Source organism: Flavobacterium sp. DG2-3 (assembly GCF_030730925.1).
Taxonomy (GTDB): domain Bacteria; phylum Bacteroidota; class Bacteroidia; order Flavobacteriales; family Flavobacteriaceae; genus Flavobacterium.
On the sequence record NZ_JAVAMB010000004.1, the window covers coordinates 57,672 to 115,342 of the forward strand.

Annotated in this window: 51 protein-coding genes (2 of these 51 cut by a window edge); 24 read left to right on the forward strand and 27 right to left on the reverse strand. The window is 34.0% G+C overall.

Annotation, left to right across the window (positions count from 1 at the left end; all coding sequences use genetic code 11):
* The 6 genes from Q9Q97_RS07670 to Q9Q97_RS07695 form a co-directional block, all read right to left on the reverse strand.
* Nucleotides 1-240, reverse strand: partial view of a PKD-like family lipoprotein gene (locus Q9Q97_RS07670; RefSeq protein WP_306155972.1) — the 5' end (the start) only. Its footprint begins 1,254 nt before the window's first position; only the first 240 of its 1,494 coding nucleotides appear in the window; the start codon lies at nucleotides 238-240; its stop codon lies beyond the left edge, outside the window.
* A gap of 32 nt (nucleotides 241-272) precedes the next feature.
* On the reverse strand, nucleotides 273-1,040 hold the full coding sequence (locus Q9Q97_RS07675) for a DUF4843 domain-containing protein (RefSeq protein WP_306155973.1): 768 nt from the start codon (nucleotides 1,038-1,040) through the stop codon (nucleotides 273-275).
* A gap of 15 nt (nucleotides 1,041-1,055) precedes the next feature.
* On the reverse strand, nucleotides 1,056-2,510 hold the full coding sequence (locus tag Q9Q97_RS07680; RefSeq protein ID WP_306155974.1) for a RagB/SusD family nutrient uptake outer membrane protein: 1,455 nt from the start codon (nucleotides 2,508-2,510) through the stop codon (nucleotides 1,056-1,058).
* A 10-nt stretch (nucleotides 2,511-2,520) separates the two neighbouring features.
* Nucleotides 2,521-5,844, reverse strand: coding sequence for a SusC/RagA family TonB-linked outer membrane protein (locus Q9Q97_RS07685; protein ID WP_306155975.1), 3,324 nt, complete (start codon nucleotides 5,842-5,844; stop codon nucleotides 2,521-2,523).
* A gap of 172 nt (nucleotides 5,845-6,016) precedes the next feature.
* Nucleotides 6,017-7,165: a FecR family protein gene (locus Q9Q97_RS07690; RefSeq protein WP_306155976.1), complete on the reverse strand. Its 1,149-nt coding sequence runs from the start codon at nucleotides 7,163-7,165 to the stop codon at nucleotides 6,017-6,019.
* 156 nt (nucleotides 7,166-7,321) lie between these two features.
* Nucleotides 7,322-7,915 (reverse strand): RNA polymerase sigma factor, encoded by a 594-nt coding sequence (locus Q9Q97_RS07695; protein WP_306155977.1) that lies wholly within the window; start codon nucleotides 7,913-7,915, stop codon nucleotides 7,322-7,324.
* 485 nt (nucleotides 7,916-8,400) lie between these two features.
* On the opposite strand from Q9Q97_RS07695, the gene Q9Q97_RS07700 reads away from it, so the two are divergent.
* Nucleotides 8,401-9,810 (forward strand): PLP-dependent aminotransferase family protein, encoded by a 1,410-nt coding sequence (locus tag Q9Q97_RS07700; RefSeq protein ID WP_306155978.1) that lies wholly within the window; start codon nucleotides 8,401-8,403, stop codon nucleotides 9,808-9,810.
* A 249-nt stretch (nucleotides 9,811-10,059) separates the two neighbouring features.
* Here Q9Q97_RS07700 and Q9Q97_RS07705 read toward each other — a convergent pair whose 3' ends face one another.
* Nucleotides 10,060-10,320, reverse strand: a complete 261-nt coding sequence (locus Q9Q97_RS07705) for a DUF2024 family protein (RefSeq protein WP_306155979.1) — start codon at nucleotides 10,318-10,320, stop codon at nucleotides 10,060-10,062.
* Nucleotides 10,321-10,685: 365 nt separating this feature from the next.
* Here Q9Q97_RS07705 and Q9Q97_RS07710 point away from each other — a divergent pair, with 365 nt between their 5' ends.
* Together Q9Q97_RS07710 and Q9Q97_RS07715 are read left to right on the forward strand one after the other, a co-directional pair.
* The gene (locus Q9Q97_RS07710) at nucleotides 10,686-11,417 is read left to right on the forward strand and encodes a YggS family pyridoxal phosphate-dependent enzyme (protein WP_306155980.1); all 732 of its coding nucleotides are present in this window, start codon (nucleotides 10,686-10,688) and stop codon (nucleotides 11,415-11,417) included.
* Nucleotides 11,418-11,774: 357 nt separating this feature from the next.
* Nucleotides 11,775-12,479: an AAA family ATPase gene (locus Q9Q97_RS07715; RefSeq protein ID WP_306155981.1), complete on the forward strand. Its 705-nt coding sequence runs from the start codon at nucleotides 11,775-11,777 to the stop codon at nucleotides 12,477-12,479.
* 114 nt (nucleotides 12,480-12,593) lie between these two features.
* Here Q9Q97_RS07715 and Q9Q97_RS07720 read toward each other — a convergent pair whose 3' ends face one another.
* On the reverse strand, nucleotides 12,594-14,039 hold the full coding sequence (locus Q9Q97_RS07720; protein WP_306155982.1) for a glycosyltransferase family 2 protein: 1,446 nt from the start codon (nucleotides 14,037-14,039) through the stop codon (nucleotides 12,594-12,596).
* Between the two features lie 499 nt (nucleotides 14,040-14,538).
* On the opposite strand from Q9Q97_RS07720, the gene Q9Q97_RS07725 reads away from it, so the two are divergent.
* Both Q9Q97_RS07725 and Q9Q97_RS07730 read left to right on the forward strand, forming a co-directional pair.
* Entirely contained in the window at nucleotides 14,539-14,985 is a 447-nt protein-coding gene (locus tag Q9Q97_RS07725; RefSeq protein ID WP_306155983.1) for a response regulator, read from the forward strand.
* Between the two features lie 12 nt (nucleotides 14,986-14,997).
* Nucleotides 14,998-19,017, forward strand: coding sequence for a PAS domain S-box protein (locus Q9Q97_RS07730; RefSeq protein ID WP_306155984.1), 4,020 nt, complete (start codon nucleotides 14,998-15,000; stop codon nucleotides 19,015-19,017).
* Between the two features lie 95 nt (nucleotides 19,018-19,112).
* On the opposite strand, the gene Q9Q97_RS07735 is transcribed toward Q9Q97_RS07730, so the two are convergent.
* Together Q9Q97_RS07735 and Q9Q97_RS07740 are read right to left on the reverse strand one after the other, a co-directional pair.
* On the reverse strand, nucleotides 19,113-19,532 hold the full coding sequence (locus Q9Q97_RS07735) for a lipocalin family protein (RefSeq protein WP_306155985.1): 420 nt from the start codon (nucleotides 19,530-19,532) through the stop codon (nucleotides 19,113-19,115).
* Nucleotides 19,533-19,644: 112 nt separating this feature from the next.
* A complete protein-coding gene (locus Q9Q97_RS07740) occupies nucleotides 19,645-20,595 on the reverse strand; it encodes a hypothetical protein (RefSeq protein ID WP_306155986.1) in 951 nt (316 codons plus the stop codon).
* Between the two features lie 377 nt (nucleotides 20,596-20,972).
* Here Q9Q97_RS07740 and Q9Q97_RS07745 point away from each other — a divergent pair, with 377 nt between their 5' ends.
* The 7 genes from Q9Q97_RS07745 (at nucleotide 20,973) to Q9Q97_RS07775 (ending at nucleotide 27,192) form a co-directional block, all read left to right on the forward strand.
* Nucleotides 20,973-21,164: a hypothetical protein gene (locus Q9Q97_RS07745; protein WP_306155987.1), complete on the forward strand. Its 192-nt coding sequence runs from the start codon at nucleotides 20,973-20,975 to the stop codon at nucleotides 21,162-21,164.
* A gap of 51 nt (nucleotides 21,165-21,215) precedes the next feature.
* Entirely contained in the window at nucleotides 21,216-22,919 is a 1,704-nt protein-coding gene (locus tag Q9Q97_RS07750) for an ATP-binding protein (protein ID WP_306155988.1), read from the forward strand.
* Between the two features lie 6 nt (nucleotides 22,920-22,925).
* Nucleotides 22,926-23,594, forward strand: coding sequence for a response regulator (locus tag Q9Q97_RS07755; RefSeq protein WP_306155989.1), 669 nt, complete (start codon nucleotides 22,926-22,928; stop codon nucleotides 23,592-23,594).
* Between the two features lie 146 nt (nucleotides 23,595-23,740).
* Nucleotides 23,741-24,802 carry a type I restriction endonuclease gene (locus Q9Q97_RS07760; protein ID WP_371878208.1) on the forward strand — a complete coding sequence of 354 codons (1,062 nt, stop codon included), beginning with the start codon at nucleotides 23,741-23,743 and terminating at the stop codon, nucleotides 24,800-24,802.
* A gap of 89 nt (nucleotides 24,803-24,891) precedes the next feature.
* Nucleotides 24,892-25,308 (forward strand): hypothetical protein, encoded by a 417-nt coding sequence (locus Q9Q97_RS07765; RefSeq protein ID WP_306155991.1) that lies wholly within the window; start codon nucleotides 24,892-24,894, stop codon nucleotides 25,306-25,308.
* 112 nt (nucleotides 25,309-25,420) lie between these two features.
* Complete coding sequence (locus tag Q9Q97_RS07770; protein WP_306155992.1) at nucleotides 25,421-25,630, forward strand: hypothetical protein; 210 nt, start codon at nucleotides 25,421-25,423, stop codon at nucleotides 25,628-25,630.
* Between the two features lie 209 nt (nucleotides 25,631-25,839).
* Nucleotides 25,840-27,192 carry a GH1 family beta-glucosidase gene (locus Q9Q97_RS07775; RefSeq protein ID WP_306155993.1) on the forward strand — a complete coding sequence of 451 codons (1,353 nt, stop codon included), beginning with the start codon at nucleotides 25,840-25,842 and terminating at the stop codon, nucleotides 27,190-27,192.
* Between the two features lie 139 nt (nucleotides 27,193-27,331).
* Here Q9Q97_RS07775 and Q9Q97_RS07780 read toward each other — a convergent pair whose 3' ends face one another.
* A complete protein-coding gene (locus tag Q9Q97_RS07780; protein ID WP_306155994.1) occupies nucleotides 27,332-27,697 on the reverse strand; it encodes a hypothetical protein in 366 nt (121 codons plus the stop codon).
* 359 nt (nucleotides 27,698-28,056) lie between these two features.
* A complete protein-coding gene (locus Q9Q97_RS07785) occupies nucleotides 28,057-28,683 on the reverse strand; it encodes a hypothetical protein (protein WP_306155995.1) in 627 nt (208 codons plus the stop codon).
* Between the two features lie 569 nt (nucleotides 28,684-29,252).
* Between Q9Q97_RS07785 and Q9Q97_RS07790 the strand changes: the two genes are divergently transcribed.
* Nucleotides 29,253-29,420, forward strand: a complete 168-nt coding sequence (locus Q9Q97_RS07790) for a hypothetical protein (protein ID WP_306155996.1) — start codon at nucleotides 29,253-29,255, stop codon at nucleotides 29,418-29,420.
* Between the two features lie 175 nt (nucleotides 29,421-29,595).
* Nucleotides 29,596-31,221, forward strand: coding sequence for an ATP-binding protein (locus Q9Q97_RS07795; RefSeq protein WP_371878209.1), 1,626 nt, complete (start codon nucleotides 29,596-29,598; stop codon nucleotides 31,219-31,221).
* Between the two features lie 78 nt (nucleotides 31,222-31,299).
* Here Q9Q97_RS07795 and Q9Q97_RS07800 read toward each other — a convergent pair whose 3' ends face one another.
* The 5 genes from Q9Q97_RS07800 to Q9Q97_RS07820 all read right to left on the reverse strand — a co-directional run bounded on the left by Q9Q97_RS07800 (nucleotide 31,300) and on the right by Q9Q97_RS07820 (nucleotide 38,213).
* Nucleotides 31,300-32,739 (reverse strand): TolC family protein, encoded by a 1,440-nt coding sequence (locus tag Q9Q97_RS07800; RefSeq protein WP_306155998.1) that lies wholly within the window; start codon nucleotides 32,737-32,739, stop codon nucleotides 31,300-31,302.
* Nucleotides 32,732-35,899 (reverse strand): efflux RND transporter permease subunit, encoded by a 3,168-nt coding sequence (locus Q9Q97_RS07805; protein WP_306155999.1) that lies wholly within the window; start codon nucleotides 35,897-35,899, stop codon nucleotides 32,732-32,734. Before Q9Q97_RS07805 ends, Q9Q97_RS07800 begins: the two co-directional genes overlap by 8 nt.
* An 88-nt stretch (nucleotides 35,900-35,987) precedes the next feature.
* Nucleotides 35,988-37,070: an efflux RND transporter periplasmic adaptor subunit gene (locus tag Q9Q97_RS07810; RefSeq protein WP_306156000.1), complete on the reverse strand. Its 1,083-nt coding sequence runs from the start codon at nucleotides 37,068-37,070 to the stop codon at nucleotides 35,988-35,990.
* 177 nt (nucleotides 37,071-37,247) lie between these two features.
* Nucleotides 37,248-37,628: a hypothetical protein gene (locus tag Q9Q97_RS07815; RefSeq protein ID WP_306156001.1), complete on the reverse strand. Its 381-nt coding sequence runs from the start codon at nucleotides 37,626-37,628 to the stop codon at nucleotides 37,248-37,250.
* Nucleotides 37,629-37,808: 180 nt separating this feature from the next.
* A complete protein-coding gene (locus Q9Q97_RS07820; RefSeq protein WP_306156002.1) occupies nucleotides 37,809-38,213 on the reverse strand; it encodes a GNAT family N-acetyltransferase in 405 nt (134 codons plus the stop codon).
* A 176-nt stretch (nucleotides 38,214-38,389) separates the two neighbouring features.
* Between Q9Q97_RS07820 and Q9Q97_RS07825 the strand changes: the two genes are divergently transcribed.
* Entirely contained in the window at nucleotides 38,390-38,953 is a 564-nt protein-coding gene (locus Q9Q97_RS07825; RefSeq protein WP_306156003.1) for an outer membrane beta-barrel protein, read from the forward strand.
* A gap of 52 nt (nucleotides 38,954-39,005) precedes the next feature.
* On the opposite strand, the gene Q9Q97_RS07830 is transcribed toward Q9Q97_RS07825, so the two are convergent.
* From Q9Q97_RS07830 to Q9Q97_RS07845, 4 genes are all read right to left on the reverse strand, one after another.
* Nucleotides 39,006-39,620, reverse strand: coding sequence for a tetratricopeptide repeat protein (locus Q9Q97_RS07830; RefSeq protein ID WP_306156004.1), 615 nt, complete (start codon nucleotides 39,618-39,620; stop codon nucleotides 39,006-39,008).
* Nucleotides 39,621-39,783: 163 nt separating this feature from the next.
* The gene (locus Q9Q97_RS07835) at nucleotides 39,784-41,661 is read right to left on the reverse strand and encodes a M1 family metallopeptidase (RefSeq protein WP_306156005.1); all 1,878 of its coding nucleotides are present in this window, start codon (nucleotides 41,659-41,661) and stop codon (nucleotides 39,784-39,786) included.
* Between the two features lie 205 nt (nucleotides 41,662-41,866).
* Complete coding sequence (locus tag Q9Q97_RS07840) at nucleotides 41,867-43,447, reverse strand: NADP-dependent glyceraldehyde-3-phosphate dehydrogenase (RefSeq protein ID WP_306156006.1); 1,581 nt, start codon at nucleotides 43,445-43,447, stop codon at nucleotides 41,867-41,869.
* Nucleotides 43,448-43,525: 78 nt separating this feature from the next.
* A complete protein-coding gene (locus tag Q9Q97_RS07845; protein ID WP_306156007.1) occupies nucleotides 43,526-43,837 on the reverse strand; it encodes a rhodanese-like domain-containing protein in 312 nt (103 codons plus the stop codon).
* Nucleotides 43,838-44,287: 450 nt separating this feature from the next.
* Here Q9Q97_RS07845 and Q9Q97_RS07850 point away from each other — a divergent pair, with 450 nt between their 5' ends.
* Nucleotides 44,288-44,917, forward strand: a complete 630-nt coding sequence (locus tag Q9Q97_RS07850) for a Crp/Fnr family transcriptional regulator (RefSeq protein WP_306156008.1) — start codon at nucleotides 44,288-44,290, stop codon at nucleotides 44,915-44,917.
* Between the two features lie 263 nt (nucleotides 44,918-45,180).
* Nucleotides 45,181-45,966, forward strand: coding sequence for a sulfite exporter TauE/SafE family protein (locus Q9Q97_RS07855; RefSeq protein ID WP_306156009.1), 786 nt, complete (start codon nucleotides 45,181-45,183; stop codon nucleotides 45,964-45,966).
* A 116-nt stretch (nucleotides 45,967-46,082) separates the two neighbouring features.
* Here the strand turns inward: Q9Q97_RS07855 and Q9Q97_RS07860 are convergent, their stop codons facing one another.
* The 6 genes from Q9Q97_RS07860 to Q9Q97_RS07885 form a co-directional block, all read right to left on the reverse strand.
* A complete protein-coding gene (locus Q9Q97_RS07860) occupies nucleotides 46,083-46,469 on the reverse strand; it encodes a helix-turn-helix transcriptional regulator (protein WP_306156010.1) in 387 nt (128 codons plus the stop codon).
* Nucleotides 46,470-46,701: 232 nt separating this feature from the next.
* Entirely contained in the window at nucleotides 46,702-47,106 is a 405-nt protein-coding gene (locus Q9Q97_RS07865) for a hypothetical protein (protein WP_306156011.1), read from the reverse strand.
* A 298-nt stretch (nucleotides 47,107-47,404) separates the two neighbouring features.
* Nucleotides 47,405-47,854, reverse strand: coding sequence for a hypothetical protein (locus Q9Q97_RS07870; RefSeq protein WP_306156012.1), 450 nt, complete (start codon nucleotides 47,852-47,854; stop codon nucleotides 47,405-47,407).
* Nucleotides 47,855-48,054: 200 nt separating this feature from the next.
* Nucleotides 48,055-49,131 (reverse strand): cytochrome d ubiquinol oxidase subunit II, encoded by a 1,077-nt coding sequence (cydB, locus tag Q9Q97_RS07875; RefSeq protein WP_306156013.1) that lies wholly within the window; start codon nucleotides 49,129-49,131, stop codon nucleotides 48,055-48,057.
* 2 nt (nucleotides 49,132-49,133) lie between these two features.
* Nucleotides 49,134-50,480, reverse strand: a complete 1,347-nt coding sequence (locus Q9Q97_RS07880) for a cytochrome ubiquinol oxidase subunit I (RefSeq protein ID WP_306156014.1) — start codon at nucleotides 50,478-50,480, stop codon at nucleotides 49,134-49,136.
* A 219-nt stretch (nucleotides 50,481-50,699) separates the two neighbouring features.
* Entirely contained in the window at nucleotides 50,700-51,290 is a 591-nt protein-coding gene (locus Q9Q97_RS07885; protein WP_306156015.1) for an HD family hydrolase, read from the reverse strand.
* 226 nt (nucleotides 51,291-51,516) lie between these two features.
* Between Q9Q97_RS07885 and Q9Q97_RS07890 the strand changes: the two genes are divergently transcribed.
* The 7 genes from Q9Q97_RS07890 to Q9Q97_RS07920 all read left to right on the forward strand — a co-directional run.
* Nucleotides 51,517-52,935, forward strand: coding sequence for a rhodanese-like domain-containing protein (locus Q9Q97_RS07890; RefSeq protein ID WP_306156016.1), 1,419 nt, complete (start codon nucleotides 51,517-51,519; stop codon nucleotides 52,933-52,935).
* Nucleotides 52,936-53,247: 312 nt separating this feature from the next.
* A complete protein-coding gene (locus Q9Q97_RS07895; RefSeq protein ID WP_306156244.1) occupies nucleotides 53,248-53,811 on the forward strand; it encodes a YeeE/YedE family protein in 564 nt (187 codons plus the stop codon).
* 10 nt (nucleotides 53,812-53,821) lie between these two features.
* Entirely contained in the window at nucleotides 53,822-54,298 is a 477-nt protein-coding gene (locus Q9Q97_RS07900) for a DUF6691 family protein (protein ID WP_306156017.1), read from the forward strand.
* A 206-nt stretch (nucleotides 54,299-54,504) separates the two neighbouring features.
* Nucleotides 54,505-56,082, forward strand: a complete 1,578-nt coding sequence (locus Q9Q97_RS07905) for a glycerol-3-phosphate dehydrogenase/oxidase (RefSeq protein WP_306156018.1) — start codon at nucleotides 54,505-54,507, stop codon at nucleotides 56,080-56,082.
* A 287-nt stretch (nucleotides 56,083-56,369) separates the two neighbouring features.
* Entirely contained in the window at nucleotides 56,370-56,828 is a 459-nt protein-coding gene (locus Q9Q97_RS07910; protein WP_306156019.1) for a MarR family winged helix-turn-helix transcriptional regulator, read from the forward strand.
* 10 nt (nucleotides 56,829-56,838) lie between these two features.
* Nucleotides 56,839-57,471 (forward strand): NAD(P)H-dependent oxidoreductase, encoded by a 633-nt coding sequence (locus tag Q9Q97_RS07915; protein ID WP_306156020.1) that lies wholly within the window; start codon nucleotides 56,839-56,841, stop codon nucleotides 57,469-57,471.
* A 39-nt stretch (nucleotides 57,472-57,510) separates the two neighbouring features.
* On the forward strand, nucleotides 57,511-57,671 hold the 5' portion of the coding sequence (locus Q9Q97_RS07920; protein ID WP_306156021.1) for a YceI family protein. It continues 406 nt past the right edge of the window; the window shows 161 of its 567 coding nt (coding positions 1-161); it begins with the start codon at nucleotides 57,511-57,513; its stop codon lies off the right edge, out of view.

Genomic DNA, 57,671 nt, shown 5'->3' on the forward strand with positions numbered 1-57,671 from the left:
ATTTAGTGCTACCCACTCGTAAGTATAACGTTCTGGGTTACTGCCGTCATCGATAGTGGCATTTAAATCTGGCGTAATTTTAAGATACTCTCCTGTATATACGGTGTAACTATCCTCAATTCCGGTAACAGCAATTTCATTAATTTCTTTATAATCGTAATTCCCTTCGTCGTCTGTACAGCTATAACTTACAACCAGAAGCAGAGAAAGCAATAATTGAATTTTTATATTTTTTAACATGTTGTTCTATTTTTAGAATTAATGAATTGTCTTTATGGAAAAATCATTTCTTTCCCGTCCTCTTCATAAATAATATTTCCAGATGCTTTTTGATCTGCCAGATAACGCTTCATAAAGTTTTGATAATAGTTGATATCGGCAATTGCCAAACCTGGAGCTCCTAATTTCTGATTGAACATAGAAGGTTGCAAACCCATCAAATCACACATTAAAAAGAACTTTTTAGCCGTAAAAACTCCCAAATAAGGAACATACCAGCCAAGAGGCTGAGTCAGTTTATCGTCAAAAGACAATTTGAAACTTATATAACTTAGTGTTTTTTGAGTGAGTACATTTGTAACCGTACTTTTCATATCGGTCTTAAACGATTCATTTTCCTCAAGATTCAATACCAATAATTTTCCTTCTCGCTTCATGTCTTCTGTTCTTAACATGGTTACTGCAATTGTATCTACAGCTCTTCCGGCACGCATCACAATGTTATCAGGCAAAGTAAAGTGTGTTCCCAAAACTGCAGTACTCGAAGGATCAACTGTTAGTTTTATTTTTCGATCTACATCTGACACTTTTCCCTGAACTCTAACTGCAAGAAAATAAACATGTTCTTTTACCGTCGCAGGTTCTAAACTAAAACTATAACCAGTACTATCTATAAGCGGTCCATTGAATACTAACTCAAAAACAGAAGGCGAAAAATAAATACTGTCTGAACCTTGGTACGTTTCAATTTCTTCGCTATTACAAGATGTTACTGCCAAAAAGGCTAAAAAAGTGATGCCTAAAATCAATATTTTTTTCATGTGTACTTTTTTAAATTATTGAAAATTAATTTCAGAATCTGGTAACGGAACTACGTATTGCAATGCATTCATCGTAACGTTTCCAGAAGCTGCAGAACCATTTGGAATAGTCGTACTGTTTATTCTTTTATAATAAAAAAACAGCTGGCCTTCTCCTATAAATTCTTTTCTATACTCTTTAGTAATTTCTGTTGTTACGTTTGCAGTTGCCGCCAAATTGGACAGACCGCGATTAAAGCGAAGTGTATTTAAAAAAGTAATACTTTCTGCTGGAGATGGCGCTGCTTCGGCTGCAATAAGATACATTTCTGAAAGCTTAAACATCGGAATCTGAAAACGGAAAGGTTCTTCTAAATTTACTATGTCTGTAACATCTTCATATTTGTAGAATGTTTTCTGCGTTTTTCCTCCAACAATCGGAATTTTCCAGCTTGGCAAGTTTCTGTAATCATTATCGTTCGATTCAAAAACGGCATTTATTCTGTTTAATAGCGGCGCATAAATTTCATCGTCTGGCAAACTCGAATCGAATAAATTTTTCTGTTTATTGTATAATGTAAAGTCACTTAAAGCAAAGAACGTTTCAGGAGAAAAAGTTCGATCTGGAATAATTGAATGAGTTGCTTCCAAAAATGTAGTCCAACGAAATAAAGGACTTGCTTTAGTAAAATTGATCACTTCATTTGCCGTTGCATATGCACCAGTTTTGTCTCCAGAATATAAAAGCACTCGCGCTTTAAGGCATTTTACTGCTAAATAATTCAGACGATTTCCTCTGTTGTAAGAATAATATGGATTTGCATCAAAATCTGAATTTCCATTATATTTCCCTACGGTAACAACAGGGTCTTTTGCTAGTAAAACCAAGGCTGCATCAAGATCTGCGAGAATTTTTGACATCGCATCTTTTGCTGAAATCAAAGGCTGATTCACGGTAACTGCTGCATCGTAATACGGAATCGCAGGAAGTGATGCATCTACTTTATAAATTGGCCCGTACAAACGAAGCATATCAAAATGAAGCATAGCTCTTATGGCAATTGCCTCCCCTGTTAAAAGATCCGCTTTTTCTTGAGAAACAACTCCAGAATGCTCTTTCATGCTTTCTAGAAATTTATTTACATACAAAATAGTTGTAAATGCTTTTTCCCAAACGTTTGAAAAAACCGCTTTAGGATTTGCTTCTGTGTAAGCATAGGTTCCCATTTCATATTTGTCATGATTACCTCCCGTATTGTACTGCTGTCCTAAAATTTCGACAGCATCCATAGTCAGCTGCTGCCCGTATAAATTATTTGAAGAAAGACTCATATAGAGTCCGTTGTGCACATTTTGCACTCCGGCTTCATTTTCAAATATCTGATTTTCTAAAATTTTATCCTGAGGCACTACATCCAGAAAGTCGCTGCAGCTGGTAGCTGAAAAGGCAATCAGAAAACATAATGCTATTTTATTTAAATACTGATTCATAATTATGGTATTAAAATGATACGTTTATACTTAGCGAATAAATTCTTGAGAACGGATAGGTAATTCCGCGCTCGGCTTTTATAGAAGAAATTCTAAAAAATTCATTCGCATAAGCGTTAAATCCTAAACCTGCCAAACCAGATTTTTGAAGCCATTTTCTATTGGTCACACGATATCCAAAACGCATTGATTCTCCAGAGATATAATCATCTTTCTGAATAAATCGAGAAGATATTGGAGTTTGATTGGTTAAACTAATCGCTTTAAATTGAGCAATCTGTCCAGGAGTTGTCCAACGATCTGTAAAGGCTCTCGCATCTTGATTTTCAAAAATATTATTTATGCTGATGTTTTCTACTTTATCATACAAAGCTGTATTGAATCGGTCTGCACCAAAACTGTAACGGATGAAAACACCTAAACTGAAGTTCTTGTAGTTTACATTTGTTGAGAATACTCCAGTAGCAATTTCTCTAGAATTTCCCATTACAACTTCATCTTTTTTATCTAAGATGAATGTCTTCTCTCCATTTTTCTTTAAGAAAATTTCTTTTCCAGTTCCAGGGTCAATTCCTAAAGATGGAACAGCCCATAAGTCGTTTGAACTCGCTCCATCATAATATCTTGTTAGGCTCGTTGTTTTTTTAGCGGCCTCGTTTAAAGATGCCAGTGCGTTATTAAAACCTCCTAATTCGTTTTCATTTGTTGTAGCAGTTAAACCAACTGACCAAATAATATTTTCTTTATAATTATTGATAATATTATAATTTCCTTTTAGCTCTAAACCTCTTGTGGTGATATGACCTACATTTAGCGGATAGGTATTTACTCCTGTAGAAGCGGCAAGATCTATCGGAACAATTTGTGGCGTAGTTACTCGGCGATAAGCTCCTAATGTAAGGGTAAGCCTATTTCTATACATCGCTAAATCTAAACCTACCGATAAATCTTTTGTTTTTTGAGGTTCTAAATCGGCATTTGCTAATTGCGAAATATTTAAACCTGCTCCAAAAATATTAGTATTTGGATCGTATGTGTAAACATCATGTGAGGCGTAACCCACTAAATTCTGGTTTCCTGTCTGACCATAATTGGCACGAATTTTAAAGATATTAACGATATCCTCATCCATTTTAAACTCGTGATTTAAGTTCCATCCTATTCCAATTCCATAATATGGGGAATATTTTTTATTGGTTCCAAAGTTTGTTGCTCCAGAAATGGTTTGCGTTAAATCAAGCAAATATCTTTTGTCGTACGCATAGTTGATCTGGTTGGTCAAATCTATACTTCTAACCATATCATTGTAAACTTCTGGTTTAGAATTCAACTGAAATCCGAAAGCAAACGAAGGATTACCGGGAACTCCTAAAGGAAATCCTCTCAAAATAGAACCATACGATGTATTTTTTGTTTCGTATGCAGAAGCTCTAATGGTATAGTTTAAAGAATGTACACCGGCAAACACATTAGAATAAGTCCCTCCAATGTTCGCATTCCATTTATTGGTTAAATAATCTATTCTTTCATAGCTTCCTTTTTCAGTTGGAAGATTGGTAATATATCTCGTATCATCTGGCGAGATAAATGTCGTTGCTGTATTGTCTAATCTCGAAACAGATAAGGCTGCTGTAGTTCTAATATGCGAATTGATGTCATAATTTATGGCAAAGTTATTCGTAAAATTAAAATCAACATCTTTGTCATAACTGTTCAAAAACACATTGTAAAGCGGATTTGCAGGCTGGTTTAAAGTACGTTGATTAGCAGGAATTGGAAGTGAGCTTCCGTCCAAATATCTTGTTGGCACACCATTTTCGTTGTATTTTGGATAATACGGACTTGCTTTTGCCCAAATAGAAAAATCGCCATACGGAGAAATCTGATTGTTTCCTCCAGAAATAAAGAAGTTATTATTAAAACTTACTTTATTTTTTCTGTAGGTTAAATTGGCATTATATCCCCATGTATTATGCTCTGTACCCTTCATAGTTCCAGAAACCGTTTTGTAATTTCCGGCAAGGTTAAATCGAAACTCATCAGATCCTCCACCTACTGTTAAACTGTGTCCCGAAGTGATTCCCATCTGGATAGGTTCGTTCAGCCAATACGTATTAACACCGCGGCGCACTGCAGCCAGACGATCATTGTAAACCTGCTCGTATTTTATTGGTGTTTCATAAGAAGAATAACGAGATGGCGTGTAAGCTCCAGAAAGTCTTTCGAATTCTAATTTCTGCTCGGCATTCATTAAATTATAAACACTTAAATCTGCCAATTCGTAAGATGAATTATACACATAAGAAACCTGTAATTTTCCAGGAAGCGGTTTATTGGTTTCAATAACGACAACTCCATTTGCAGAACGAGAACCGTATAATGCAGTTGAAGCAGCATCCTTCAATAAAGTAATGCTCGCAATTCTATTAATATCTAAATCGACCACCTGCTGTAAAGTAGTCGGAAATCCGTCCAAAATAAATAACGGCTGATTTGGATCTTCCTTAAACTGGTCATTTACCTGATTTACAGATAAACTAGTTTGTCCTCTCACCTCAATTACAGGCAGTACATTTGGGTTTGAACCTGCAATATTATTATTTAAAACGATAAATGAAGGATCTAAAGTTTTTAAAGCCTGCACTACGTTTTGAGTAGAAACCTGTCTTAATTCCTCTCCTTTATAAATTGAAACTGCACCTGTAATTAATTCTTTTTTACGAACTGTAACCCCAGTATTTACGACAACACTAGACAATTCATTTCTTTCCTCAAGCAGTTTTACGTTAATTACCTTTCTTTTATTTACTTGAATAATTTGTGCCTTGTGGCCAATGTAAGTAAATAAAATCTGCCCGTCTTCGGGAGCCATAATCGTAAATTTTCCGTCAAAATCAGTTTGCGCACTGGCATTTGTCCCCTTCACTTTAATATTTACTCCAGGTATCGGTTCGCCTTTTTCGTTGGTCACCGTACCTTTAATTTCAATATCTTTTGCTTCAATGATATAAACCTTCTCTAGTTTTCGGTTTTCTTTGATAACAATGGTATTACCGTTTGCGAAACTAAAGCCAAAATCATTACCCGTAAAAGTGGCAGCCAGTAAATCATTTACTTTAATTTTTCCTTTTTTTAAATGTACTTTAGGCAATTTTTTAAATGAATCTTCCTGATAAATAAAAGTATAGTTGGTCTGTTTCTTTATGATGTCAAAAACTTCGTCAACAGATACTGTTTTATCAGCTGTAATTACAACTTTCGTGTTTTGTGAAAATAGATTTACGGGAGAAAAACCAAAAATTGTAGTACAAAACAAGAAGATAAAAGTTCTCATAATGTTAATAATTAGCCGCATTCTAAAATAGAAATAGGCACTGGTTAATTTAAATTTCATAAATTTACATGTTAATTGGTTGGTTGGTTGTTAAAACTGATTAATGGATTAATACACAGAAAGGGATAAAGCGCAGTACGGTGAGAGGTCTAAACTTTAATCCCTTTTCTTTTTATTTGATTATAATCTTATTGTCTTTTTTCTCATAGGCATTAATAAAATTAATATTCTTGATCGTGGTTAATATATCTTCTAGTTTCTGATTCTTATTTAAAACCCCGTTAAACTTAACATTGCCAAGCGCAGGATCTGCAAACACAATATCTACATCGTACCATCTTGACAATACTTTTGCAATATCTTTTAGAGGCATTCCTTTAAAAACAAACAATCCTTTTCTCCAAGAAATTTCATTATAAACATCTACTTCAGAAACGGTTATATTTCCGTTATACTCCGTTATTTTAGACTGTTCGTTTGGTGTTAAAATCTGTTTTTTTGCCGCATTGCTAACGGCAACAACTCCTTTTACGAGCGTGGTATAAATGGCAGGTTCGTCTCGGTAAGCTTTAATATTAAACTCCGTTCCGATAACTTCAACATTTTGTTCTTGGGTTTTAACTTTAAATCTTGAACCTTTATGTTTGGTGCTTGGCGATACTTCAAAATAAGCTTCTCCATAAACCAGTTCCACTTGTCTGGTTTCGCCATCTGTAAAAGCAACCGGATATTTTAATTGCGATTCCGAATTCAGCCAGACTTTGGTGCTGTCTGCCAATTGTACAAAAAACTGTCCGCCTCGTGGAATCGTTAAAAGGTTATTGGCAATAGCTGCCGTTTTCTTATTCGAATTGTAAATCAGTTTTTCTCCGTTGCTAGAAGCGTTTCCTTTGCTATATGATTTCCCTTTTTCCAATTCAATTACAGAACCGTCTTCAAGAGTCAGCGTGGCTTTGTCGCTTCCAATCAAAATTTCTTTGTGTGCCACTTGCGGCGTTTCAATCTTAAGCGGATTGGTTTTATTAATTATTAAAGAAATTGAAATCAGTAATAATAATGAAGCTGCCATTGCTCCTAGCTTAAAAGCAGTTTTGGTATAAAAGGGTTGTATTGATATTATTTTTGTTTCTTGAGACTGAATGGCATTTTGAAGACGGGTTCTCATTTTAAATTCTAATTCTTCTTTAGAACCTAAGTTTTCGTCCCAATCTTTGTCGGTCTGGAAACTTTCGTAATAATTCAATAATTTATTATTCTCCTCGAGATTCGTATCACCGGAAAGATATCTATTTAGTAACAGTAAGAAATCCTCTTTTTTCATTTTTTATTGTATTATTTCGGGAGTATATAAGGTAAGTAACCAAAAAGGAATGTTCCCCCTAGTCCAAATGGTATTTTTTTTGATTTTTTTTGAAAAGCAATTAAAAAAGAAGAAAAACCACACCTCATCAGCCCAAACACTTCATTTTATTTTTTGCTAAAAGATATTTTTTGAGAGCCATAAAATCATCGCCATGCTCATACTTTCGCCCATAGAAGATCGGATAGTATGAAGCGCTTTTGTAATATGATTTTCAACGGTTTTGGTAGAAATATTAAGTCGTTCGGCAATTTCTTTATGACTCAGCTGTTCTTCACGGCTTAATTTATAAACGGCCTGACATTTTTCTGAAAGCGATTCAATAATTAAATTCAGCTGTTGCACCAATTCGTCGTGCATAAGCTGCGTTTCTGGAGTTGTAGACAAAAAGCGTTTTTCTAAATCGTCAAAAAGCTCGACATGTACTTTGTCTTTGTTTTTTCTTAAATGATTAAAAACCTGATATCTTGCACAAGCGTACATATATCCTTTCAGCGAAATATGAATTTCGATTTTTTCGCGATTGTGCCAAATGTTCATGAAAATATCCTGAATAATATCTTCGCACAATTCTTTGTCTTTAATCACATTGTAAGCCGACATAAAAAGTGCCTGCCAAAATTTATTATACAATTCTGTCAATGCCGATTCATCGCCGTCACGAAGACGATCGATTAAAACTTGATCCTGATTTAAGATGGAATTTGGCAATGATGGCTTTTTAAAGAATTGAATAATTCGCAACAAACTTAATAAATTCCGTTAATAATCCTAATTTGTTCTAATCATCAGAGCTTTATAATTAGCATTAATCTTAATTTTAAATAGCAAAAAGATTTAAAGAAAATCTAATTTTAATCCAACAATCAGCTCTATTTTTTAACATAAGCAAGAATCACAATTAAAATAAAATGAATTTTTCAAAATACAAAACGCAAAATCTTGTTAAGTTAAAATTGTATTTTTATTAAATTTCAAAAAAATGACGTAGCCAATTTCTTTAAATCTAAAAGGGAATTTTCAACACTTATTTTTTTAACTCAAAAATTCTTAAATAAAAAAATCTGCCATAGAAATTTCTACAACAGATTTTATACGCTAGAAATAACAATACCAATTTGATAGTGCCCTTTTTATAATTATTTGTATTTTTGGACTAGCAGATTATATTTATTCCTAAAATAAAAACAGTCCAGATGCTTCGACCTTGGCCTTTAGAAATTCAGCTAGATAAAAAATCAGACAAAGCCATTTACCTGCAAATTGCCGACGCGGTTATTGACGCGATAAAAACAGGAAAATTGGTCAGCGGAAATGCTTTGCCAGGAAGCAGACAGCTTGCCGATTTACTCAAGGTAAACCGAAATACTGTTGTAGAAGCTTTGGATGTTTTAAACGCCGAGGGCTGGCTCGTAACCATCGACCGAAAAGGCACTTTTGTAACGCAGTCACTCCCGCAGATTGATCATTTTTCGGAAAATAAAAAAGATGAAAAAATGGTAACCGAAGAATCTAAAAGTTTCTTGGTTTTTGATGACGGACTTCCCGACAGCCGCCTCGCTCCAATGAATGATCTGGCAAGAGCGTACCGCGAATTGTTTAGCCGAAAATCGCGCTGGCAGATTATGGGTTACAGCAGCGAATTGGGAAATCTGGAGTTTAGAAAATCGATTACTCAAATGCTGAATTTTAAACGTGGCATGAGTATTTCTCACGATCAAATCTGCATTACACGCGGAAGCCAAATGGCTATGTATCTCGCCTCACATTGCATCTTGAAAGCAGGCGATTTTGTCTTAGTCGAAAATCCAGGCTACAAACCTGCGTGGGAAGCTTTTGAAAATGCCGGCGCTACTCTACTCCCTGTAAATGTAGAACATGACGGACTGGATATTGATCAAGTCGAAAAATACTTGCAGCATAAAAACATTAAAGCCATTTATGTTACACCGCATCATCAATTTCCGACGACGGTTACGCTATCTTTAAAAAAGAGATTAAAATTGATCGAACTTTCTAACCAATATCATTTTACGATTATTGAAGACGATTATGATAATGAGTTTCATTTCGGACAACGCCCAATACTTCCGATTTCGAGTTATTCGGCTTTAAAAAACTATATTTATATTGGCACTTTCAGTAAAATCGTTGCTCCTGCTCTTCGTATCGGTTATTTAGCCAGTTCACATGAAATTATTCAGAAAATCGGGAATCATCGAAAAATCATCGATGTTCAGGGCGATAATATTATGGAAGAAGCGATTTTAAACCTCATCAATGAAGGCAAAATAAAGCGTCATCTTAAAAAAGCTAGTTTGGTTTACAAAAGCAAAAGAGATTATTTCGAAAGTATTTTAAACCAGTATCTTCAAGACAAAATCACGTTCTCAAAACCAGAAGGCGGATTGGCTTTTTGGATTGTCCCAAAAGAAGAAATCAATGTTCTTGATGTTTTCGAAAAACTAAAATCGCAAGGTATTCAAATCATGAATCCGAATAGATTTAGTTTTGATGAAACGATCAAAGGTTTCCGTTTAGGGTATGCTTCTCTTTCAGAAAAACAAATGGAAGAAGGAATTATAGCACTTTCTAAATTACTTTAATAAAAGCTCTTCGACCCAACTCTAAGTGACATTGTAATTGTCTGGCTGAGCGGAGTCGAAGCCTTTTTCAAAAACCAACCTAATAAAATATTTTCTAACACATAGAGACATAGTTTTTATTTTGAATGTGTGCAAGAAAAAAGAAAATGATACATCATTAACACATAGCTTAAGAAAGCTTATTTGCACTAATGTTAGTGAAACGCTTTTTATGATCCACAAAATCCTATGTTTCTATGTGTTAAAAATTTAATTACAGTTTTCCATTTCAATAATAGAAAAACCATTTGCCCGAATCTGATTTTCAACTTCAGCCGGTGCTTTATCGATGTGGCAGAAACGGCATTCTTTTGAAGACAAATCCTGTCCTTCTTGCGCCACACTTTTCAAGTATTTTTTACCGTAATCATATACTTGTTCTGCATTCACATTTTCGTCAACCAAAATATCAAAATGCATAATTTTTCCGTCTTTACGGGTTACATAAGTATCCCAAACTGCTACTTTCATTTTTTTTTCTTTTTTAAGGTTCTAAGCTGCTAAGGCGCTAAGTCGCTAAGGATATCTCTCGCAAATTTTGCAGATTCGGCAGATTTTTTTATTTGTAAATCTGCGCAAATCTTTACACGTTTAGTAATCTGCTTTATCTGCTAAATCTGCGAGAAAACATTTTTACTCATTTTTTACAGCAAAATGTTTTCGAAGATTTATGCAAAACATACAATGATCAATATCACAGAAACTTAGCATCTTAGAAGTCTCATTTTACTCTGCAAATTTATGCTGGTTTTAAATGTGCGGAATCATCCAGTTTTTTCATTTTTTGAGCGGTACTGGTCCAGTACTATTTTATAGTTTAGATTTAATTTTGTGATATGGAAAACGATATTATTTTTAATTTGAATCAGGTTCATCAGCGTATTGAAGAGGCCTGTAAAATTTCAGGAAGAAATCCTGCTGATGTTCAGCTTTTATTGGCGACCAAAACAGTTCCGGCAGAAAAAATACAAATTGCAATTGAAGCGGGTGAAACTTTAATGGGCGAAAACAAAATGCAGGAATTGCGGGATAAAAATGATGTTTTGAAAAATCTTCCTGTGGAACGCCATTTTATTGGACATCTTCAAACCAATAAAGTAAAAGATGTTTTGAAATATGTGACATGCATTCAGTCTCTAGACAGAATAAATCTGGCAGATGAATTGCATAAACAGCTTCAAAACCAAAAAAGAAAATTGGATGTTTTTGTGCAAGTCAATACCTCGTATGAAGAAAGCAAATTTGGACTAGCACCAGAAGAAGTTCTTTCATTCATTAAAAAAATAAAAACATACGACACTTTAAATATTAAAGGTTTAATGACGATCGGGCTTTTGGATGTTGAAAAAGAAAAAATGATTCCCTCTCTACGACTTTTAAGAACGATTCGAGATGAAATTTATGCAGAAGAAATCGAGGGTTTATCCGATTTAAAATTGTCTATGGGAATGTCTCAGGATTTGGAGCTTGCCATTGCTGAAGGTTCTAATATGGTTAGAGTTGGCACATCTATATTTGGGAATCGATTTTTAGGGAAGGAAATTTGGAATGAGAATATTGTGGAATGAAATTGAGTTATCATTCTGGGACGATTTTTTTTATAAATATTCAACCCCGCTGGGGTTGTAGACGACGGTGATTTTAATTTTCTATAAATATGTAATCCCTCTGGGATTTATTAATTAGGAAATTAATTCGGATTTAAACAACAACTCTAAATTTTCAAAAAAATTAAAACAACTAAAGAATATCCCGAAGGGATTATCTATTTATAGAAAAAAATCCCATACTAGAATAATAACTCCAGCGGAGTTAAATATTTATAGAAAATCAAAATCCCCCTATCTACAACCCCAGCGGGGTTGCACCTATTGACATCAATAATTAAAAAAATAAAAAATTACTTTTGCAAAAAATAAAAGCAGATGAACCTGAATGATCTTACTGTAATCGATAATGAAAAAATTGCACTGGACGATTTGTTTTTTAGTGACGAAAACAAAGCCGCTTTATTTCAAATCATTAAAGAACATCAATATATTGACGAATTAAAAAAATACAATCTGAAGGTTGACAACAAGATTTTACTGCACGGAAGTTCTGGCTGCGGTAAAACGACAACTGCAAAAGCGATTGCCAATACTTTAAACAAAAAAATTATCATTGTAAACCTCAGCACGGTTGTCGATTCTCGAATTGGCGAAACTTCGAAAAATTTAAAAGCGATTTTTGATAAAGCCATACTTGAAAGAGCCGTTTTATTTTTGGATGAATTTGACCAGATCGGAAAAAGCCGCGACAGCGACGACAAAGATGTGGGCGAAATGAGACGTTTGGTGAACACGATCATTCAGCTTTTTGATTATTTCCCTTCTGACAGCTTATTGATCTGCGCAACGAATCATTACGAAATAATAGACCCTGCTTTATTGCGAAGATTTCAGCTTCGTTTAAAATATGAAATGCCTTCAAAAGAACAGCTGGATATTTATTATGATAAAATTTTAAGCACCTTTCCAGAGCATTTTCAAAACATAGAAAGGAAATATTCGATTTCGTATGCCGAAGCCTTGGACTATATAAATACTACAATGAAAAGGCAGATTATTGCAACTTTAGAACCTAAGTAGCCTCCTTAAAAATATTCCGTAGGAATATATCATTGGTAAAACAGAAAACCCGCTGCATAATACAGCGGGTTTTCATTTGGCGGAGTTTTTATATAGAATGAATAGTGTACTAAATTATAATCCTCTTGTTAGCCATCCTCTTTTGTTGGCTGTTACTAGAGCATAAGGCGCAATCCAGAATAAACTGAAAGTATAGAAAAAACTATAAGTGTACGCCCAGAAAGATTCTGTCGATTTATATCTTTTTGCATAAAATAGCATTGAGAATGTTGACATAATCAGAATTCCAAAAAATGTAGAAGTCAAGAATAATATCGGGTGAACTGCAATAAAATAGATCATGAATATTAAAAACGGATACGTCATAGCAATTCTAAAAAACTGATTCAAAAACAGCATTCTTGCTCCAAATTTTGATTCTTTTCTAAAGTTGGTGAACACAAATTTTCCCATTGCCAGATTTTCACGAACATTACTTCTCGCCCATCTGATAAACATTTTGTATAGCCCTTTGTATTCTTCAGGAACATTGGTTAAAACCACTGCATTTCTTTGAAATTTCACTTCCAATCCTTGTTTCAAGATCATATTAGTCATCGCACGGTCTTCTCCAATATCTGATGGCTGTCCCATAAAAGTTTGGTTGATCCATTCTGGAAGACAGTTAAAAACTGCATCTCTTCTGTAAGCTGCAAGTGCGCCAGGAGTACATAAAACAGATCCTAACTCACTTTCTGCAGAACGCTGAAATTCAAAACTCATTACAAAACTTACATTCAGCATTTTTGGCAAAATAGCGGTTTTGTTATTTAGAACTTGAACGTTTCCTGCAACGGCACCACATTTTTTGTTTACCACAAACGGACTTACCAAGTTTCTTAAAGTATCTTTTTTCACAATAGAATCACTATCTACCGTTACAAAGATTTCTCCTGTTCCTAATTTGAATCCTCTGTACAAAGCGTGACGTTTTCCAGCATTTTTAGGCTGTTGAAAGATCGTTACTCTATCTCCCAATTTTGCTTTTGCTTCTTGCATCCAGTACCAAGTATCGTCTTTACTTCCATCGTCGATTGCCAAAAGCTGTAATTTTTCAGCTGGATAATCGCTGTCTGCAAGACTTAATAAAGTGTCCCAAACTAGTTTTCCTTCATTGTAAGCTGGTACAATAATCGTACAAGTTGGCAACAAATCGTCTGAAACAGATGGAATTGCTTTATATCTTAAATACAAGAAAGAACTGTAAAGAAAAACTCCTGCTTGATAAAAGAATAAAATAGTAGCAATAATCAAAAATGGAAATCCTAATGTAGATTCGATTCTTTCCATTTGAAATTGTTCGAAATCATCTTGCAATTGAATCGTAAAATAAGTTCCTACCAACATCAATATAAATGTTCCGATTAAGACAGTAGAGCCCAATAGGCTGTTTGGTCTTTTTACGTGTATTTTTTGTGCTTTTTCATTGGTTCTAAAAAAAGAACCGTTTAATGTTTTTTTGCTGATTGCTGAACTGCCGTTCGCATAAAATTGTTCTGAGATAATTGTTTCGCTTTCCATGCTTATACTCCTTTTTTAATTTCCTTAATTTGGCTTTTAGTAAAATCTTTTTCCTTTCAAAAAACGGACACATAAAAGATTTGACATAAACACAATTTGCAAGCGGCATGCCAATACGATTTTAAACTGGTATAGAGCCATTTAAGAAAATCAAGACCAAAAAGAGTGTGTAATTATTTTACACTTTCTGGATACGGTATACACAAAAATTGGAGAATTTGGAATCGAAGAAGTCAGATTTCAGAAGGGTTTGGCGTATTTTTTCTTTTGCTTGAAAAAGAAATTCTGAATCTCGAAAAGCAAGTTTTATAAAAAATTATAAGAACTAATGAAAACGCTATTTTTATAATAAAATTGCATCAAAAAAAGAAAGCAGCTTTATTTTGTATTTTTTTTTTATCTTTTAAAAAACATTCTTCACAAAAAAGCTAGAAGTTTTAGCGAAAAAAAGTTAAATTTATCGAAACAAACTTAACCCTAAACTTAAGGAGAATACAAAATGACTAAAGAGCATTATTATCTTTTATTGGCTGATGACGACGAAGATGACTGCCTTTTCTTTAAAGAAGCTCTCGATGAGATAACTGTCGGCACAACTTTGTCAATGGTACACGACGGAGTGCAGCTGATGAATCATTTAAAAAATACTATTTCAAATCTTCCAGATGTTCTTTTTTTGGATTTAAATATGCCTCTAAAAAATGGCTTGGAATGTCTGGCCGAAATAAAAGCTGACGAAAACTTAAAAAACTTGCCTATTATTATTTTTTCTACTTCGTTAGATGGCGAAATAGTGAACAAATTATATCAAAAAGGCGCTTCTTTTTATATTAGAAAACCAGGTGAATTTGCTAAACTCAAAACTGTTATAGAAAAAGCGCTCACCATTGCATCCGAAAATAATTTCAAACAGCCCGAAAGAGCCAATTTCATTCTGCAACCTTAATCTTCTTTGGAAATGAACCGCAAAAAAAAGGAACATTATTTTCTTTCCCAAGAAGGAGAAATGGGGAATTTAATTCGTTCTGCAGATTGGAGCAAAACTACTTTGGGCGATCCCGAAAATTGGCCTCAGAGTTTAAAAACCATGACGGCAATGATGCTTGGCAATCCGTTTGGAATGTACATTGCTTGGGGAGAAAATTATACGCAGCTGTATAATGATGCTTTTCGCCCCATTCTTGGCGCTTCTAAACATCCTCATGCCTTGGGGATAAGTTCAAGGGAAACATTTGCAGAAATCTGGGATACGATAGGTCCTATGTTTGCAGATGTCATGGAAGGAAATGCGGTAAGTTTTCCTGATTTTAAAGTTTCGCTTCATCGGAATGGTTACACAGAAGATTGCTTTTTTGATTTTTCATACAGCCCGATAAAAATAGAAGACGGTTCTGTTGGCGGAATTCTGGTGACTGTTATCGAAAATACAGAGAAAAGAATTGTTGCAGATGCTTTGCAGGAAAGTAATGCAAGATTTGTGAATAACATTATGCAGGCGCCTGTTGCAATGTGCATTTTTAGAGGCGAAAACCATCTTGTTGAAATCGCCAACGAACAAATGCTGGAGCTCTGGGGAACAAAAGCTGAAAATGTAATTAATAAGCCTATTTTTGAAGTTCTGCCAGAATTGAAAAAACAAGGTTTTAACGAAATTCTTCAAAACGTTTTTAGAGACGGAAAAAAGATTACTACAGACGAATTATTTGTCCAATTGAGCCGAAACGGACAAACCGAAAATACTTATATCAATTTTGTTTACGAAGCGCTGAGAGAAAAGGACGGCACTATTTCTGGTGTTGCGGCAATTGCTACAGAAGTTACCGCTCAAGTTTTGGCGCGCTCAAAAGTAGAAGAAAGTGAACAAAAAATAAGACAGCTGGTTGAAAATGCCCCTTTTCCAATTGCGGTTTATGTTGGGAAAGAAATGCGTATTGAACTGGCCAATGATTCCATAATTAAAGTTTGGGGAAAAGGCCCTGACGTAATCGGAAAAACATACACCGAAATTCTTCCGGAACTAAAGGACGAACCTATTTTTAAACAGGTCGAAACAGTATACGAAACAGGACAATCTTTTCATTCTAAAAATACAAGAATTGATCTTGTAGTAGACAATGTTTTAAAAACTTCTTATTTCAATTACAGTTTTACGCCTTTATACGACCTCAACGGTAAAATTTACGGCGTAATGAACACTGCTGTAGATATTACCGATTTATCTTTAGCCAAACAAAAAATTGAAGAAAGCGACAAGCGATTTCGAGATACGGTAAGGCAAGCTCCTGTAGGAATTACGATTCTCCGTGGGCCGGAATATGTGGTAGAAATGGCCAACGAAGCTTATCTAAAACTTGTCGATCGAGAAGAAAAAACTTTTGTTGGAAGGCCTTTGTATGATTCGCTTCCTGAAGTTGAAGAAACTGTAAGCGCATTATTAGATGGGGTTTTAAATACTGGTATTCCTTTTCACGGAAGTGAAGTTCCTGTTCCTTTAAACCGATACGGAAAAATAGAGATTTCGTATTTCGATTTTCTATATCATCCCTTAAAAGAAGAAAACGGGACTATTTCGGGCATTTTGGTAACTGTTACCGAAGTAAGTGAAAAAGTAGAAGCCCGCAAGAAAATCGAATTGAATGAAGATCGTCTTAAAATAGTGGTTGAAGCCAGTGAATTGGGAACTTGGGAACTCAATGTAAAAACACGGGAACCAATCTATTCGCAAAGATATCTTGAGATTGTGGGCGGTTACAAAGAAGATCTTCAGCTCACACACGATCAACTTTTAGCACATCTGCATCCTGATGATATGCCTATTCGAAATAGAGCTTTTAAAGATGCTCTAGAAAAAGGTTTTCTAAATTATGAAGCTAGAGTTATCTGGTTGGACAAATCTGTACATTGGGTTGAGGGAAAAGGCAAACTTTTTTATGATGAAAACAATGAGCCTCAAAAGCTTATTGGAACAATTAGAGATATAACTGAAGAGAAAAAATACCAACAGAAAATAGAAGATAGCGAAAGGAAACTGCGAAATCTTATCATGCAGTCGCCTGTTCCAAAAGCCATTTTACGCGGAACCGATTTTGTGGTCGAAATGGCCAATTTTGTGCTTTTGAATAATATTTGGAAAAAAGAAGAATCGGAAGTTCAAGGAAAAAAACTATTAGACATATTTCCAGAACTCAGCAAACAAAAATATGCTGAATTGCTACAAGCAGTGTACGAATCTGGAAATGTATATGCAGAATCTGAATCCCTGCTTTTTATTGCTAATGAGAAGACGGGCAGTCAGTTTTATGTTGATTTTGAATTTGCACCGCTCCGCGAAAGCGATAACTCAATTTCTGGAATTCGAATGACATTGATTGATGTGACCGAAAAAGTCGAAGCCAGAAAAAAAATCGAAGAAAGCGAGAAAAGATTCCGCTCGCTTACAGAAAGTATTCCGCAATTAATTTGGGAAACTGATGCTGAAGGAAAAGCGCTTTTTACCTCTGGAAAATGGCTCGAATATACCGGAATTGAGCCTGGAATAGAAGATTCTTGGCAAAAAATGATTCATCCAGACGATTTTGAAGAAAATGTAAAAATCTGGCAGCATGCTCTGAAAACGGGAGAAATGTACCGCTGCGATGTAAGAATGCGCAGAAAAGATGGTTCTTACAGATGGCACACCGTTATTGGCGAACCCGTTTTTGGACTTAACAACAAAATTATAAAATGGGTTGGCGCTTTTACCGACATTCATACCGAAAAAGCCTTTACTCATGAACTTGAACAGCAGGTTACAGCTAGAACAAGAGAATTAATCCAGATTAATGAATCGCTTCGAAAAAGTGAAGAACGCTATCATTTAATGGTCGAAGAAGTTCAAGAATATTCCATTCTATATCTAAATCCAAATGGAATTGTAGAGAATTGGAATGTTGGAGCCGAAAAGATTAAAGGTTATAAAGCAGAAGAAATTATCGGAAAATATTTTGCCATTTTTTATACCGAAGAAGATCAAAAAGCCAAACTGCCAGAGAAACTTTTGCAACTGGCAAGAGAAAAAGGAAAAGTAATTCACGAAGGCTGGCGTGCGCGCAAAGACGGAATTTTATTCTGGGCAAGTGTGGTTATTACGGCTGTTCATAATAAGAAAGGAGAAGTAATTGGTTTTTCTAAAGTTACACATGACTTAACGGAAAGAAAAAAAGCCGACGATAAACTCAAAATGAATGCACTAGAATTAGAGCAGAAAAATAATGAACTGGAAGAAATGAACAAAGAACTTCAGTCATTTGCTTATATTTCGAGTCATGATTTACAGGAACCACTTCGAAAAATACAGACTTTTGCTTCTCAGATTATCGAAAAAGAATCTGAAAATTTATCTGAAAATGGGATGGATAAATTTAAACGAATGCAGAATGCCGCTCAAAGAATGCAGACTTTAATAAACGATTTATTGGCTTATTCGAGAACAAACATTCAGGAACGCATTTTTATAAAAACAGATTTAGCCCAGATTATTGGCGAGGTAAAAGAAGATTTAACCGAAGAACTGGAACAAAAAAGTGCTGTAATTAAAATCGAAAAAAATTCTGAAGTCGATATTATTCCGTTCCAGTTCAAGCAATTGCTTTATAATTTGATTAGCAATTCGTTAAAATTCTCAAATCCTGAAATTCCAATAGTCATTACGATTACAAGCGAAATTGCGTTGGGCAAAGATTTAGCAGAAGAAAAACTGATTCCGGCTAAAAAATACTGCCACGTTAAAGTTTCTGATAACGGAATTGGTTTTGAAGCGCAGTACAACAAAAAAATATTCGAAGTTTTTCAGCGCCTTCACGGCAGAGACCGCTATAATGGCACCGGAATCGGACTGGCCATTGTCAAAAAAATTGTAGAAAACCATAACGGAATCATTACTGCTTCTGGACTTCAGAACGAAGGTGCTTCTTTTGATATTTATATTCCAGTAAAATAAATCAATTAAATAAAAAACAAAAAAAACGGAAACTACTTAATTGGAGTTTCCGTTTTTCCATTTCAAACGAATTGAAATTATCTCAAAACAATTTTTTATCTACTGTAAACAGTAATTATTCCAGTTGTTTTGTCTTTAATTTTAAGTTCTTTGTTGGTAAGATTCATAATATCACTTGTAGAACTTACTCCACCAATTGTAAGCGTAAGGTCATTATGAGATCTTACATAAGTCCCTGTAGTTTCTGTCAAAGCGCATTCAGTACCATTATAATCACCTACAACTGCCGCATTACTTAATCTAAGATCTAAGTAATCTCCAGGACAACCAGCCTGATTCTGTGGAGCATCAATTAGAATTTCTTTTCCATCAGGACCAATTGTTCCTGTTTGTCTCAGATTGTATTTCCCCTGAATTGGTACAATTGTTTCTCCTTCATTATCGTCGTTACTACAAGAGGTTACGAACATTCCCGCGCTTAAGGCTAATACGAATAATAAACTTTTATTTCTCATGATTTGTTTGTTTTTTATTAATTTAATTCAATACTGCTAAATTAAATGTATATACTTACAAAAAATTTCATGATTTTAGGAATATCTTACATAAATCGCATTTTAAGAAAAATCACTTTTTCACATATTTGCCTATAATATATTTAGTAACAGGCCTTAACGAACGATTATTTTCAGGATGCCTGCCATGTCCATTAAAGAAATCAATTCCGTTTGCTGTTTTGGCGTACCAAATTATTGCATCTCCATTTTTATCAAAAAACTGCGTTGTATCGCAAACCTCAACTTTTTTCAGATTGAGCGCACTCTTATCTATAAGTTCTATTTGATTTGCCATTCCGAAACTTTCAATTTTTAAATCACAGTCTACCAATTCATAATGATCATTAGACCATTGCATGCATTCTTTTTGCGAAAAGACAAAATTAAATAGTACAACCAATCCAACTACTCCAGCGGCAATTGCTACATATAATAATTTCTTCGATGTTATTTTTGTTTGTTCCTCACCTGCACCAGTAAAAGGCTGTATGTCCATTCGCTCATTTATTTGAACGGGCTCTTCTTCATAAGGAGGTAAATTGATTTCAGCATCAATAGAAATATCTGTTTCTTCTTTCTCAATCAACATTTCAGAAGAACCTTCCTTCAAATCATTGGTTCCTCTTAGCTCATCTATCAATTTTTGATTTTCTGGTTCTTGCTGTTTTATAAACTCATTAAAAGGCCTTGGCCGAAGATCTACCAATATTGCCGCTAACTGAATAGTATCATCATTTGGTTTCTCTGTTACACCTAATAAAAACCTTTTGACTGATTCTAATTTATTCATCTCATCACTTCCAAACAGATTTCTTTTATCCTTATCAAATGGAAAATCAAAAAAAGATTCAAATCCATTTAGGTCTTCCCTATTGTTATTGGTCTGAAATCTTTTGACACACAATTTTCTCAGATTTGCAGGAGTTGGCGAACTCAAATAATTCGAATATTCTCCTTCTGCTTCCTCTTTATATTTTGCTTTAATAGCATTTTTATAATCTTCAATAGTAAAGTTTGACATAGGCTTTGCTGAACTTTTTAAAACTTTTCTAAAGTACTTTATTCTACTTTTTGCTACTTCTTAGAACTTATTCCGACTTTAAGAAAACTTATTACACTTTCCCGACTTTCCAATCAACACAGGCTCAAAACGGTTGTTACTTTGCCTCAACAAAATTAGTTATCGCTTTGATCTGCAGATTAAAAACAAAAGTACAAAACTAGTTTATGTACCAAGTGCGGAAAACCGTAAAACGGAGTTTATCCGGGAAGTATAAATAAAGCTTTATAGTTCTACGCACTTCACTTCCCAATCAAAATTTGGTATTGCCATTTAAAAACCAACCTGGAAAAGATTCAGGCAGCAATACCCATTGTTCAATTTTAAATTTTAAAAAAATGAAAAATCTATATTTATGGGGAGCGTGCGCGCTACTGTCAACTACATTATTTTCTTGTACTGCTGACGAACTAGAAACAGCTGCAGATAAAACTGAGGTAAAAAAAGAAATTAATCCTTTAACTGGCGGGCAGGCAACGGGACCAGATGATGATCCGATTCCAGTTAATCCTCCTCCAAAAAAACCTTAAATAAAATTTGTAATATTTAATTAATTCTTAATTTCGGGGAAAGTACGTATTATGCTACGATCCCCGATTTTTTTCTTATTTATTCTGCTGCTTTTTTTCTCCTGTCAGGAGAAACCTTCTATTGCTATTAAACCTGAAACATCACGAAAGAACGCTAATATTTTACAACAAAATGCAGTTGATAATTTTAAAAAAGGCAATTATAATAGTGCTTTTTATTACTTCAATAAGTCTAAACTAGAATATGAAGCTACTAAAGACAGTGCCGACATTGTCTTTAACCTTATTCAAATGGCCAACATTCAGCAAATAAATGGTGACTATTATGGAAGTAAGGAAACTTTAACAGAAGCATTACCCTACGCTAAAAATGATTACAATTATTCTGCTGCAATAAACAATCTTTTTGGCATCGCAGATAAAGAACTTTCTTTATACAACGATGCTATTTTTTATTATAGTCAAGCAATCAAAGGGGTTACAGATTCTATTTCAACCATTTCCCCATTAAATAATATCGCTGTAGTTTACATTAAACAGAAAAAATATGATAATGCTGTTCAAATTCTAGAATCTATATTAAATAAAAAGTTTCTAGACAATAAACCTTCATCTATAAAAAGTAAAGCACGGGTTACTGATAATCTAGGTTTTGCTTACTTCAAAAAAGGATTAAACTCGAAAGGTCTTGATTTGTTAAACGAAGGTTTAAAATTAAGAATACAACTCAACGATGAATATGGCTCTATGGGAAGTTATCTTCATTTGGCTGAGTTTTATTCTCAAACAGATATTAAAAAATCAAATGATTATGCTAAAAAAGCTTTCGAAATTGCAACCAAATTTAATAGTGTTGATGAACGGCTGAAAGCATTATCTTTATTAATCGCTAATAATTCTGATGCAAAATATGCCCAGAAATACATCGCAATTAATGACAGTATTATTACGGTGCGAAATAATTTTAAAAACAAATTTGCCAAAATAAAATACGATTCGAAAAAAGAAAAAGACGAAAACCAAAAACTTCGTTTAGAAAGAGCTGAAAATTTAGTAGCATTAAAAGATGCTGAAATAGAAAGAGCAATATTTATTGCTTGCTTTATAATCTTTCTGGTTTTAGTGGTTTATTTTAAAAAACAATATGACTATAGAAATCGTATAAAGAACATCAAAACAGCATACGATACCGAAACCCGAATTGCCAAAGACATTCACGACGGATTAGCAAATGATGTTTTTCATGCCATTACCTTTACACAAACCCAGCCATTAGCCAATGAGAATAGCAAAGAAAATCTGTTGCAAAAACTAGACGACATTTATTCGCGAGTTCGTGGAATTTCTCGAGAAAATAATGATATCGATACTGGTCCAAATTATTCAAAAAATTTAAAAGAAATGCTTTCAACTTATAATAGTAGCGAAACAAACGTTATTATTAATGGCGCCGAAAAAATAAACTGGGATTCGGTAGAACATTTAAAAAAAGTTGCCATTCAGAGAGTTTTGCATGAGTTAATGGTCAACATGAAAAAACACAGTGACGCTTCTATTGTTGCTTTAAAGTTTGAAAGCGCTTCAAATTCCTTAATTATAAATTATTCGGATAACGGAAAAGGCTGCGAAATAGCTAAAATTATAAAAAATGGTTTACAAAATATGGAAAACCGTATTTTGTCTAATAAAGGAACTATTACTTTTGACACTGAACCTAATAAAGGTTTTAAAGTAAAAATAACAATGCCAAAATAAGAGCCTATGTTTAAAAAAGTAATTATTGCCGAAGATTTTGAAGAATTTAATTTAGCCGTAAAACAAACTTTGAGTGACCTCAACATTGTCAATTTTCAGCATGCCAAATATTGTGACGATGCTTTTCTAAAAATAAGAAAGGCCATTCAAGATAGTGAACCATATGATTTATTGATTAGTGATCTTTCTTTTAAAAAAGACCATCGAGAGGTGAAAATCGGAAGTGGCGACGAACTGATTCAAAAAGTTCGTGAACTTCAACCCGATATTAAAATCATCGCTTACTCTATTGAAGATAAGAATGCTCGTATAAAATCACTTTTTGAAGATTCTGAAATTAATGCCTTTGTTCTAAAAGGCAGAAACAGTATTGATGAACTCAAAAAAGCGATTTCAATAATTTCAACTTCAGAGCAAAAATTTATTTCCCCCGAAGTAGCTTCTGCCCTTCAAGAAAAAGGCAACTACGAAATTGATGATGTCGATATTAAAATCCTAAAATATTTATCTGACGGAACCTCTCAAGATGAAATTATAGAAATTTTTAAAACCAGCGACATTAAACCAAATAGCAAAAGTGCCATGGAAAAAAGATTAGCCAAACTGAAAGACTTTTTCAAAGCAAATAATACCATTCATTTGGTTTCCATTACAAAAGATATGGGAATAATTTAAATTCATATTTCCTCTATTCTAAAGCTCCTTCTTGGGGCTTTTTTTATTTCTAAAATCTAAATTTTACCGATTATGGATTTCCGTAAAATACTGGTTTTGATTGGTTTTACTTTTGGGTTATTAATTTAAACTATAAACTTATGGAAATGAATATTCAACTTAAATCGTTAGCAGATAAAATAAATCAGCTGAAAAGTAAAATTGAAACAGAAGAATCTACAAAACATGCTTTTGTTTTGCCATTCATTCACATTTTAGGATACGATGCATTTAATCCGCTAGAAGTCGTTCCTGAATTTACAGCAGATCTTGGCTTGAAGAAAGGCGAAAAAGTAGATTATGCTATTTTTCAAAATGGAGAACCTATTATAATCGTAGAGTGCAAAAGCTGGAAAGAAAAACTAACAGTTCACAATTCTCAATTATTCCGTTACTTTCATGTTACAAAAACTCGATTTGCACTTTTAACAAACGGAATTAATTATCAATTTTTCACAGATTTGGACGATCAAAATAAAATGGATGAAAAACCCTTTTTAGAATTCGACATCTGCAACCTAAAAGAAAATACGATAAACGAAATTGCTAAATTTCATAAAGCGAATTTTGATGTAAATAATATTGTAAGCAACGCCAGTTCGCTTAAATACATTAAAGAAATTAAGAAGCTTATTAATGCTGAATTAGAAAGTCCTTCAAATGATTTTACAAAATTATTTGCCAACAAAATATATGCAGGAAGATTAACCGAAAAAGTTGTCGATGAATTTAAAGATTTGGTCCAGAAATCAGTTAGCCAATTCATTAATGATAAAATTAACGATCGTTTAAATGCTGCTTTAAGCAAAGAAACGATTAAACAGCAAGATGAAGAAATAACTTCTGTTGAAGATGACAACAAAGTGGTTACAACTGAAGAAGAACTTGATGGCTATCGAATAGTGGTTGCTATATTACGCAGAAAACTACCAATTGCTAGAATAGTGTATCGAGATACCCAATCGTATTTTGGAATATTGTTAGATGATAATAATAGAAAACCATTATGCCGACTTCATTTAAATAGCGGAAGAAAATATATCAGCCTTTTCAATAATAATAAAACCGAAACTAAAATTGCCATATCTTCTATTGATGATATCTATCAATACGAGAAAGAATTATTAGAAACTGTGGCGCTTTATGAAACAGAATTAAATCCCGTATAAGTACTTATTACAAAGAATTTAATTCTAATTAGATTTATCCCAGCTAAATGAGACAAAATGTTTAGCTTCTAACCAAACCCCATTCGCCTATGCTAAAAAATTACTCTCTTCTATTTGCATTACTATTTATATTTTCCTGTAAAAAAGCCAGCGCCCCTCCTCCTCCGCAGCCAGAAACAAGTTCGTTTTATAAAAATGTCATTACTGCAGATGACCGTAAAACCATCACCGCAGAAGAAGCCAAAACGTACCATGTCAATTCAACTTATAAATACGAATATAGAACGGGGCATCCAGGACATTATAAGTATAATTATCATGTAAAAGGAATAAACATTAAAGCCGATTCGGTTTTTGGAAACATAAATACGGAGGGAAAATACGGCGCAGGAATATTAATAACGGATACTGTGCCTGAACTAGAGATTAATACAGAATGGGTTTCTCACGGGAAACTCAAAGCTGTTGATAAAAAAGGAAACGAATATCAGCTGGTTGTTAAGTAATTAGATAATTTGTCAATTTGAAAATTAGATAATGCTTACTATTGTTTTTGAGTTTCTTTTTTTTCTTTTTTCTATCCTCTTTGCTCTTCACTCTTTTTTTAAATACCACATTATGAAATACACTTTACTCTTTTTATTTTTAATTCTAAGTTCTTTTCACCCCGTCGAAACATCCGTTTATATCTGCGGGCCGACGGGAGCTAAAAGATACCATTACAAAGAAACCTGTCGCGGATTATCTTCCTGTAGTCATGAAATCGTTAAAACATCACTTAAACAAGCTCAAGGTTTAGGCTTGACGATCTGCGGATGGGAAGATTAAAACGCCTTTATTTTGTTATTTAATTATTTGATAATAATCACTTTACAATAAATTCACATTAGTTTTATTAATTTGATATAAAACTAATCGTTATGAAATTCTTTAATCTAAAATTTCTAGTATCTTTCAAAGAATGGCTTTTTCTAAGAGCAATGCAATCTTCTTTCCTACACTAATAAACACTTAATTACAAAGGAAAAACCGATTGAATGAATAAAGTTGAAAGCTCATTTCTGAATAAAAACCAATTTGGCGAAGATTTCTTGTGGGGTGTGTCAACCGCCGCTTTCCAAATTGAAGGTGCACATGATTCTGACGGAAAAGGTTCTTCTATCTGGGACGTTTTTACTTCTCAAAAGGGAAAAATTAAAAACGGACATCATGCCTTAACTGCCTGCGATTTCTACAATTGCTATCAGGACGACATTAATTTAATTAAGGAATTAAATATTCCGAATTTTAGATTCTCTATCAGCTGGACTAGAATTATGCCAACTGGTATTCATCCTGTTAATCAGGCGGGTATTGATTACTACAACAAAATTATTGATTCACTTCTAGCTTCTGGCATCGAACCATGGATAACACTTTATCATTGGGATCTTCCGCATGCTTTAGAAGTAAAAGGAGGCTGGACAAACAGAGAATCTGTTTCGTGGTTTAAAGAATATGTGGAAGTCTGCGTACAATATTTTGGAGATCGTGTCAAAAACTGGATGGTCATTAACGAGCCTTCTGTATTTACGGGAGCTGGCTATTTTTTAGGCATTCATGCACCTGGCAAAAAAGGCATTACCAATTACTTAAAAGCCATGCATCACGTTACTCTGGCAACTGCTGCTGGAGCTAAAATAATTCGCGAACGAGTTCCTCATGCAAATATCGGAACTACTTTTTCATGCACGCATATCGAACCCGCGACAGAAAGTGCAAAAGATATTGAAGCCGCAAAACGTGTGGACACTTTACTGAACAGAACTTTTATAGAACCTATTTTAGGATTAGGATATCCGGAGAAAGATCTTCCTGTTCTTAAAAAACTCAATAATTACATTTTAGAGGACGATTTAAACAATCTAGATTTCGATTTTGATTTCATTGGTTTACAATGTTATACCCGAGAAGTGGTAAAATCTTCCATGCTTACACCTTATATTGGCGCCGAATTGGTAAGTGCCGAAAAAAGAAATGTAATTGCAACCGATATGGGCTGGGAAGTTTATCCGCCTGCCTTATATCATGTCTTGAAAAAATTTAATGATTATAACGGAATCCGAAAAATCATTATTACCGAAAACGGTGCCGCTTTTCCTGATACTGTAACAAATGGAAAAGTTCATGATATAAAACGAACACACTACATACAAGATCATTTAGAACAGATTTTAAAAGCCAAAGAAGACGGTTTAAATGTCGACGGCTACTTCGTATGGACTCTAACCGATAACTTTGAATGGGCCGAAGGTTATAATGCACGATTTGGCTTAATTCATGTCGATTTTGAGACACAAAAGCGCACGATCAAAAATTCTGGACTTTGGTTTAAGGATTTTTTATCCTAGGCTTATTTCTTAAACGCAAAGGACGCAAGGTTTTTTATCTTAAGTTACTTATAAAAAACGCAAAGTTCGCAAAGCTTTATCCATAAATAGCTTTGCGAACTTTGCGTTTATCTTTGCGTGCCTTGCGGTTAAAAACTTTTTAACGAACTCTATACTTGTAACTTTGTTTTAAGATTCCCACGTGAATTTTGCCATTATTTTTTAAATGAGCCGTAACCATAATATATTTTTCTTCTGGATACTTTACCTCAAAATTAAAAGTGGTGTCTTTAGCTTTTATCTGAAGCAAGTGTTTTCCTTCACCAGATGTTGATAGTCCAACTGTTTCGTAAGTAGGCAATGCTTCTGTTGCTTTCAAATTAATATCCTGCATTTTTTCTTTATCCAGAAATACTTCCAGTTTTAAATTATCCAATTTCATATTTGTCGGCTGTTCAAACGACACGACATATTTTTTACAGCCAAAAAAGCAAAAAACAATTAATAGTATTAGGAACTTTTTCATAAATAGTATTTTAAACTAAACGATTATCTAAAGGTAAATTTTATTTATAATTGTTTGCTAAATATAGACAATTTTTGTGCATTTCAGCTATCGAAAAAAAGTACATTTTGCTACTGGAGAAGTGATATTTCGCAGTTCAAAAAAAACTTTTTTTACTCAAAAAAATCGTTATTTTATTGATTTTTAGTTGTTTTATCAATATATTTTTCGTATATTTATAGTGTAAATAACCATTAATTATATGCCAAAAAACAAATTTTCTACATGCCTAAATTATCTTCTCAAAAATTATTATTTTACTTCTTCAAACATTTTATTTTTCAAAATGTTTTCAAGTTTCATTTCCGAAACTGCTTTTTCTAATCTTTTTTCTGCACCAGATATAAACACGCAGAAGAAATTAGAGCAACAGCTCCAACCGCAACCGTAATTATTTTTCGAGGATATATTTTCTGAACCATTTTTTTAGAAAACAAACTCGCAAAATCCAATAAAGAATTTTCTGTTTTAGAAACTTCTTTAGACTCTTCATGCCCATTATTCACCAAAACATTTTTTTCTATGCCATTATTATCGATTTCGACAGCAACCTCCCTTAAATTTTTAATCTGTTTTGCATCTTCAATTCTACATTTTTCATTAAACTTTTTAAAAGGTCGAGGCTGAAAATCGACAAGTATTGCGGCAAGATTTATGGCATCAATATTTGATGGATGCGTTTCGCCTTTAAAGAAGGTTTCAATTGGCCTAAACTTATCTTTCTGGTCTTTAAACTTATTCTTTTGAGTATGATTAAAATCTAAACAGAACAAATTCCGAAAAACATTTAAATCGTCTTGAGTCGGGTTATCTTCAAAAATAATCCAGCATAAGTCACGGAGTTTACCGCGCGACGGATTGTATAAAAAATCAAAATACTCTCCCTCTTTTTCGGTCTCGTATTTCATTTTAATTGCTTTAATATATTCTTCTAATGTATTATTCATCTTGCCTTTTTTAGGAACTTCTTTAGACTCATTAATTTTCATTTTTCACCAAAACAATTTTTATATGCCATTATTTTCGACTTCTCTGATTAACCCTTCTCAGCACTTTCAATTTTTATTCCAAAATCTATATTATTTCTATATTTTTTTTAATTGTTCTCAGCCAACTTTTGAAGAACTTTTTGCATCTATAATAATAAAGATTTGTTTAGAATTAAATAAAAAATTAATGTCAAAATAGGCGTCGATTTTTCGCTTTTACTGGGAATTCTTGGGAATCTCAGGAATACGTGGGAATTCTGGGAATCCCTTGTCAACAGTGGCCTAGAAACGCCTTTCCTTTGTATCAGAAATTAGTTCAAGTTTTGTCTGCAGACTAAAACAAAAATATAAAACTAGTTCTAATTAACATTGTGGAAAACCGTAAGACCGAGTTTATTCGGGAAGTATAAATTACGTCTTACCGTTCTACACGATCGACTTCCCAAAATCAAATTGGTATTGCTTTCAGAAGCTCTGAATATGATTCGGACGGCCATACCTATGTCTAATTTCTAAATTAAATTAAAATGAAAAAACTAATACTATTCATAGCTTTCGCGCTATTGTTCACTATATTTTCTTGTACTCCTGATGAGTTCGAGACTCAACCAACAAAAAAAGTTGAAAAACCTATTGATAAGGCACATGCTGGCCCTGGTGATCATTTACCACCACCACCACCGCCAGAAGAATAAAAATATATGTTTTTAGTGTTTAATAAATTACTATTTTCGGGGAAAGTAAATTTGTATGTTACGGTCCCCGTTTTTTTATTTTTTCATAGTGCTTTTTCTCTTTTCATGTGAAGAAAAAAAGTCTCTAAATCCTAAGACAGAATCTATACGAAAAGAGGCTCTGATCCTAAGGAATATGGCTATTGAAAACATTGACAAACAAAACTTCAACACCGCTTTCTACCAATTCAACAAATCAAAAAGACTATACGAAACCATAAAAGACAGTGCTAATATTTCCTATATACTGATTAGAATTGCAGAAATTCATCAGATCAATGGTGATTATTATGGCAGCAAAGAAATTGTAACTGAAGCATTGCCCTATATTAAGAAAAAAGGCGTTTATACTGCTAGCGTAAATAACATGCTTGGTGTTGCTGACAAAGAACTTTCTCTTTATGATGATGCTCTTTTTTACTATAAGCTAGCGGCAAATGAACATACTGATCCTCTATTAAAATTAGGTTCTATCCAAAATATGGCAGCTGTATATATTCAGCAAAAAAAATATGATAAAGCAATATTCATTTTAGATTCTGTTTCAAATAAAATATCCGAAAACAAAACTCAATTAAAAAGTAAAGCTACACGGTTAGATAATTTGGGTTATGCCTATTTTAAAAATGGAATGGCTGAAAAAGGATTGCATTTAATGAATGAAGGACTCCAAATAAGAAAAGAAACGAATGACAATTATGGAAGTATTGAAAGTTATTTACACCTTGCCGATTATTATTCCAAAATAGATCTTCAAAAATCTGATGAACATGCGCTAGCTGCTTACAATGTAGCTACAAAACTAAACAGTGTTGATGAGAGACTGGAGGCTCTTCAAATTTTAATTTCAAATGATAATTCTCCTAAAATAAATCAATATACCCAACATTACTTTTCTTTAAATGACAGCATCATTAAAGTTCGAAATAAGTTTAAAAATAAGTCTGCTAAAATTAAATACGATTCCCAAAAAGAAAAAGACGAAAATGAAAAGCTTCGTTTAGAAAAAGCAGAAAATCAACTAGCTTTACAAAGAGATAAATACCTAAAAATTGTATTTGGTATTATATCTGCATTTTTGCTCGTCTTAATAGCAATTTTGGTGCGTTATTTTAAAAATAAGAACAAGGCTATAGAATTTAAAACTTCATACAATACAGAAACCCGAATTGCTAAAAAAATACATGATGAATTGGCAAACGACGTATTCAATGTGATTGCTTTTACAGAATCACAGCCACTATCAGCGGAAACTACCAAAGAAAATCTTCTTCAAAAACTCGATGACATCTATTCTCGCGTGAGAGGAATTTCTAAAGAAAATAACAGTATTGACACTGGACTTGATTTTACACAAAGTATAAAAGAAATGCTTTCGACTTATCAAACCAAAGAACGAAATGTCATGGTCACCAATCTCGAAAGTGTGGAATGGGAAGTGATCGACGAAGTAAAAAAGATTACCATAAGCCGAATTTTACAGGAATTAATGGTGAATATGAAAAAACACAGTCAGGCCAATCTGGTTGTCATAAAATTTGACAGTGATGCCAAATCTATATTTATAAATTATATGGACAACGGAATTGGTTGCGAAAAAACTAAAATTGCAAAAAATGGCCTTCAAAACATCGAAAGCCGTCTAAACGCAATAAAAGGAAATATTGAATTTGACACAGAACCCGATAAAGGATTCCGTGCCAAAATAGAGATACCAAAACACACTCAAAGTAAAGTAAAAAAAATAGCAGCCGCGTTTTAAGCTATTTTTAGAAAACAAAAAAAGCCTTTCAGGAATTTACTCCCAAAAGGCTTCTTCTCTACAAATCAATTGGCAAAATTATTTCCATCCGCCGCCCAAGTCTCTGTAAACATGGACTGCAGCATTTAATTGTTCTTTTTTAGTATCTACCAATTCTAGTTTTGCTTCTAATGCGTCTCTCTGCGTCATCAAAACTTCAAAATAATCTACTCTAGCCGATTTAAACAAATCGTTTGAAACACTAATAGAGGTATTCAACGCATCAACTTGTTGTGATTTTAAATCGTAACTTTTTTGAAGGTTTTCGATTTTAGAAAGCTGTGTTGAAACTTCTAAATATGCGTTTAAGATTGTTTTATCATAATTGTATAATGCTTGAAGCTGTCTTGCATTGGCACTTGAAAATTCGGCTTTAATCGCATTTCTGTTAATCAACGGCGCAACAAGATCTCCCGCTAAGGAATACAAAAGCGATTCTGGCATTGTGAATAAATAAGATGGTTTAAAAGCTTGAACTCCAATTGCTGCAGAAATATCCAATGAAGGATAAAATTCTGCACGAGCTACTTTTACATCCAATTTTGCAGCTACTAATTCTAATTCAGCTTGTTTAACATCTGGACGATTCATTAATAATTGAGAAGGTAAGCCTGAATTTACAGCTGCCGGAAGCAAATCTGTAAAATTGGTTTTGTCTCTTTTAATGTCCTGTGGATAACGCCCTAGCAAAAAGTTGATTTTGTTTTCGTTTTCTTTAATTTTCTGCAAAATATCAAACTCTAAGCTTTTTGAAGTTAAAACCTCAGCCTGAAATTTCTGAACTCCCAATTCTGTTGCTCTAGCTGCTTGTTTCTGAATTTTTACAATTTCTAAAGCGTTACTTTGCAAAGCAATCGTCTGTTTTACAATATCCAATTGGCTGTCTAAAGCTAATAATTCATAATACGAATCGGCTATTTCAGCAATTAGATTGGTTACCACAAAGTTTTTACCTTCAACGGTTGCTAAATATCTATTTACGGCAGCTTTTTTAGAATTGCGTAGTTTTTTCCAGATATCTACTTCCCAATTCGCGTAAGCGGCAATCGTAAAATCTGGCAACGGATCTGGTGTTTCTACTCCTGGTTTTATTTCAGTTGTAGCATCACCCGCACCTTGGCTAGTATATCGACCTACTTTCTCTATTCCAGCGCCTGCGCGAATTCCAGCTGTCGGAAGTAATAATCCTTTTCTAACACGAATATCATTCTTTGCAATTTCAATTTCCTGCAAAGTCATATTCAGTTCCTGATTGTTTTTTAAGGCAACGTCAATCAGCTCTACTAAATTTTGGTCTTTAAAAAATTCTTTCCATTTAAGAGCAGACATATTCGTTGTGTCCTGCGATTTTACAGCTCCAAACGCTTCAGGAACTGGAGTGCTTGTACTGGCAGTTTCAGCTGCAGGGGTTTTACATCCTGCCACGGCAAGACATAAACCCAATGCAATACTGTATTGATATAATTTGATTTTATACATGATTGTTGTCAATTTCTTCTGTTAATGGATTTTCTTCTTCATGTTTTACCAACTTGTGTTTTTCTGCAATTTTGGCAAATATGAAATATAATCCAGGAATTACAAATACACCGCAAATAGTTCCGATAAGCATACCCCCTGCTGCTGCAGTACCAATTGTTCTGTTTCCAATTTTACCTGGACCCGTTGCAAAAGCAAGCGGCAATAATCCGGCAATGAAAGCAAATGAAGTCATTAAGATTGGACGGAAACGTGCTTTTGCTCCTTCCATAGCAGCATCTAAAACTGATTTTCCTGCTGCATGCCTTTGAATCGCAAACTCTACAATCAACACGGCATTTTTACCCAATAATCCGATCAACATTACCATGGCAACCTGAGCGTAGATATTGTTTTCTAATCCAGTTAATTTTAGTAAAAGGAAAGCTCCAAAAATACCCGCTGGTAAGGACAGAATTACTGACAATGGCAGAATAAAACTTTCGTACTGAGCCGCCAATACTAAGTAAACAAATCCTAAACAGATTAAGAATACCCAAATCGCTTGATTTCCTTGAGCTACCTCATCGGCAGAGATACCTGCCCAATCAATATCATAACCTCTTGGTAATTTTTCAGCCGCTACTTTCTGAATCACTTTAATCGCTGTTCCAGAACTGTAACCCGGAGCAGCAGAACCACTGATCTGTGTTGAGGTGTACATGTTGTGACGCGTAATTTCTGAAAGTCCATATACTTTTTCTAATTTCATAAAAGCAGAATACGGAACCATTTCATCACGGTCGTTTTTCACATACAGTTTCAAAATATCATCTGGCTGAGCGCGATATTCTGGAGAAGCCTGAACGATTACTTTGTAGTTAATACCGAACTTAATAAAACTGATTTCGTAGTTACTTCCCACAAGAGTTGACAAACTATTCATTGCATTTTCGATAGAAACCCCTTTTTGCTGCGCTAAATCATTGTCTACTTTCATCATGTATTGAGGGAAACTAGAACTGTAGAAACTAAATACATTCGATAATTCTGGCTGTTTATTCAATTCAGCAACAAATTCATTGTTTACCTGCTCTGTTCTTTTGTAATCTACGGTACCTGTTTTATCTAAAAGACGAAGTTCAAATCCTCCGGCAGCACCATATCCTGGAACAGCTGGCGGTTGGAAGAATTCGATATTTGCCCCCGCAATATCTTTACATTTTTCTTCCATTTCATGCATAATTTCCAGAACAGATTCCTTTCTATCACTCCAATCTTTAAGATTGACCAAACAAGTTCCAGAGTTTGCTCCCGTACCTTCAGATAAAATTTCGTAACCTGCTAACGAAGAAACCGATTTTACTCCGTCAATATCTTCAGCAATTTTCTGAACTCTTTCGGCAATATTATTTGTTCTTTCTAATGAAGAACCTGGAGGTGTTTGAATAACCGCATAAAACATTCCCTGATCCTCATTCGGAATAAATCCTGAAGGAACGGTACTGCTTATAAACCAAGTTCCAGCACAGAAACCCAGAAGTGCCACAATAGTCACTACTCTTCTATCAATAATTTTAGCTAACAGATTTTGATATTTTCCTTGAGCTAAATTGAATTTTTCGTTAAACGCATCTATAAATCTATTGGCAGGCGTTTTCTTTTTAGGCTGACCGTGATTGTTTTTCAGCATCATTGCACAAAGCGCCGGTGTTAAAGTCAAAGCCACGATACCCGAAAGAATAATAGCCGTTGCCATAGTAACCGAGAACTGTCTGTAGAATACTCCAACTGGTCCTGACATAAACGCAACTGGAATAAATACCGCCGCCATCAAGAAGGTAATCGCAATAATTGCTCCTGCAATTTCGTGCATGGCTTTTTTAGTCGCTTTAAATGGCGAGAGATGTTCTTCTTCCATCTTGGCATGGACGGCCTCAATAACCACAATCGCATCATCGACGACGACTCCAATCGCTAATACTAATGCAAATAGTGTAATTAAGTTTAATGATATATCGAAGAATGTCATAAACACAAACGTTCCGACTAAAGAAACAGGTACTGCAATTGCTGGAATAACGGTCGAGCGCCAGTCTCCTAAGAAAAGGAAAACTACTAAACCTACCAGAATAAAAGCTTCAACCAAAGTGTGAATTACTTTTTCGATAGAAGCGTCAAGGAATTTAGAAACGTCGTATGAAATTTCATAATTCATTCCTTTTGGAAATCTTTGTTTCAGTTTTTCCAGCTTTGCTTTTACTTCTTCAATAACTTGATTCGCGTTACTTCCAAAAGATTGTTTTAATACGATCGCTGCAGATGGTTTTCCATTCAAATTAGAATAAATATCATACATCGAACTTCCAAATTCAATGTTCGCAATATCTTTCAAACGTAAAAGTTCTCCGTTCGGATTTGCCTTTACTACAATATTTCCGTATTGCTCTTTCGTTGTAAAACGTCCTGAATATTTCAATACATATTCAAATGCCTGAGAACGTTTACCAGAACTCTCTCCTGTTTTACCTGGAGAAGCCTCTAAACTTTGGCTAGATAATGCTTCCATTACCTCGTCTGCAGAAATTTTATATGCCAGCATACGATCTGGTTTCAACCAAATACGCATCGCATATTCACGTGTTCCTAAGATGTCACCAGAACCAATACCGTTTACCCTTTTTAATTCAGAAAGTACGTTGATATCGGCATAGTTGTACAAGAACTTCATGTCGGTATTTGGATCTGTACTGTAAAGGTTCACGTACATCAACATACTTGGCACTTCGCGGGTAATTTTTATACCTTCACGAATTACCAAAGGAGGAAGTTTATTGGTTACAGAAGCCACACGGTTCTGAACGTTAATCGCCGCCTGATTCGGATCTGTTCCTAAGTTAAAAACTACTTTGATTGTAGCTTCTCCGTCGTTTCCTGCATCAGAAGCCATATATTTCATTCCTGGAACTCCATTTAAGGCTCTTTCTAAAGGAATAACAACCGCTTTAACCATCAGCTCACCGTTTGAACCCGGATAATCTGCGGTAACATTCACCATTGGAGGTGAAATGGTCGGGAATTGTGTAATTGGTAAATTTAAAACCGACAATACCCCTAAAAAGACAATAATCAGCGATATCACTATCGACAGAACAGGTCTTTGTATAAATTTATTAAACATTTCGTATATTTTTTAATGATTAATCAATACAGCCAGTATAATTTTCAGCATTCAACTGAACACTAAAAACTGTAAACTGAACACTGAATTACTCTGCTTTTAAGCGTAAGTGATTAATTACTTCTTTAGGAGATTCGTAATCGAATTTAATTTTGTCGTTTTCTTTTACTTTCTGAACACCTTCAAGCAAGATTCTGTCATTTTGTGTAAGCCCTTTTTTGATTACATATAAATCAGGAATTTCACCCGTAATGGTAATTTCTCTTGAAGTTACTTTATCGTCTTTGCCTACTATAAAAACATACTTTTTGTCTTGAATTTCGTAAGTTGCTTTTTGCGGAATTACAACAGCATTTTTAAGCGGAACATTCATTTGAACCTGTCCTGTTTCTCCGTTTCTAAGCAATTTTCCAGAATTTGGGAATCTTGCTCTAAAAGCGATATTTCCAGTTTCGTTGTTGAATTCACTTTCGATAACTTCAACATTTCCTTTATCTTTAAAAGTATCTCCATTAGCTAAAACCAGCGACACTTTATTATCAGCACGGTCTTTAACATTCGTCTGATATTGAAGATATTCTGGTTCAGAAACGTTGAAATAAGCAAACATTTGGCTGTTGTCTGAAAGACTTGTCAATAATTCGCCTTCGTCAATTAAACTTCCCAATTTTAAAGGAATACGGTCGATTGTTCCGTCAAACGGAGCTCTGATTTCTGTGAATGATAAATGAAGTTTTGCTAATGAAACTTCAGCTTTTGCTGATTGCAGTTTTGCCTGAGCAACGCTCAATTCGTTTTTAGAAACGATATTTTTGTCTGCCAGCAATTTAGCATTTTGCAATTCGATTTCTGCTGATTTTTGTTCTGCTTGCGCTTTTAATAATTCTGCCTGATACATGTTTGGCATAATTTTAAACAACAGCTGGCCCGCTTTTACAAACTGCCCTTCATCAACGTATATATCTTGTAGAAACCCTTTTTCTTGGGCGCGCAGTTCAATATTTCGAACTGATTTTATTTGAGAAACATAATCTTTTGTAAACGAAGTGTCAATGACAACCGGATTGGTAACGGTAAATTTTTCAACTTCTTCTTTTTCTTCTTTTTTAGATGTACAGCTCGTTAAGCACACCAAGGCCATTAAGCCTGTGAACACAATGATTTTTTTCATGATTTAGTTTGGAAATTAAGCGATTGAATGCTTTTTGGAATGAAAATTCCTTTTGGATGTTAAAATGCATCAGTCAGCCTAGTCCAGACCTTAACTTTCATATAAGCAGAAGTAGAAAATATACAACAGCAAGATACGCAGAGATCAAAACTCAGGTAACCGATGTATACTGTAAAATCAAATTCTTAATACTCGTTGAGTAATGTAGATAGGATTTGAATGCCCGAAAACAGGCGTAGAAATTTTTAAACGATTAGAATCATTCGCTGCAGACTGATCTGAAAGTGCCAGATACAAAGCGTCTACCAAACTATACGAAGCAACAAAAAACTTGTTCGTAAGTGTATTAACATCATCTCCTCCTAAAAGGTCTTCTTCTAGATCAATATCTGTAGCTTCTTCAATTGTTGAAGTTCCACGATCCTGATTGGTAAATTTTACTCTGTGCTTTTGAAGATGATGATGAGAATGAGGACCAAAAGTATTGGCATTCAAATATTGGCCTCCGCCAAACAGAAGCATATTCATGAATACTAAAAATACAATTAACTTTCTCATTTCGGTGCGAAAGTAATAAAAGAATCGAAAGAAAAAAAGATTTTTTAACAAGCTTTAACAATTGCTAAAAGCGAAAACGTTTTCAGTAATTAAACAGATGAACATAAGAAAACAAAACTTGTTTTTTAAGGTCATAAACAACTGCAATTCAAAAAATTAAATCAGTTGAAAAAACTGTAATTACAGATCTATTTCCATGATTGTAAATTCCTGACCTGCTTTGATAAATGTTTTGTGAGTATCTGTAAGTCCGATTTTTTCGTAAAAAGACTTTTTATTGCTTCTGGCATTACACCATACTTTTTGTATATTTTTATTTTTTGCAAATTCCAAAATATGCTTTAAAAGATAAGAAGCAATTCCTTTTCCCTGATACTCCTCAAGAGTTGCCAATTTTCTAAACTGCATTTCTTTTCCTTCAATAAAACAGGAAACAATAGAAACTAATTTATCTTCTTCAAAGACTCCAAAATGATATCCTAATTCGTCTTCTTCAAGCTGTACAAATTCGAAAGGCTGATCTGGCCACATTACTTCATGTCTGATCTGCCAAGTATCGGATGCTTTTATTGTTTTAATTTCCATTTCGATGTATTAAAGATCTTCAAAAATAATTCTTTTTGATTGGATGGAGAAAAGTAAAACAGAAATCTCGATACAATTAATTTCCAAAACTTTACAAAAAAATAAATCAGACAAATCATTCAATTTTAATCTATTATGATTATTTTTATGTCACCAAAATCAAATAAGATCCCGTTATGAGAAAATTATTTTTAGCAGCATTTTTATGTATTTGCGCCAATGGATTTGCACAATTAATACAAATTGGACCTCAGATTTCGACGAATATTACTTCTGTCGATGCAAAAAATTTCAGCTCCGACCATACTAATACAGGAATTGGCTTTGCCGGTTTTGCACGAGTAAATCTGTTGCTTTTTTATGCTCAGGGCGAATTTGGGTATGCCAAAAACAGTTTCAGCGTTTATCAAGATGGTATTGGAGAAACCGAGTTTAAATTGGCTGGGACAGATGCCACATTAATTGCAGGATACAAACTTATTCCGCTTGGAAAACTCGGAAATGTGAGACTTTTTGTAGGCTACAACTGGAAAAATTATTCTGATATAAGTTCTAGCAACAATTTAAATTCTATAGCATTCGAAAAAAATAATCACAGCGTGCTTGGAGGAGTTGGAGTTGATGTCTGGCGATTTACTTTTGACGTAAGATATCTCGCCGGATTGACAGATATAGATGCTTCTGACGGTGAAATTAAAACTGGAGTCACCAACTTATCGGTAGGATTTAAATTCCTATAGAATATAAAAACATAAAAAAGGGAATCGATTGATTCCCTTTTTTGTGCCTTATTTAAATCTTAACGTAATAACTTTCTTCGTTATTGGTTTTGATTCTCTCTATTCCTTCTTCTGTTTTAATGGCTACATTAATAACATGAAGTACATTGGATTTTTCATCAATATCGCAGTTCCAAATTGTTCCGTCTGAAAGAATAATTTCTGAAAATGGAGATACCATACATTTAGCATCATTATAAACTAAATTTTCTGTTTTTAGAAGTTTCTTTACTTTCGTTTTTTTATCGACTTCATAAAACAATATCTCATTTTCTTTAATTTCAACTACTTCGTCAAAAGTAGACTGATCATTACTGTTTGATTGAGCCGAAGACCATACAGGCTGGTTCCCTGTTTTTTTCCAATTTCCAATTGCTTGGCTCATAATTTCTTTTCTTAAAAGCTCGCGTAAAGTGTCTACTTTTTTGACAGCTTCTTGCCCTATTTCATTCTCTGGTTTAATCTTCGCAGCCAAAGAAAATAAATCGATAGCTTTTACAAAATCGGCTTTTTTGTAGTAAGAAACAGCCAATTCATATTTGTTTTTTTGAAACGCGGTTTTTTGATCGTTCTGGCCAAAAAACTGAAAAGTAGTTAGCAGAACAATCACAACAAATGTCTTTTTCATTAAATCTTGTAGGTTTTTTTTTGTTTTTGCAAACATAAATTATTTTGCACAATAATCTTTACGGTTTTCCGTATTCTTGAATGTTTTTAATTATTATAAACAAAAAAACGCCACTTCGTCAAAACAAAGTGGCGTTTTAAAATATTTATTAAAATTAATTCAATTATTTAACATGTAAGATATTATTTTCCGGCGTTGCATCCATAAAAATTCCACCATCAAGCTCAATTTTTTCTATTTTTTTTGCGCTTTTCAAAATTATTCTGGCTATTTTTTGATTTTTCTCCCAAATTGCCGGAGTTTGATGAACAGTTGCTTTAGATTTATCAGCGTAAGTAATCACAACATCAAACGGAATTGCAAAACCTCCAATGTTTTCTACTGTTATAACTTTTTTATCAGCAGAATAATCTTTTACAGCAATGTCTAAATAATTGTTGGTAAAGAACCAATTATTAAAAAACCAATTTAAATTCTTTCCTGTTGAGGTGTTAAATGCATTAAAATAATCCCAAGGAATTGGATGTTTTCCGTTCCAGATATCCATGTAATCGTGCAGTGCCTTTTTGAATACCTCGTCTCCAAGCATATCTTTTAAAGCCAAATAAGATAGAGAAGCTTTTCCATAAGAATTATTGCCATAGCCTGCACCCGAAACTTGAGTCGACATTGTAATTATAGGCTGGTCTTCCTCTGTAGAACGATCATTGATATAGCCTTTTACTCTAAAATTTTGATAAAACTTATCTGCTGCTTCTTTACCGTGTTCCGCAATTCCGATTAAATATTCGAAAGTTGTTGCCCAGCCTTCGTCCATAAAAGCATAACGTGTTTCATTAATTCCCATATAAAAAGGAAAATAAGTATGCGCTACTTCGTGATCCTGAACCAATTGCGCAAAAACAGGATCGTCCATTTGCGAATCGTTACACATCATTGGGTATTCCATGTCTGCAAAACCTTGAAAAGCCGTCATTTTAGAAAACGGATACGGAACTCCAGGCCAATTGTTAGAAAACCAGTCTAGAGCATATTGATTGTTTTTTACCGAATTTACAAAATCGGTTCCCTTAACATTGTAAGCAGCTTGAACACTTGCACGACGATTTGTTTTTTTGTCAACCACCACACTGCTGGCATCCCATAGATAATGGTCACTTAAACCAAAAGTCACATCGGTAATATTTTTTGCTTCAAATTTCCAGACATTCCAATCGTACTGTTTGGTTACGATACCGCTTTTCATTTCTTGTTCGTTAGCGATATGCAAGATTTCATCTGTGGTATATGATTTCTTTAAGCGTGAAGCAAATTCAGGCTGTAAAACCTCATCAGGATTTAATAAATCTCCTGTTGCATACACCACATAATTTTTAGGCGCTTTAACAGAAAAAGTATAATCATTAAAATCGTTGTAAAATTCTTGGCGGTCTGTGTGCGGCAATCTATCCCAGCCATTATAATCGTCGTAAACTGAAACACGAGGATAACTGTACGCTACAAAAAATGTTGTCTCGTCGATCTGCCCTTCTCTACCGCTTTCTTTAGACAAAGGATAGTTCCACTGAATATTGATAATGGTTTTTGAATGTGGAAAAATCGGTTTTTGCAATTTTACGTTTCCAACCGTTCCCCAGTTTTTCGCGTCTTCTTTGTAGACTTCATTTTCTATTTTTAAGGAAGTAATCGTTAATCCGTCGCTTAAAAAATCGTTGCTCACTTCACTGCCTCTTGGAGAAGAAGGTTTATGAAGATTATTTACAAAACGGATAACTAAGTTTTTCAGGGTGTCTTTACTATTGTTTTCGTAAAGAATGGTTTCTGTTCCTGTAACCAATCTTGTTTTGGGGTCAACCGAAATTTCCATATTGTATTTTCCTCGGTTCTGCCAGTAGTTTGCGCCAGGTTTTCCGTCTTTAGAACGAGTTCCTTTTTCAAAGGCTTTTTTTATATTTCTTGGCATATAAAGTTCTTGGGCAAAACTATTTTGGGCGAAAAGAACAAATGCTATTAATGCAAATTGCAAAAATTTCTTTTTCATAAATGATACTTAGGTCTTTAAATTGTTTTTTAGATAACTATTAGTGGAGATTTTTTTTAGAATGTTACAAAGTTAATTATTAATTGTGAATGCTCAATTGTGAATTATGAATGTATTAAGACTAAAAACTTAGAAGCTAAAAAAGAAAAAACGTCTGTCACCAAAGCAACAGACGGCATCTACAATTAATATATAACCTTGATGACTACAAAATATAATCGGTATTAATAAAATTCGATTCTTTGCTGTTAAGCAATTCCTGCAGAATCTGATTATTATAATCGATATCTTTTGAAGCTACAAACGTACGAATTGAGAAAGAACGCAAAGCATCTGGAATACTCAAGGTTCCTACAGCAGAATCTTTTCTTCCTGTAAATGGGAAAGCATCTGGCCCTCTCTGGCAAGAACTGTTGAGGTTTACTCTGCAAACTAAATTTACAAGCGAGTCAATAAGCGGCGCCAATGTTTTAATGTCTTTTCCGAACAAACTTACTTGCTGTCCGTAATTAGATTCTGCCATATCATGAAGCGGTTCTTTGATATCGCTGAAAGAAAGCACAGGAACCACTGGTCCAAACTGCTCTTCGTGATACACTCGCATTTCTTTGTTTACCGGATATAAAACAGCTGGGAAAATATAATTTTCTGTATGTTTTCCTCCTTTTTCATTGATGATTTTCGCTCCTTTAGAAGTTGCATCATCAATTAAACCTTGAATATATTTTGGTTTATCTGTTTCTGGAAGCGGTGTTAGAGAAACTCCTTTCTCCCATGGATTTCCATAAACCAAACTGTCTACTTTTTCAGCAAAACGTCTATTGAATTCTTCTCTTACAGATTCGTGCACATACAATACTTTTAGAGCCGTACAACGCTGCCCGTTGAAAGACAAACTTCCTGTAATACATTCCTGAATAGCCAAATCTAAATCGGCATCTGGAAGAATAATCGCTGGATTTTTGGCCTCTAATCCTAAAATCAAACGCAATCTGTTTTTGTTCGGGTGCTGATCTTGCAAAGCAATAGCCGATTTACTGTTTCCAATTAATGCCAAAACATCAATTTTTCCAGATTTCATAATCGGAGAAGCTACTTCGCGTCCTCTTCCGTAAACAATATTGATTACACCTTTTGGAAAACTGCTTCTGAAAGCTTCTAATAATGGCGAAATACATAAAACGCCATGTTTAGCAGGTTTGAAGATTACGGTATTCCCCATAATCAAAGCTGGAATCAGCAATGAAAAAGTTTCGTTTAACGGATAGTTGTAAGGTCCAAGACACAAAACAACACCAAGAGGTCCGCGGCGAATCATGGCGTTTACACCTTGTACTTTTTCAAAGTGCGAACTACGTCCATTTAATTCTTTGTAACTTGCAATAGTATCGTAAATATATTCTACCGTTCTGTCAAATTCTTTTTGCGAATCTCCCAATGATTTTCCAATTTCCCACATCAAGTATTTTACTACTTCTTCGCGGGTTTCTTTCATCTGGCGAACAAAATTCTCCATAGCCTTAATACGATCGGCTACTTTCATCGTTGGCCATAATCCTTGTCCCATATCGTAGGCAGCAGTTGCTGCTTCGACAACTTCGGCAGCTTCTTTTTCTGCCATAAACGGAATAGATCCTAATAAAGTCGGCGTATATTTTTCTGTTGAAGAAATAGTTGAAAACACAGGTGTGGTTTGCCCTGTCCATTGTTTCAATTCTCCGTTTACAAGATACGTATCTTGGTTTATCAGACTATTTATCTGATATTCTTCTGGTATAAAACTCATAATTAATTTGGTTTGTTAATAGTCTGGTAATTCTATTTTCAAAAGAAAAAAGAGGCTTTTTTATTGCCTCTTCTTCTTTTATGGTTGTACTGTTTCTCCTTCCCAATCTAGGATTCCTCCAAGCAGATTGTAGGCGTTTTGAATACCCAATTCGTTCATGATCTGACATGCTTTTGCACTTCTAGCTCCAGAACGGCAGTATACGTAATAGTTTTTATTTTTGTCTAATTCTTCGATTTCATAGATAAAAGCCTGCCCTTTATTGATATCAATATTAAGCGCGTTCTCGATGTAGCCGTCATTAAATTCGTCTTCAGTTCTTACATCAAGTATAACTGCATTTTCGTCAGCTTCTAACTGAGCAACCCAATCTTCTTGTGATAAATTCATAGTAAAATGTGTTTTTGTAAAATTACGACGTTTCTATATATAAAAAACGTACCAAATGCGATTTCGATTATTATTCTCAGAAAACGTTTTAGAGAAACTATTATAATCAGTGTTTTACAAATTTAGTTACTATTTTTAAAAATTCAGCCTACAAAATCGATAGAAAATAGGATTTTTTCATTTACATAAAATTAATCCGAAATCTAGTTTTATGGCAATTATTACCAATTCAAACCATTATCTTTGCAAACAAATACAATTTTTAATTCGATTTTGATAATTTTTTTCGCCACGAATTGCACAAATTTTCACAAATTATTTTTTTGAAATTAGTGTATTTGCAGTAAAAAAGAATAACATTTTAAAATATTTTTCGCCATCAAATTCACAAACTGACACTAAATTAATTCGTGAAAATTTGTGCAATTCGTGGCAACAAAAAAAGAACAAATGCAGCATTCCTTAAAAACCATATTTCCTAATTTCTCCAACGAACTTATTGCTACAATTGAAGAAAATGGAAGTCTTCAGAATTTTGAAGCCGGAACAGTTTTAATGCGTACGGGACAGTACATTAAAAATACTGTTTTGATTATTAAAGGAAAAATCAAAATCTATCGCGAAGGCGAAGACGGCGGAGAGTTTTTATTGTATTATTTACAGCCAGGTCAGGCTTGCGCTATTTCTATGATCTGTACTGCAAAAAGCGAGAAAAGCCAAATTATGGCCAAAGTTGTAGAAGATGTATCTGTAATGATGATTCCATTGCAATCAATGGACAAATGGATGATGGAACATCGCTCTTGGTACGAATTTGTAATTGAAACATATCGAAGCCGTTTTGAAGAAGTTCTCGAAGTCGTTGATAATATCGCTTTCCGTTCTATGGATGAAAGATTAGAATTCTACTTAAAAAGACATTCTGATGCTTGTGGATGCTCTGAAGTTAATCTATCGCATCAGGAAATTGCAACGGAACTAAATACTTCAAGAGAAGTTGTTTCCCGTTTACTCAAAAAAATGGAACAGCGCGGTTTGGTTAAACTCAACCGAAACCAAATTGAGTTGCTTAATTTTTAACCATTAAGGCATTAAGAAAATTAAGATTTGCGTTGTCCATATTGACTCAAAAAAGGTTAAGAATATTAAGCTTATGCACCTTAATTTTTCTTTAATACTAGAAGATTAAGTCGCAGCATTACTTAATTAACCTTCAAAAGAAAAATTAAGACAAAGTATTACTTAATTTTCTTAATGTCTTAATGGTTAAATAAAATACTTCTGTGATAAATGTTACTGTAGGTTTCTAATTTCCGAAGCAACTTTGCATCAAAACAAATGCAATGGAATATTTAGGGTATTTTGCCTCCATCATAATCGGAATAACACTTGGCTTAATTGGCGGTGGCGGTTCTATTCTAACTATTCCAATTTTAGTTTATTTATTTAAAGTAAATCCCGATCAGGCTACTTCTTATTCTTTATTTATTGTCGGATTAACGGCAATGTTTGGAAGTTTCAGCCATTATAAAATGGGGAATCTGAAATTAAAATCGGCTTTATATTTTGCTTTTCCTTCTGTTATTTCGATTTTAATAATTCGCGAAGTTATATTTCCGCAAATTGCTGCGACTTTATTTTCTGTTGCTTCTTATACGGTTTCAAAAGATTTTCTGATTATGATTATCTTTTCTATCCTGATGATTACGGCGGCCATTTCGATGATTAAAAAAAATCAGCCCGAAATAAAATCAGCCGAAACCAATTATTCACAACTTAGCTTTATCGGTTTTTTGGTCGGAATCGTAACGGGTTTTCTAGGCGCGGGCGGCGGATTTTTAATTATTCCTGCTCTGCTTTTTTTCGCCAATCTGCCCATGAAACAAGCCGTTGGAACTTCCTTATTAATCATTACTATAAATTCGTCAATAGGTTTTGCAGGCGATTTGTACATCGGAACACCTATAAACTATACTTTCTTATTAAGCGTCTCTGCAATGGCCTTAATCGGAATGTTTATTGGAAGCCAGCTTTCTAAAAAACTTGACGGCGCAAAATTAAAACCATTATTCGGATGGTTTGTCCTTATAATGGGTTTTTATATCATTGCCAAAGAAGTATTGTTTTAAAACTTAAAAGTGCGTCAGTGTACTTTTTAATTTGAATATTTTTGAATTTAGTTTTCACTTGTAGAGTAATCTTTGTCAAAGTATTGAACTTTGACAAAGATGAAACTAAAACCTTTTTAAAGTTCTCCAAATTTATCTTTATAGCGTTCAAGCTCAATTTCGGTCCTGTTCAGCAGTTTTTCCAACAGTTGAATTTTATCTTCATAAAGTTCTTTTAAAACCGAGGTATTGTCTGCATTAATTAAAATACTTCCGTTATTGTTTCCTGTAATTTTGTTGTAGTTATTAAAGTATTTATCGTAATCAAAACTAATTATATCCTCTACACTGACATCTAAAATCCGTCCTATTTCGACCAATTTTTCATAACTCAAAGAAGTTTTTCCTTTCTCAATTTTACTGTAACCTGCTTGAGTCACACCTAATCTTTCTGCCATATACTCTTGAGTATAATTTTTTAACTCTCTAATATTTTTGATTTTGTTTTTTATTGTTGTGGCCATATTCTTTTCTGATTTGGGGTCATGTATAGTCAAAACAGCCAGCCGTTACATTATAACGGCATAACTATACTTATTTTTGGGTATTCATAAAGCTACTTCATAATGAGAACAATATGACTTAGCGTTTCGTTAATTTTTTCTTTCTGATAATAAAGTAACCATATATCAAAGCTGCCATTATGAACAAAATATCATAATGGGAAATATCAAATACAAACATTTCTGATTTTTCTTAAGCAGTTCTTTTTATACTGCGTTCAAACTGAAGATCTAAATAATAATCGATCTGTTTACCAACCAATGCACGGTCTTTTGGCGCAATTTTAGTTCTTATTTCATTTTGGTAAATATCTTTAACAAAAATAAAATATACAAACTCCGCCTTATTGCCAAATCGGGCAATGATAATGAGAGTATAACATAAAAGTGCAGGAATAATGTAGTATAAATCCATTAAGTCGGAAAATATCATACAATAATAGGTTGCAATAGTTACGGCTATAAAAGCGCCGTTTTCAAGAAAATATTTTCTCTTTTTTTTAAGCAGTCCAAGTTCTTTAATTTCATCAAACTGATACTGCCAATTCTTAGATTTGTAACGAAATCTAACCTTGTCGGAAAAAATTGTTAAAGGCATAATAATTTAGTAGGTAAAAATAGATTTAATCTTTTGGTGAAAATCAATTTCTAAAAATTCTTAGGGGGAAAAATTCTTAGATACGCAATATTAAGCATTAACTGCATTTTTTTCTTACAATCAGCATTATAGAATATAACTATAAGTTGTAATTAAATCTTTCGTAAAAGTTATCTTATGTTTATTTATTAGAAAATAAATTAATTCAGAAGATTTGTTTGGGCGTTTCCTTCGGCCGGGCTATCCGCTATATCTTTTTGTTTTTAAAGAAAAAACAAAAAGGATACCGCTCCTATCCCTAACGCGAAATCGGGTCAAATGATTTTTTCGGTGTTATAGATTTTAATTGAAGAATAGTATTTATAGCATTGATAAACCCTATTGAAGCTTTACCCGTTTCCAACTGAAAGTCATAAGTTTTTCCTTCAATATCAATTATTTTAAAAATCGACAATTCTGGTTTATCTATCTTTCCTTTAAAGTTCCCATAAACGAGATCTCTAATTTCTTCAAAACGAATTGATAAAATTATTCCTTCATTTCTCTTTTCAATTATTTGTCGAGTTGTGATAAGTGTTTTTGCATTTGAACTAATAATTTGGAAAATAGGAAATTCATCTTCTTCAATATCAAATTCAATTGATTTATTGCCAATATGAACAGACGAATAAAGCCATTCTTCAGGATTCATTACTTTCCTATAAATAGCTGCACAAACAATATTCTTAATTGATTTATCTGTTTTCATTTTGAATTGCCTCCAGCTTTAGCTGGAGGTAAACAAATGTATATAAAAAAGGCTTTAGCCAAACTTTACAATTTTGGCTAAAGCCCAATTCTAATTCAAACAAAAAACCTCCAGTTAAAACTGGAGGCAATTGATATTAAAAATTAATTCGTGAAAATTAGTGTAATTAGTGTAATTAGTGGCTATAAAAAACAAAAAAATCAATGTTCCCCATATCCAATATCATCCATTTTTCCACTGAAAACGCGATACTGAATAACAAAATAAACAATCACCAAAGCCAAAGCCACAAAAAACCAGCTCAAACCGGCATTTAATCCATATTCGTGAGCGGCAGTATTATAAATCGTTAATGACGGATTAACTTTATTGGTTGATGGCAAAACATTTGGAAAAATAGAAACCGCTGTCGAAGCAAATCCGCCAAGGAGGAATAAGGTTGAAAATACAAATCCGTGTCCATCTTTTTTGAAGGAACGCACTTTGAACAAACCTATTATTCCAACAAAAGTCATTATTGGAAAAAACCACAAAATCGGATTTTCAACAAAATTATGAAATGGTTTCGGCTCAATAAAATGCCAGATTTGCAGCGAAATACAAACCAGAACCAACAAAACGATATTCAACGCGAAAACTACCTTTTTAAGTTTTTCATTTAAAGAAGAATTTGTTTTATAAATAATCCAATTCGCTCCATGAATCGTCAAAGCTACAACGCTCACAATCCCTAAGAAAAGCGTAAACCAATCGATAATTCCCAATTCATTTGCCTGCGGACTAAAAGTTGGGTTCCATAAAGGCAAAAAGAAATAATGTGCTTCCTGCGTAGAAACGCCATTTTGCACCATTCCGAGATTGACACCGCGAACAATATTTCCTAAAGCGATTCCGAAGAAAAGAGCCAAAAGCAAACTTGCAATTCCGAACGCTTTATCCCAAATGGCTTCCCACATGTGATTATGAATCTGTCCGCGCATTTCTAAACCAATCGCACGGAAAATCAAAAGCCATAAAATCATAATCAAAGGCAGATAAAAACCGCTGAAAGAAGAAGCGTATAAAGTAGGAAAAGCAAAAAACAAAACGCCTCCAGCTGCAATCAGCCAGACTTCATTGGCATCCCAAAATGGACCGATCGAATTGGTAATTACTTTTTTATCTCTTTCTGTATCGGCAAAAAATAAATGAATAATTCCTGCACCAAAATCATAGCCATCTAAAACCAGATAAACAGCCAGAATTCCCATTAAAACTACGTACCAAAAAAATTCCATACTTATATTTTTTCTGTTGAAAGTTCCACATGATGCGGACCTTTATTGATAATTTTTCCAACCAAAAGCAAAAACAGCATTCCAAGCAAAAGATATAAACCAATAAAACCTAATAAAGTAAATAAGGTATTTCCTGAAGAAACTGTTGGCGAAGCTCCCGCTGCTGTTCGCAATAAATTATAAACCAACCAAGGCTGTCTTCCTAATTCTGCCGTGTACCAGCCTGTAGTATTGGCAATATATGGAAACGGCATCATGAACATCAGCGACCATAAAATCCATTTGGTTTGGAATAATTTTCCTCGAATTAATTGGAAAAGCGAAAGCACCATCAAGCCAATAAAAACAGTTCCAAGTCCGACCATTATATGATAAGCATAATACAATCCCGAAATATTAGTTGGATGCAGATCTTCTTCAAACTGGTCTAAACCTTTTATTTCCTGGTCCCAGTTTCCGTAAGTCAGGAAACTTAAAATATTTGGAACCGCAATTTTATTATCCAGTTTTTTGTCTTTTACATCGGGCTGACCGATTAAAACAATTTCAGAACCTTTTTTCTCGGTATGAAAAATTCCTTCCATTCCGGCAAAGGTTACGGGTTGGTATTTTACCACATTTTTAGCCAATAAATCTCCCGTTGGAACTGCGACAATTATACTCGAAATCAATCCGAAGATAACGCCAGTTTTAAGGAACAATTTCCCAAACGAAACATTTTTATTACTCAAAATATAAAAAGCGCCAATGCCCGCAACAACAAAAGAACTTGTTACCAAAGAAGCAGCCTGATTATGCAAATACGAAGGCCAAAGCCAAGGATTTAAAAACAAAGCCTGAAAATTATTCAAAACAAATTTTCCGTTTTCGAGAATCTCATAACCAACCGGATTCTGCATCCAAGAATGTGTAGCGATAATTAAAAACCCACTCGCCCAAGAACCAATCATGATTAATAATCCGGTTACAAAGTGCCATTTATGTCCGAGAAGTTTTTCTCCAAACAAAAATATTCCCAGAAAAGAAGATTCTAAGAAAAACGAAAACATTCCTTCCATCGCCAGCGTTTGTCCAATGATTCCGCCTGTCAATTCGGAGAACTTTGCCCAGTTGGTTCCAAACTGAAACTCCATTGGAATTCCGGTTACTACGCCCATTGCAAAATTGAGGGCGAAGATTTTCATCCAGAAATGGGTGGCGTGATTGTATTGTTCGTCTTTAGTTTTGAGGAATTTCCACTTGAAGTACACAATGATCAGCGAAAGACCCATTGTAAGTTGTGGAAAGAGATAATGAAAAGTAATGGTGAACGCGAATTGCATTCGGTCATAAAAGAGCATTTCTTCCATAAGGTAATTTGTTTATGAAGTTCCACAAATTTAACCATTACATCCCGAATTACTGCCCTAAAAAAAGAGTTTATTTTAATTTTTTAAACCATATAAGTGATATAAGTAAATATAAAAATTAGTAGACGCAAAAAGCTCATATCAGATTTGCTCCTGCAAGGTTTTGGAAACCTTGCAGGAAAACAAAAAAACTTATATCACTTATATGGTTTAAAAAAATCATTTCTCCAGAATCCCTTTTTCAACGCTGTCGTTAATCAAACCTTCAGCGTAATTCCATATTGATTTTGAGCCTTCTTTTATGACACTTTTCTTTTCGTAAACTTTATCGTATTTCACTCCAAACTCTTTCCATGTGCCACCGTTATTAGATGTATTTTGCAGAAGAGGCTCTAATCTGTCCATCGATTTGGCAAATTTGGCCTCATTGGTTTCTCCGGCTTCAAATTCTTCCCAGATGGAGATAAACTCTTCTTTTTGTTTTTCTGGCAGTAAACCAAAAATTCTATTTGCTGCCAAACGCTCTTCATCAGTGTTCGAATGATTTTTTACGGTATCGTAAATAAAAACATCTCCAGCATCGATTTCGACAATATCATGAATCAAAACCATTTTTACGACTTTCAGAACATCAATTGGTTCGTTAGAATGTTCAGCTAAAACAATTGCCATAAGAGCTAAATGCCAGCTGTGTTCAGCATCATTTTCGCAACGGTCGCTATTGAATAATTTGGTCTTTCGCTGGATGTATTTTACTTTATCAATTTCTTTTATGAAAGCAATTTGATCTAATAAGTCCTGTGTGTTCATTTTAAATATTTTAGCAAAAAAGCAAAATTACGTAGTTTTTTCACCATATAAGTGATATAAGCAAATTAAGATATATGCTTATTTATATAATCAAAAAATGAACTTATATCACTTATATGGTAAAGACATATTTTTTTACACAAAAACCTAATTTCTGTAACATTAGTCACCCAATTTATTAAAAAACAAAGTTACCTTTGTATCCCATCATTTTACAATATCTATCATGAAAATAGAACAAATTTACACCGGATGCTTAGCACAAGGTGCATACTATATCACTTCAAATGGCGAAGCGGCCATTATTGATCCGCTTAGAGAAACACAGCCTTACTTAGATCGTTTGGAACGAGATGGAGTTAAGCTGAAATATATTTTTGAAACGCATTTTCACGCCGATTTCGTTTCTGGCCACGTTGATTTAAGCAAAGAAACTGGAGCGCCTATTGTTTACGGTCCAAATGCTGCCTGCGAATTTGACTGCGTATCTGCAAAAGACGGACAGGAATTTAAACTTGGAAAAGTAACAATTAAAGTTTTGCATACTCCTGGTCATACCATGGAAAGCTCTACTTTTTTATTAATTGATGAAAACGGAAAAGATCACGCGATTTTCTCTGGAGATACTTTATTTATTGGTGATGTTGGCCGTCCGGATTTAGCTCAAAAAGCAGCGGGAATGACACAAGATCAATTGGCAGGGATTTTATATCATTCGCTAAGAGATAAAATTATGACTTTGGCTGATGATGTAATTGTTTATCCTGCGCATGGTGCAGGAAGTGCTTGCGGAAAAAACATGAGTAAAGAAACCGTTTCAACTATCGGAAATCAAAAAGCGACAAACTATGCTTTGCGCGCTAATATGACCGAAGAAGAGTTTATCAAAGAAGTGACTGACGGTTTATTGCCTCCTCCAGCCTATTTCAGCATGAACGTTGCTATGAATAAAGGCGGTTACGAAAGCTTTGAAACTGTTCTAAACAACGGAATGAAAGCTATAAACGTAAAAGAATTTGAAGCGGTTGCAGAAGAAACTGGAGCTTTGATTCTAGATACTAGAAGCGCTGCTGATTTCAGCAAAGGATTTATTCCACAGTCAATTAATATCGGAATCAACGGTGATTTTGCGCCGTGGGTTGGAACTCTGATTGCTGATGTAAAACAGCCAATTGTTTTAGTTACAGCAGCTGGAATGGAAGAAGAAACAGTAACGCGTTTAAGCCGTGTTGGTTTTGATACTATTATAGGTCATCTACAAGGTGGTTTTGAAGCGTGGCAAAAGGCAGGTTTCGAAATTGATACTGTAAACAGAATTACTGCTGAACAATTTGCTAATGAATTTAAATTCGGCGAAGACAAAGTGGTGGATATTCGTAAAGAAACAGAATACGAAGCAGAACATATAGACGAAGCTTATAGCAAACCTTTAGCTTATATAAATGACTGGGTAAAAGACATTAATCCAAATGAGCATTTTTATCTGCATTGCGCGGGTGGTTACAGAAGCATGATTGCAGCTTCGATTCTACAAGCAAGAGGTTTCAGAAACTTCTCTGAAGTAGAAGGCGGTTTCGGAGCAATTTCAAAAACAAATGTTCCAAAATCAGATTTCGTTTGTCAGAGCAAAGTTTTGAAAGCATAAATATATTTTCACCATATAAGTCATGTAAGTTCATTTTAGTTGGGCTCGATTTAAGATGCTTCTATTTTCTAAATATAACTAGATCATATAAGAATTTTACAAAACAGCTTAAAATTACTTATATCACTTATATGGTTTAAAAAACACTTAAATTCTATTTTTCACCATCTAAGTGATATAAGTTCATTTTAATTGGGGCGTGATCTAACTACTTATATTTTCTTAACTAGAAAATATAAGAATTTCACAAAACAGCTTAAAATTTCTTATATGACTTATATGGTTTAAAAAAACTTAACATTAACTATGAGCATATTAGAAATCATTAAAGAACCTTGGCCGTGGTATGTTGCGGGGCCGTTGATTGGATTGACTGTTCCAATTTTATTAATTATCGGAAATAAATCTTTTGGGATTAGTTCGTCGCTTCGTCACATTTGTGCGGCTTGCATTCCTGCCAATATTTCGTTTTTTAAATACGATTGGAAAAAAGAAAGTTGGAATTTATTCTTTGTTTTCGGAATTTTCATTGGCGGTTTTATTGCTGCTTATTTCCTAACGAATCCAAATCCTGTTGAAATTGCTCCTGAATTATCAGCCAAATTAGCGACGTACGGAATCACAGATCATAGCGGTTTAGTTCCGTCACAATTATTTTCTTGGGAAAGTTTATTAACGCTTCGCGGATTTATTATGATTGTTGTCGGCGGATTTCTTGTAGGTTTCGGAACTCGATATGCTGGTGGATGTACGAGCGGTCATGCGATTATGGGATTATCAAATTTACAATGGCCTTCTCTTGTTGCTACAATCTGCTTTATGATTGGCGGTTTTGTAATGGCACTTTTGATTTTACCTTATATTCTTTCACTTTAAAATTTCGAAAATGAGTTCAGAAAATAAAAATATCGATGGCGAAGGAATCAACGCAAGCCAGAAAAAAGAATCGGTATTCGGAAATTTAAAATATTTAATCGTCGGCATTTTTTTCGGAATTGTATTCGTAAAAGCAGAAATTATCAGCTGGTTTAGAATTCAGGAAATGTTCAACCTTGAGTCGTTTCATATGTATGGCGTAATTGGTTGTGCGGTTGTTGTCGGATTAATTTCAGTACAATTGATTAAAAAATTCAACATCAAAACCCTTGACGGAGAAAAAATCGAGATTCAGCCTAAGACTTTCAACAAAGGACAAATCTACGGCGGTCTACTATTCGGTTTTGGATGGGCAATTACTGGAGCTTGTCCAGGTCCGCTTTTTGCTCAAATCGGGACTGGAGCAACGGTTATTGTTGTGACTTTATTAAGTGCGATTGCCGGAACTTGGTTTTATGGATTAATTAAGGACAAACTGCCTCATTAAGATGATTTAACCGCAAAGTTCGCAAAGTTTTTTCGCAAAGTTCGCAAAGTTTTTTTGACAAAGCTTTGCGAACTTTGCGTTTTATATTGGTTATGTATAAAAACACCTTGCGTTCTTTGCGTTTAAATATTTTTCTTCATCAATTTTTAATTTCGTTTTGTTAAGTTTGCTTTGAACAACATTTCCCAAACAAGCAAACTAAAAATATGATCCGTTCTGAACAGCTCTCTCAATTACAAAATACTGAAAAATGGGACGTAATCATAATTGGCGGAGGCGCAAGCGGTCTCGGAACTGCAATTGATGCTGCCAGCCGTGGCTACAAAACCCTTTTATTAGAAGCAGTTGATTTTGCAAAAGGAACTTCGAGCCGAAGCACCAAATTGGTTCACGGCGGGGTTCGCTATTTGGAACAAGGCAATATCCATTTAGTTCGAGAGGCATTAAAAGAAAGAGGTTTGCTGGCTCAAAATGCCAATCATTTGGTCAAAAACCAGTCTTTTGTAATTCCGAATTACCATTGGTTTGGCGGTTATTTCTATACTTTCGGATTAAAAATTTACGATTTATTGTCGGGTCGTTTGAGTTTAGGAAGCTCCAAATATCTTTCGAAAAAGAAAACCATTGAATTGCTTCCGAACGTAGAAGAAAACGGATTAGCAAATGGCGTTATTTATCATGACGGGCAATTTGATGATTCCCGTTTAGCAATAAACATGGCTCAAACTGCCGTAGAAAATGGCGCTTGTGTTTTAAATTATATAAAAGTTGTCCATTTAGTAAAAGACGAAAAAAATCAGATTATTGGTGTTCAAGCTGTCGATCAGGAAACTGGCATCAAATACGATTTGAAAGGTTCTGCTATTGTAAATGCTACTGGAGTTTTCACCAATGCGATTATGAAACTTAATGATACGGTTTATAAAAAATATATAGTTCCGAGTCAGGGTATTCATTTGGTATTTGACAAATCTTTTCTTCCTGGTGAAAATGCTTTGATGATTCCCAAAACAAAAGACGGGAGAGTTTTATTTGCTGTTCCTTGGCACAATCATATTGTAGTGGGAACGACAGATACTTTAATTAAAAAACAAAGTTTAGAACCAATTGCATTAGAAAGCGAAATTCAATTTGTTTTGGAAACCGCCCAACGATTCTTAGCAAAAAAACCAACAAGAGCCGATGTTTTATCCGTTTTTGCAGGATTACGTCCGTTGGCTGCTCCTGAGGAAGAAGGAAAAAGCACCAAAGAAGTTTCTAGAAGCCATAAAATTATCGTTTCAGAAACAGGCTTAATTACCATTACAGGTGGAAAATGGACTACTTATAGAAAAATTGCAGAAGATATTATTGATAAAGCAATAAAAACGGGAAAACTACCTAAGAAGGAATGTCGTACAGAACATCTTTCCATTCATGGAAACCAGCCAACTAATTCTTTCGATAGAGAAAATCACCTTTATATATATGGTACTGATATTCCGAAAATAATAGAATTAATGGAAAACGAACCTGAATTAAAGGAAAGACTGCACCCTAATTATGAATTTACATTAGCAGAAGTTGTTTGGGCAATTCGCTACGAAATGGCCAGAACTGTTGATGATATTTTAGCGCGACGTGTTCGTTTATTATTTTTAGATGCCAGAGCTGCGATTGAAGTTTCTGAAAAAACCGCACGATTAATTGCTAAAGAATTAGGTCACGATGAAGCGTGGATTATTCAAGAAATTGCAAATTTCAGACAAATTTCGAGAGGTTTTCTTCTTTCTGAGTTTCAGTAAACCATTAAAACTTATTGATTTTGAGCGCCTTTTGCTTTTAGCCATCTTACAAAAAAACAATTTCAGGTTAGTTTTAATCAAAGATTTTTCTTTAGTTTAAAAAAATATTAATTATCAATATATCAATACGTTATATTAAAAAATTACTTTAATTTTATTGTTTTAAAGCTATGTTTTAGTTCATACTAAAACGAATTTATTTGTATTAACAAAAATTTAACACGACACTTGTATATACAACTATTAATTGTTATACATTTGTATATACAAATTATACACTTACGACTATGACAATTGAAGAGGTTATTAAGAGTACGGTTAAGATGGATAATGCGAAAAAAGTTATTCTGAATATCATGTACACACAAAATGTGGTTCAGGATCATTTCAACGAGTTGCTTAAACCGTATGATTTATCTGGTGAACAATATAATGTGTTGCGTATATTAAGAGGACAAAAAGGGAAACCTGCCAATATGTGCGTAATACAAGAGCGTATGCTTGCGAAAACGAGCAACACAACTCGATTGGTAGACAAATTATTATTAAAAGAATTGGTAACCCGAAATGTTTGTCCAGATAACCGAAGAAAAATAGAAGTCTTAATCACTCAAAAAGGATTGGACGTTTTAAAAGAATTAGATCCGAAAGTAGATGCGCATGAAAACACATTTGCTAAAAATTTGAAACCAGACGAACTGGTTTTCTTAAACCAATTATTAGAAAAATTTAGAACCAACAAATAAAATAAATACTATGAGCAATTTCTTAGAAAATCAAAATTGGAGATATGCAACCAAACAATTTGATGCTTCAAAAAAGATATCAGATGCTGATTTAAATACATTAAAGGAGGCTGTTAGATTAAGTGCTTCTTCATACGGATTACAACCTTATAAAGTAGTTATTGTGGAGAATCCAGAAATTAGAGAGCAATTAAAAGCTGCGGCTTGGGGACAAACTCAAATTACAGATGCTTCTCAATTATTCATTTTTGCAAATGATTTAAACCTAGATGCAGGTTCTGTTGATAAATACATCAGCAACATCAGCGAAGTAAGAGGTGTTCCTACAGATGCTTTAGGCGGATTTAGCGACATGATGAAAAATGTAATTGCCAATTTATCTGAAGATGCAAAACACATCTGGACTGCAAAACAAACTTATTTAGCTTTAGGAAACTTATTAAACGCAGCTGCAGAATTAAAAATTGACGCTACTCCAATGGAAGGTTTCAACGCAGCTCAATTCAATGAAATTTTAGGTTTTGATAAATTAGGGCTAAATGCTTCAGTTATCGCTACTGTAGGATATAGACACGAAGACGACAAATCTCAACATAGCAAAAAAGTTAGAAAATCACACGAGGAATTATTTATCACTATATAATTATTTATTAATCAAATTCAAATTTTAATTTTAAACAACATGAAAAATTTAAAAACAATTGCAATAGCATTATTCGTAGCAGCAGCTGGAATCTCAGTAAACGCTCAAACTAAAAAAATCGACGTAAAAGCATCTACTATTAAATGGGTAGGTAAAAAAGTAACTGGAGAGCACTCTGGAACTGTAAACTTCAAAGAAGG

What these genes read in the sequence shown, in the direction of transcription:
- Q9Q97_RS07705 (WP_306155979.1), bottom strand. Translation starts at nt 10,320, where the DNA reads ATGAAAGTAGCAGTTTGGGATACTTATGTAACCCGTAAAGACGGAAAA.
- Q9Q97_RS07810 (WP_306156000.1), bottom strand. Translation starts at nt 37,070, where the DNA reads ATGAAAAAAATCATTGTGTTCACAGGCTTAATGGCCTTGGTGTGCTTA.
- Q9Q97_RS07765 (WP_306155991.1), top strand. Translation starts at nt 24,892, where the DNA reads ATGCTAAAAAATTACTCTCTTCTATTTGCATTACTATTTATATTTTCC.
- Q9Q97_RS07890 (WP_306156016.1), top strand. Translation starts at nt 51,517, where the DNA reads ATGAAAATAGAACAAATTTACACCGGATGCTTAGCACAAGGTGCATAC.
- Q9Q97_RS07680 (WP_306155974.1), bottom strand. Translation starts at nt 2,510, where the DNA reads ATGAATCAGTATTTAAATAAAATAGCATTATGTTTTCTGATTGCCTTT.
- Q9Q97_RS07740 (WP_306155986.1), bottom strand. Translation starts at nt 20,595, where the DNA reads ATGTCAAACTTTACTATTGAAGATTATAAAAATGCTATTAAAGCAAAA.
- Q9Q97_RS07840 (WP_306156006.1), bottom strand. Translation starts at nt 43,447, where the DNA reads ATGAGTTTTATACCAGAAGAATATCAGATAAATAGTCTGATAAACCAA.
- Q9Q97_RS07915 (WP_306156020.1), top strand. Translation starts at nt 56,839, where the DNA reads ATGAGCAATTTCTTAGAAAATCAAAATTGGAGATATGCAACCAAACAA.
- Q9Q97_RS07715 (WP_306155981.1), top strand. Translation starts at nt 11,775, where the DNA reads ATGAACCTGAATGATCTTACTGTAATCGATAATGAAAAAATTGCACTG.
- Q9Q97_RS07830 (WP_306156004.1), bottom strand. Translation starts at nt 39,620, where the DNA reads ATGAAAAAGACATTTGTTGTGATTGTTCTGCTAACTACTTTTCAGTTT.
- Q9Q97_RS07805 (WP_306155999.1), bottom strand. Translation starts at nt 35,899, where the DNA reads ATGTTTAATAAATTTATACAAAGACCTGTTCTGTCGATAGTGATATCG.
- Q9Q97_RS07755 (WP_306155989.1), top strand. Translation starts at nt 22,926, where the DNA reads ATGTTTAAAAAAGTAATTATTGCCGAAGATTTTGAAGAATTTAATTTA.
- Q9Q97_RS07825 (WP_306156003.1), top strand. Translation starts at nt 38,390, where the DNA reads ATGAGAAAATTATTTTTAGCAGCATTTTTATGTATTTGCGCCAATGGA.
- Q9Q97_RS07905 (WP_306156018.1), top strand. Translation starts at nt 54,505, where the DNA reads ATGATCCGTTCTGAACAGCTCTCTCAATTACAAAATACTGAAAAATGG.
- Q9Q97_RS07880 (WP_306156014.1), bottom strand. Translation starts at nt 50,480, where the DNA reads ATGGAAGAAATGCTCTTTTATGACCGAATGCAATTCGCGTTCACCATT.
- Q9Q97_RS07845 (WP_306156007.1), bottom strand. Translation starts at nt 43,837, where the DNA reads ATGAATTTATCACAAGAAGATTGGGTTGCTCAGTTAGAAGCTGACGAA.
- Q9Q97_RS07800 (WP_306155998.1), bottom strand. Translation starts at nt 32,739, where the DNA reads ATGTATAAAATCAAATTATATCAATACAGTATTGCATTGGGTTTATGT.
- Q9Q97_RS07775 (WP_306155993.1), top strand. Translation starts at nt 25,840, where the DNA reads ATGAATAAAGTTGAAAGCTCATTTCTGAATAAAAACCAATTTGGCGAA.
- Q9Q97_RS07690 (WP_306155976.1), bottom strand. Translation starts at nt 7,165, where the DNA reads ATGAAAAAAGAGGATTTCTTACTGTTACTAAATAGATATCTTTCCGGT.
- cydB (WP_306156013.1), bottom strand. Translation starts at nt 49,131, where the DNA reads ATGGAATTTTTTTGGTACGTAGTTTTAATGGGAATTCTGGCTGTTTAT.
- Q9Q97_RS07870 (WP_306156012.1), bottom strand. Translation starts at nt 47,854, where the DNA reads ATGAAAACAGATAAATCAATTAAGAATATTGTTTGTGCAGCTATTTAT.
- Q9Q97_RS07820 (WP_306156002.1), bottom strand. Translation starts at nt 38,213, where the DNA reads ATGGAAATTAAAACAATAAAAGCATCCGATACTTGGCAGATCAGACAT.
- Q9Q97_RS07750 (WP_306155988.1), top strand. Translation starts at nt 21,216, where the DNA reads ATGCTACGATCCCCGATTTTTTTCTTATTTATTCTGCTGCTTTTTTTC.
- Q9Q97_RS07710 (WP_306155980.1), top strand. Translation starts at nt 10,686, where the DNA reads ATGGAAAACGATATTATTTTTAATTTGAATCAGGTTCATCAGCGTATT.
- Q9Q97_RS07675 (WP_306155973.1), bottom strand. Translation starts at nt 1,040, where the DNA reads ATGAAAAAAATATTGATTTTAGGCATCACTTTTTTAGCCTTTTTGGCA.
- Q9Q97_RS07790 (WP_306155996.1), top strand. Translation starts at nt 29,253, where the DNA reads ATGAAAAAACTAATACTATTCATAGCTTTCGCGCTATTGTTCACTATA.
- Q9Q97_RS07860 (WP_306156010.1), bottom strand. Translation starts at nt 46,469, where the DNA reads ATGGCCACAACAATAAAAAACAAAATCAAAAATATTAGAGAGTTAAAA.
- Q9Q97_RS07885 (WP_306156015.1), bottom strand. Translation starts at nt 51,290, where the DNA reads ATGAACACACAGGACTTATTAGATCAAATTGCTTTCATAAAAGAAATT.
- Q9Q97_RS07780 (WP_306155994.1), bottom strand. Translation starts at nt 27,697, where the DNA reads ATGAAAAAGTTCCTAATACTATTAATTGTTTTTTGCTTTTTTGGCTGT.
- Q9Q97_RS07815 (WP_306156001.1), bottom strand. Translation starts at nt 37,628, where the DNA reads ATGAGAAAGTTAATTGTATTTTTAGTATTCATGAATATGCTTCTGTTT.
- Q9Q97_RS07730 (WP_306155984.1), top strand. Translation starts at nt 14,998, where the DNA reads ATGAACCGCAAAAAAAAGGAACATTATTTTCTTTCCCAAGAAGGAGAA.
- Q9Q97_RS07770 (WP_306155992.1), top strand. Translation starts at nt 25,421, where the DNA reads ATGAAATACACTTTACTCTTTTTATTTTTAATTCTAAGTTCTTTTCAC.
- Q9Q97_RS07685 (WP_306155975.1), bottom strand. Translation starts at nt 5,844, where the DNA reads ATGAGAACTTTTATCTTCTTGTTTTGTACTACAATTTTTGGTTTTTCT.
- Q9Q97_RS07910 (WP_306156019.1), top strand. Translation starts at nt 56,370, where the DNA reads ATGACAATTGAAGAGGTTATTAAGAGTACGGTTAAGATGGATAATGCG.
- Q9Q97_RS07865 (WP_306156011.1), bottom strand. Translation starts at nt 47,106, where the DNA reads ATGCCTTTAACAATTTTTTCCGACAAGGTTAGATTTCGTTACAAATCT.
- Q9Q97_RS07735 (WP_306155985.1), bottom strand. Translation starts at nt 19,532, where the DNA reads ATGAGAAATAAAAGTTTATTATTCGTATTAGCCTTAAGCGCGGGAATG.
- Q9Q97_RS07900 (WP_306156017.1), top strand. Translation starts at nt 53,822, where the DNA reads ATGAGTTCAGAAAATAAAAATATCGATGGCGAAGGAATCAACGCAAGC.
- Q9Q97_RS07720 (WP_306155982.1), bottom strand. Translation starts at nt 14,039, where the DNA reads ATGGAAAGCGAAACAATTATCTCAGAACAATTTTATGCGAACGGCAGT.
- Q9Q97_RS07725 (WP_306155983.1), top strand. Translation starts at nt 14,539, where the DNA reads ATGACTAAAGAGCATTATTATCTTTTATTGGCTGATGACGACGAAGAT.
- Q9Q97_RS07760 (WP_371878208.1), top strand. Translation starts at nt 23,741, where the DNA reads ATGAATATTCAACTTAAATCGTTAGCAGATAAAATAAATCAGCTGAAA.
- Q9Q97_RS07855 (WP_306156009.1), top strand. Translation starts at nt 45,181, where the DNA reads ATGGAATATTTAGGGTATTTTGCCTCCATCATAATCGGAATAACACTT.
- Q9Q97_RS07795 (WP_371878209.1), top strand. Translation starts at nt 29,596, where the DNA reads ATGGCTATTGAAAACATTGACAAACAAAACTTCAACACCGCTTTCTAC.
- Q9Q97_RS07700 (WP_306155978.1), top strand. Translation starts at nt 8,401, where the DNA reads ATGCTTCGACCTTGGCCTTTAGAAATTCAGCTAGATAAAAAATCAGAC.
- Q9Q97_RS07745 (WP_306155987.1), top strand. Translation starts at nt 20,973, where the DNA reads ATGAAAAATCTATATTTATGGGGAGCGTGCGCGCTACTGTCAACTACA.
- Q9Q97_RS07785 (WP_306155995.1), bottom strand. Translation starts at nt 28,683, where the DNA reads ATGAATAATACATTAGAAGAATATATTAAAGCAATTAAAATGAAATAC.
- Q9Q97_RS07850 (WP_306156008.1), top strand. Translation starts at nt 44,288, where the DNA reads ATGCAGCATTCCTTAAAAACCATATTTCCTAATTTCTCCAACGAACTT.
- Q9Q97_RS07835 (WP_306156005.1), bottom strand. Translation starts at nt 41,661, where the DNA reads ATGAAAAAGAAATTTTTGCAATTTGCATTAATAGCATTTGTTCTTTTC.